The organism is Pseudomonas sp. Tn43, from assembly GCF_014192635.1.
In the GTDB taxonomy this organism is placed as follows: Bacteria; Pseudomonadota; Gammaproteobacteria; order Pseudomonadales; family Pseudomonadaceae; genus Aquipseudomonas.
This window is the reverse complement of record NZ_JACHYG010000005.1, coordinates 237,526-295,196: the sequence shown is the minus strand read 5'-3', so window position 1 is coordinate 295,196 and position 57,671 is coordinate 237,526. Positions and strand designations below refer to the sequence as shown.

45 protein-coding genes and 1 riboswitch (2 of these 46 only partly in view) are annotated in these 57,671 nt (G+C 59.6%); of the genes, 14 read left to right on the top strand and 31 right to left on the bottom strand.

The features are described from left to right. The 4 genes from FHW68_RS15775 to FHW68_RS15760 form a co-directional block, all read left to right on the top strand. On the top strand, window positions 1–1,221 hold the 3' portion of the coding sequence (locus tag FHW68_RS15775; protein WP_183681188.1) for an HDOD domain-containing protein. Its footprint begins 312 nt before the window's first position; 1,221 of the gene's 1,533 nt are visible here — the last part of the coding sequence; its start codon lies off the left edge, out of view; it ends in the stop codon at window positions 1,219–1,221. Window positions 1,222–1,481: 260 nt separating this feature from the next. Then, window positions 1,482–2,297, top strand: coding sequence for a rhodanese-like domain-containing protein (locus FHW68_RS15770; RefSeq protein WP_183681186.1), 816 nt, complete (start codon window positions 1,482–1,484; stop codon window positions 2,295–2,297). A gap of 18 nt (window positions 2,298–2,315) precedes the next feature. Then, window positions 2,316–3,176: an archaetidylserine decarboxylase gene (gene asd / locus FHW68_RS15765; RefSeq protein ID WP_168185146.1), complete on the top strand. Its 861-nt coding sequence runs from the start codon at window positions 2,316–2,318 to the stop codon at window positions 3,174–3,176. Window positions 3,177–3,409: 233 nt separating this feature from the next. Then, entirely contained in the window at window positions 3,410–5,200 is a 1,791-nt protein-coding gene (locus FHW68_RS15760) for a molecular chaperone (protein WP_183681183.1), read from the top strand. A 99-nt stretch (window positions 5,201–5,299) separates the two neighbouring features. Here FHW68_RS15760 and serB read toward each other — a convergent pair whose 3' ends face one another. Continuing rightward, a complete protein-coding gene (serB, locus tag FHW68_RS15755) occupies window positions 5,300–6,514 on the bottom strand; it encodes a phosphoserine phosphatase SerB (protein WP_095634767.1) in 1,215 nt (404 codons plus the stop codon). 135 nt (window positions 6,515–6,649) lie between these two features. On the opposite strand from serB, the gene FHW68_RS15750 reads away from it, so the two are divergent. Then, complete coding sequence (locus FHW68_RS15750) at window positions 6,650–8,185, top strand: AhpA/YtjB family protein (protein ID WP_183681181.1); 1,536 nt, start codon at window positions 6,650–6,652, stop codon at window positions 8,183–8,185. A 271-nt stretch (window positions 8,186–8,456) separates the two neighbouring features. Here the strand turns inward: FHW68_RS15750 and FHW68_RS15745 are convergent, their stop codons facing one another. From FHW68_RS15745 to FHW68_RS15705, 9 genes are all read right to left on the bottom strand, one after another. Beyond that, on the bottom strand, window positions 8,457–9,170 hold the full coding sequence (locus tag FHW68_RS15745) for a membrane integrity-associated transporter subunit PqiC (RefSeq protein WP_095634765.1): 714 nt from the start codon (window positions 9,168–9,170) through the stop codon (window positions 8,457–8,459). A gap of 176 nt (window positions 9,171–9,346) precedes the next feature. Then, window positions 9,347–11,611 carry a DNA topoisomerase IV subunit A gene (parC, locus tag FHW68_RS15740; RefSeq protein WP_095634764.1) on the bottom strand — a complete coding sequence of 755 codons (2,265 nt, stop codon included), beginning with the start codon at window positions 11,609–11,611 and terminating at the stop codon, window positions 9,347–9,349. Between the two features lie 7 nt (window positions 11,612–11,618). Further along, a complete protein-coding gene (locus FHW68_RS15735; RefSeq protein WP_095634763.1) occupies window positions 11,619–12,143 on the bottom strand; it encodes a TIGR02281 family clan AA aspartic protease in 525 nt (174 codons plus the stop codon). Next, complete coding sequence (locus tag FHW68_RS15730; protein ID WP_183681179.1) at window positions 12,140–13,129, bottom strand: esterase-like activity of phytase family protein; 990 nt, start codon at window positions 13,127–13,129, stop codon at window positions 12,140–12,142. The genes FHW68_RS15735 and FHW68_RS15730 overlap by 4 nt, the downstream gene beginning before the upstream one ends. Further along, window positions 13,129–15,033 carry a DNA topoisomerase IV subunit B gene (gene parE / locus FHW68_RS15725; protein WP_095634761.1) on the bottom strand — a complete coding sequence of 635 codons (1,905 nt, stop codon included), beginning with the start codon at window positions 15,031–15,033 and terminating at the stop codon, window positions 13,129–13,131. The genes FHW68_RS15730 and parE overlap by 1 nt, the downstream gene beginning before the upstream one ends. A gap of 67 nt (window positions 15,034–15,100) precedes the next feature. Then, window positions 15,101–15,709: a YqiA/YcfP family alpha/beta fold hydrolase gene (locus FHW68_RS15720; protein ID WP_183681178.1), complete on the bottom strand. Its 609-nt coding sequence runs from the start codon at window positions 15,707–15,709 to the stop codon at window positions 15,101–15,103. Window positions 15,710–15,894: 185 nt separating this feature from the next. Next, window positions 15,895–16,710 (bottom strand): 3',5'-cyclic-AMP phosphodiesterase, encoded by an 816-nt coding sequence (gene cpdA, locus FHW68_RS15715; protein WP_183681176.1) that lies wholly within the window; start codon window positions 16,708–16,710, stop codon window positions 15,895–15,897. Between the two features lie 128 nt (window positions 16,711–16,838). Then, complete coding sequence (locus FHW68_RS15710; protein ID WP_095634759.1) at window positions 16,839–17,291, bottom strand: DUF1249 domain-containing protein; 453 nt, start codon at window positions 17,289–17,291, stop codon at window positions 16,839–16,841. After that, window positions 17,282–17,899 carry an NUDIX domain-containing protein gene (locus tag FHW68_RS15705; RefSeq protein ID WP_095634758.1) on the bottom strand — a complete coding sequence of 206 codons (618 nt, stop codon included), beginning with the start codon at window positions 17,897–17,899 and terminating at the stop codon, window positions 17,282–17,284. Before FHW68_RS15705 ends, FHW68_RS15710 begins: the two co-directional genes overlap by 10 nt. A gap of 230 nt (window positions 17,900–18,129) precedes the next feature. On the opposite strand from FHW68_RS15705, the gene FHW68_RS15700 reads away from it, so the two are divergent. Continuing rightward, the gene (locus FHW68_RS15700) at window positions 18,130–18,876 is read left to right on the top strand and encodes an RsiV family protein (protein WP_183681174.1); all 747 of its coding nucleotides are present in this window, start codon (window positions 18,130–18,132) and stop codon (window positions 18,874–18,876) included. 130 nt (window positions 18,877–19,006) lie between these two features. Here FHW68_RS15700 and thiC read toward each other — a convergent pair whose 3' ends face one another. Beyond that, on the bottom strand, window positions 19,007–20,896 hold the full coding sequence (gene thiC, locus FHW68_RS15695) for a phosphomethylpyrimidine synthase ThiC (RefSeq protein ID WP_095634756.1): 1,890 nt from the start codon (window positions 20,894–20,896) through the stop codon (window positions 19,007–19,009). A gap of 163 nt (window positions 20,897–21,059) precedes the next feature. Next, a riboswitch (TPP riboswitch) is annotated at window positions 21,060–21,165 on the bottom strand. Window positions 21,166–21,357: 192 nt separating this feature from the next. Here thiC and FHW68_RS15690 point away from each other — a divergent pair. Beyond that, window positions 21,358–22,791 carry a TolC family outer membrane protein gene (locus FHW68_RS15690; RefSeq protein ID WP_095634755.1) on the top strand — a complete coding sequence of 478 codons (1,434 nt, stop codon included), beginning with the start codon at window positions 21,358–21,360 and terminating at the stop codon, window positions 22,789–22,791. A 102-nt stretch (window positions 22,792–22,893) separates the two neighbouring features. On the opposite strand, the gene waaA is transcribed toward FHW68_RS15690, so the two are convergent. Continuing rightward, window positions 22,894–24,171, bottom strand: a complete 1,278-nt coding sequence (waaA, locus tag FHW68_RS15685; RefSeq protein WP_095634754.1) for a lipid IV(A) 3-deoxy-D-manno-octulosonic acid transferase — start codon at window positions 24,169–24,171, stop codon at window positions 22,894–22,896. 22 nt (window positions 24,172–24,193) lie between these two features. Next, on the bottom strand, window positions 24,194–25,084 hold the full coding sequence (locus FHW68_RS15680) for a LysR family transcriptional regulator (protein ID WP_063341763.1): 891 nt from the start codon (window positions 25,082–25,084) through the stop codon (window positions 24,194–24,196). Between the two features lie 103 nt (window positions 25,085–25,187). Between FHW68_RS15680 and FHW68_RS15675 the strand changes: the two genes are divergently transcribed. The 4 genes from FHW68_RS15675 (at window position 25,188) to FHW68_RS15660 (ending at window position 28,828) form a co-directional block, all read left to right on the top strand. After that, window positions 25,188–25,520: a multidrug efflux SMR transporter gene (locus FHW68_RS15675; protein ID WP_008004867.1), complete on the top strand. Its 333-nt coding sequence runs from the start codon at window positions 25,188–25,190 to the stop codon at window positions 25,518–25,520. 250 nt (window positions 25,521–25,770) lie between these two features. Next, window positions 25,771–26,946: an FAD-binding oxidoreductase gene (locus FHW68_RS15670; protein WP_183681172.1), complete on the top strand. Its 1,176-nt coding sequence runs from the start codon at window positions 25,771–25,773 to the stop codon at window positions 26,944–26,946. Then, on the top strand, window positions 26,943–27,758 hold the full coding sequence (locus FHW68_RS15665) for an aldo/keto reductase (protein WP_183681170.1): 816 nt from the start codon (window positions 26,943–26,945) through the stop codon (window positions 27,756–27,758). The genes FHW68_RS15670 and FHW68_RS15665 overlap by 4 nt, the downstream gene beginning before the upstream one ends. Window positions 27,759–27,859: 101 nt before the next feature. Beyond that, on the top strand, window positions 27,860–28,828 hold the full coding sequence (locus tag FHW68_RS15660) for a metal ABC transporter ATPase (protein WP_183681168.1): 969 nt from the start codon (window positions 27,860–27,862) through the stop codon (window positions 28,826–28,828). A gap of 46 nt (window positions 28,829–28,874) precedes the next feature. Here the strand turns inward: FHW68_RS15660 and hldE are convergent, their stop codons facing one another. From hldE to FHW68_RS15630, 6 genes are all read right to left on the bottom strand, one after another. Next, a complete protein-coding gene (hldE, locus tag FHW68_RS15655; RefSeq protein WP_095634748.1) occupies window positions 28,875–30,296 on the bottom strand; it encodes a bifunctional D-glycero-beta-D-manno-heptose-7-phosphate kinase/D-glycero-beta-D-manno-heptose 1-phosphate adenylyltransferase HldE in 1,422 nt (473 codons plus the stop codon). A 76-nt stretch (window positions 30,297–30,372) separates the two neighbouring features. Continuing rightward, window positions 30,373–31,794 (bottom strand): PIG-L deacetylase family protein, encoded by a 1,422-nt coding sequence (locus tag FHW68_RS15650; RefSeq protein ID WP_095634747.1) that lies wholly within the window; start codon window positions 31,792–31,794, stop codon window positions 30,373–30,375. 16 nt (window positions 31,795–31,810) lie between these two features. Beyond that, a complete protein-coding gene (locus FHW68_RS15645) occupies window positions 31,811–32,653 on the bottom strand; it encodes a GNAT family N-acetyltransferase (RefSeq protein WP_221217170.1) in 843 nt (280 codons plus the stop codon). A gap of 53 nt (window positions 32,654–32,706) precedes the next feature. Next, a complete protein-coding gene (gene msbA / locus FHW68_RS15640; protein ID WP_183681166.1) occupies window positions 32,707–34,497 on the bottom strand; it encodes a lipid A export permease/ATP-binding protein MsbA in 1,791 nt (596 codons plus the stop codon). Window positions 34,498–34,597: 100 nt separating this feature from the next. Next, window positions 34,598–35,809 (bottom strand): O-antigen ligase, encoded by a 1,212-nt coding sequence (locus FHW68_RS15635; protein ID WP_183681165.1) that lies wholly within the window; start codon window positions 35,807–35,809, stop codon window positions 34,598–34,600. A 5-nt stretch (window positions 35,810–35,814) separates the two neighbouring features. After that, entirely contained in the window at window positions 35,815–36,927 is a 1,113-nt protein-coding gene (locus tag FHW68_RS15630) for a capsular biosynthesis protein (protein ID WP_095634744.1), read from the bottom strand. 283 nt (window positions 36,928–37,210) lie between these two features. Here FHW68_RS15630 and FHW68_RS15625 point away from each other — a divergent pair, with 283 nt between their 5' ends. Then, window positions 37,211–37,843, top strand: a complete 633-nt coding sequence (locus tag FHW68_RS15625) for a toluene tolerance protein (RefSeq protein WP_095634743.1) — start codon at window positions 37,211–37,213, stop codon at window positions 37,841–37,843. Between the two features lie 18 nt (window positions 37,844–37,861). On the opposite strand, the gene FHW68_RS15620 is transcribed toward FHW68_RS15625, so the two are convergent. From FHW68_RS15620 to glnE, 12 genes are all read right to left on the bottom strand, one after another. Next, complete coding sequence (locus tag FHW68_RS15620; RefSeq protein WP_095634742.1) at window positions 37,862–39,121, bottom strand: capsule biosynthesis protein; 1,260 nt, start codon at window positions 39,119–39,121, stop codon at window positions 37,862–37,864. Between the two features lie 23 nt (window positions 39,122–39,144). After that, the gene (locus tag FHW68_RS15615) at window positions 39,145–40,056 is read right to left on the bottom strand and encodes a glycosyltransferase family 2 protein (protein WP_177409354.1); all 912 of its coding nucleotides are present in this window, start codon (window positions 40,054–40,056) and stop codon (window positions 39,145–39,147) included. Next, window positions 40,043–41,797 (bottom strand): carbamoyltransferase, encoded by a 1,755-nt coding sequence (locus tag FHW68_RS15610; RefSeq protein ID WP_095634741.1) that lies wholly within the window; start codon window positions 41,795–41,797, stop codon window positions 40,043–40,045. Before FHW68_RS15610 ends, FHW68_RS15615 begins: the two co-directional genes overlap by 14 nt. 248 nt (window positions 41,798–42,045) lie before the next feature. Further along, window positions 42,046–42,909 (bottom strand): DUF3800 domain-containing protein, encoded by an 864-nt coding sequence (locus tag FHW68_RS15605; protein WP_095634740.1) that lies wholly within the window; start codon window positions 42,907–42,909, stop codon window positions 42,046–42,048. Between the two features lie 323 nt (window positions 42,910–43,232). Beyond that, on the bottom strand, window positions 43,233–44,684 hold the full coding sequence (locus tag FHW68_RS15600) for a lipopolysaccharide kinase InaA family protein (protein ID WP_095634739.1): 1,452 nt from the start codon (window positions 44,682–44,684) through the stop codon (window positions 43,233–43,235). Beyond that, window positions 44,684–45,436, bottom strand: coding sequence for a lipopolysaccharide kinase InaA family protein (locus tag FHW68_RS15595; protein ID WP_095634738.1), 753 nt, complete (start codon window positions 45,434–45,436; stop codon window positions 44,684–44,686). The genes FHW68_RS15600 and FHW68_RS15595 overlap by 1 nt, the downstream gene beginning before the upstream one ends. After that, entirely contained in the window at window positions 45,433–46,167 is a 735-nt protein-coding gene (locus FHW68_RS15590; protein WP_183681163.1) for a lipopolysaccharide kinase InaA family protein, read from the bottom strand. The genes FHW68_RS15595 and FHW68_RS15590 overlap by 4 nt, the downstream gene beginning before the upstream one ends. Continuing rightward, window positions 46,167–46,973, bottom strand: a complete 807-nt coding sequence (rfaP, locus tag FHW68_RS15585) for a lipopolysaccharide core heptose(I) kinase RfaP (RefSeq protein WP_183681161.1) — start codon at window positions 46,971–46,973, stop codon at window positions 46,167–46,169. The genes FHW68_RS15590 and rfaP overlap by 1 nt, the downstream gene beginning before the upstream one ends. After that, a complete protein-coding gene (locus FHW68_RS15580; protein WP_095634735.1) occupies window positions 46,973–48,094 on the bottom strand; it encodes a glycosyltransferase family 4 protein in 1,122 nt (373 codons plus the stop codon). Before FHW68_RS15580 ends, rfaP begins: the two co-directional genes overlap by 1 nt. Next, window positions 48,094–49,155, bottom strand: a complete 1,062-nt coding sequence (gene waaC, locus FHW68_RS15575) for a lipopolysaccharide heptosyltransferase I (RefSeq protein WP_095634734.1) — start codon at window positions 49,153–49,155, stop codon at window positions 48,094–48,096. The genes FHW68_RS15580 and waaC overlap by 1 nt, the downstream gene beginning before the upstream one ends. A gap of 1 nt (window position 49,156) precedes the next feature. Beyond that, window positions 49,157–50,191 carry a lipopolysaccharide heptosyltransferase II gene (gene waaF, locus FHW68_RS15570; RefSeq protein ID WP_095634733.1) on the bottom strand — a complete coding sequence of 345 codons (1,035 nt, stop codon included), beginning with the start codon at window positions 50,189–50,191 and terminating at the stop codon, window positions 49,157–49,159. 360 nt (window positions 50,192–50,551) lie between these two features. Continuing rightward, window positions 50,552–53,491: a bifunctional [glutamate--ammonia ligase]-adenylyl-L-tyrosine phosphorylase/[glutamate--ammonia-ligase] adenylyltransferase gene (gene glnE, locus FHW68_RS15565; RefSeq protein WP_183681159.1), complete on the bottom strand. Its 2,940-nt coding sequence runs from the start codon at window positions 53,489–53,491 to the stop codon at window positions 50,552–50,554. Between the two features lie 383 nt (window positions 53,492–53,874). Between glnE and aceE the strand changes: the two genes are divergently transcribed. Both aceE and aceF read left to right on the top strand, forming a co-directional pair. Next, window positions 53,875–56,520 (top strand): pyruvate dehydrogenase (acetyl-transferring), homodimeric type, encoded by a 2,646-nt coding sequence (aceE, locus tag FHW68_RS15560; RefSeq protein ID WP_095634731.1) that lies wholly within the window; start codon window positions 53,875–53,877, stop codon window positions 56,518–56,520. A gap of 11 nt (window positions 56,521–56,531) precedes the next feature. Then, window positions 56,532–57,671: the 5' portion of a dihydrolipoyllysine-residue acetyltransferase gene (gene aceF, locus FHW68_RS15555; protein ID WP_183681157.1), read on the top strand. It continues 822 nt past the right edge of the window; only the first 1,140 of its 1,962 coding nucleotides appear in the window; it begins with the start codon at window positions 56,532–56,534; the stop codon falls past the right edge of the window.

Genomic DNA, 57,671 nt, shown 5'->3' with positions numbered 1-57,671 from the left:
GCCGAACCGCAATCGCAGATCCCTGCTGCACTGCGCCAGCTTCAGTTGATCAGTCAGCATGCCACCCAACAGGCCAACGGTTTTTTTGCCGGTCGCCTGGCGCGGTTGTGGCAGGACATTCACTGGGGCAGCCTGCTGTTTCTTTCGCCACTGTGGCCCATGGCATTGACCCATCCGCAGCTGCTGGAAGAATGGGAGCTGCGGGTCATCCATAAAGGCGAGTCGGCACGCAATGTCGAAAAGCAATTATTCGGCGTGCGTCTGCTGGAAATCTGTCTGGCGCTGGTGGATGTCTGGCGTTTGCCGATCTGGGTCCAGCAGGGTTATCGGCTGCTGCGGAGCGAACAACGCGAACTGGTGAAAGTTCTACGCATCGCACGTGACGATGAACACCCGCTACGCCAACAGAACCGTCTTGATGATGACCCGACGTTGCGGCGCTGGCTCAACCAGCCCGCCAACACCGTGTTGCTGGCCAATGGTCTGGCGTTGTCGGCACAACAGGCCTGGGACAGGCCTCACTGTGAACGCTGGCAGTACCTGACCAGCCTTTATCTGCAAATGCCGATGGATGAAGTGCAGCAGCAGTTGCACCAACAGGCCGCCAACAGCGCTCGGCAACATGCCATGCCGGACCTCTGGCACCCGGCCGAATCACTGATCTGGCCGCAGGGCATGAACCGCGTTCATGCCGGTTTGCTACCGGCCCCGGCACCCACCGCCGAAGACTTGGCGAAGTGGCGTAAACAATGTGCCGAGTTGCTGCTGGAGCCGAGCCGATTTACCAATGCCATGCACTTGACCACATCGGCTCGAGACGCCCTGGTGGCGTGTGGCATGCGGCGGGTAATGATCCTGATGGCTGACCGCACGCACGCCAATCTGCGTGTGCACCAGATTGCCGGGCTGCCCAAGGAAGTGGCCGGACTGAACCTGGCGGTCAGCCAGAGTCCGGTGCTGCAGCGTCTGCTCGCCCAACAGGCTCAGGTGCGCCTGACGCCGGCCAACAACGCCCAATTCTCCGCCCTGTTGCCGGCCAGCCTGCGTTCGCTGTTCAGCGGTGAACACCTGCTGCTGCGTTCTCTGGTCAACAATGGTCGGGTGATCATGATCGTGGTGGCGGATCAGGGCGGCGGGCCGTTCTCGGAAATCACCGTGCAAGCGTTCGGCAAAACCGCGCAATGCATTGAAAAAGCCCTGCACAGTTTTAGCCACCGCTAGAGCCTGATGCTAGTCAGTTAAGAAAAGGACGTGCCAAATGCAGTGTTTGTGGCGAGGGGGCTTGCCCCCGTTCGGCTGCGAAGCAGTCGCAAATCCAGTGGATGCAGTGTGCCTGGCAGAATGAGGTTGTAGGTTTTAGGACTGCTTCGCAGTCCAACGGGGGCAAGCCCCCTCGCCACAAGCCCGTGCAGAAATAACTGATAACAGGCCTTCGTGACGCTGCGCTACAATCCTCCCCCTTTGTGCTCTGGAGACCTCACATGTCTGACTTCTCTGGCTTGGCGCTGGTGATCGAGCCGAGCGAGCTGCTCCCGCGTCTCGACTCCCGCGAACTGATTCTGGTGGACCTGACCAGCAGCGCCCGCTATGCCGCCGGGCATATCCCCGGGGCACGCTTTGTCGACCCAAAACGTACTCAACTGGGTCAGGCGCCTGCGCCAGGCCTGCTGCCGACCCAAGCCGCGCTTGAAGCATTGTTCGGTGAACTGGGCCATAACCCCGATGCGGTCTATGTCGTCTATGACGACGAAGGCGGCGGCTGGGCCGGGCGCTTTATCTGGCTACTGGATGTCATCGGCCACCGCCATTACCACTATCTCAACGGTGGTCTGACGGCCTGGCTCGCAGAAGGCATGCCCATGTCGATCCAGATCCCGCCAGCGGTCGGCGGCCCGGTTGCCCTGACCCTGCACGACGAACCCATCGCCACCCGCGAATACCTGCAAAGCCGTCTCGGTGCCGCTGACCTGGCAATCTGGGACGCACGCGGACCGCTGGAATACTCTGGCGATAAAGTGCTGGCGGCCAAGGGCGGGCACATTCCGGGCGCGGTCAATTTCGAATGGACAGCTGGCATGGATCCGACGCGCAACCTGCGCATCCGCACCGACATGCCAAAAATCCTGGAACAACTTGGTATCAGCAAAGACAAAGAAGTCATTACCCACTGCCAGACTCACCACCGTTCTGGCTTCACGTATCTAGTAGCCAAGTCGCTCGGTTATCCGCGAGTCAAAGGTTACGCCGGCTCTTGGGGCGAATGGGGCAACCATCCCGACACGCCCGTAGAGATTTAAGTTTTTCAAGGACAGTCAATGAATAAGCGTTTGTTTATCCTTAGCCAATACCTGCTGCCCCATCACTTGCTCTCGCGACTGGCCGGCTGCATTGCCGAATGCCGCGTGCGCTGGTTCAAGAATGCCTTAACTGCCTGGTTCGCCAAGCGTTATCAAGTGGACATGTCCCAGGCACTGGTCGAAGACCTGACGGCTTACGAGCACTTCAATGCGTTCTTCACCCGCGCCTTGAAAGACGATGCCCGTCCGCTGGACCCAACCCCAGGGGCGATCCTCAGCCCGGCCGACGGTGCCGTCAGCCAGCTCGGCCCGATCGAACACGGTCGCGTTTTCCAGGCCAAGGGCCACAGCTTCAGCGTGCTGGAACTGCTCGGTGGTGACGCGGCCAACGCAGCGCCATTCATGGGCGGCGATTTCGCCACCATTTACCTGTCGCCCAAGGATTACCACCGCGTGCATATGCCGCTGGCTGGCACTCTGCGTGAGATGGTCTATATCCCCGGCCGCATCTTCTCGGTCAACCAGACCACTGCTGAAAACGTACCGGAGCTGTTCGCTCGCAACGAGCGTGTGGCGTGCATTTTCGACACCGAACGTGGCCCTATGGCCGTGGTACTGGTAGGCGCAATGATTGTGGCGTCGATCGAAACTGTCTGGGCCGGGCTGATCACGCCGCCCAAGCGCGAGCTGAAAACCTTCCGCTACGACGAAGCGGCTCGTGCGCCGATCCATCTGGAGAAAGGCGCGGAACTGGGTCGCTTCAAACTCGGTTCTACGGCGGTCGTGCTGTTCGGGCCGGATCAAGTGAAATGGGCTGAAGGGCTGGGCGCTCTTTCGCCAGTGCAGATGGGCCAGGGCATCGGCTTGCCAAGCGCCTGATCCTGAGTCGCCGCAACGGATTTTTCTTCCGGGCGGCGTATCCCCCTGTAGGAGCTGCCGAAGGCTGCGATCTTTTGATCTTGATCTTCGGCGCGCTCTGAAAAAAAATCGCAGCCTTCGACAGCGCCTACGAAGGCAAGCGTGACGTAAATATCGCGATACTCCCTCCCCGTTCATAGCTGCTACAGTCAAGTCATTCACTGCCCATTTCCCGGTCGGAGTTTGTTTACGGCATGAATGAGACCAATCCCGTCTTGCTGCTACGCGCACCAATCCCGACACAGTCGCGTTTGTCTTTCTGCGAAGCCACGCCTCGCGACCTCAAGCGCTGGATCGCCAACCTGCCCAAAGCCAACATCGGCGAGACTGCTCGCCAGTTGTATCAAGGCTTGAGCGAACTGAATCAACTGCTCACCCCCAGCGACAATCGCCTGCAATTGCTCGAACTGTTGCGGCCCGAGGTGTATTACGTCTGCAAACACCTGGAGCGGCATTTCCTGCATCAGGCGATTGTGCTCGATGAGCGCTCGCGCAAGGTCGCCAACCTGTGCCAGGCACTGCAGAGCCATTTGGCGATCGGCTACAAGCAAATCGTCATTCGCGTCACGCCGCGCTTGAGCAAAGACCGCGCGCCGCTGCTGACCCAGGCTTTGCAGCGGGCAATCCATTGCCTGAACGGCGCATTGATCCGCGCCACCGAACTCTATTGCCCGGTGCCCGAAAATCTGTGGCTGGAACTGCATCAGCTGTATCGGATTGGCTGTCAGTTCCAACTGCAAAATCTGAATGTGCGCGATGAACTGGCCAGCCAGACGCAAAAGCTGAGCATCGAGCAAACCTACGTCGTCGCCCTTCTGCTAGGGGCTTCACGCTGCAATCAACTGCGCCAGAACCAGATCGCCCGGCTCGCCGAGGTGCTCGAACCCTGGAGCCAGTGGATCAAGCTGCAACCGGCCAAACCCGACAACGGGCTGTTTGCCATCGCCCCGAATCTCGATACCGGGCCGCGCTACCGCTCCAAATTCTCCACCGAACAACAGGAGAATTTGCTGGGGATCGACCCGCACCCCTTGGTCGTGGCTATCGAAAACCATCTGCAGCAGACGGCCGACAAAGTATCGTCGCTGCTCGTGCCTGCGGGGCTGAATCTGGATACGCTGCAACACCTGCATGCCGCCTGGGGCCAGGCTGCCGAGCGCAGTTTCCATCGCACTGTCGGGCATGGCACGTTGACCCTGTGCGTGGGCATGAGCGCTTTGCACTTTTATGTGGGCGGGCGACGCCCCTTCAACGACATCCTGAAAAAACCCGGCGCCCGCCCCGCGCGGTTTTCGGCGAGCAACCCCACAGCTCGCGCCAAAGACCAATGGAGCCAGGCCTTCGACGCCGCGCCTCATGGCACCGCAGATACGTTGCTGCCCTATGAAGAGATTGAATACCCACATTTCCAAAACGATGACAGTCATGAGGCGACTGACCGCCAGCAGCATTTCCCGACCTATGTGCTGCCGGTGATCAATCACAGCCCTGGTGGTTATTGCCTGGCCTGGCCTGGCGCAGTGCCCGCCGAGCTGCAGACCGGTGAGATAGTGGGTCTGGAGGATATTGCCGGCCAAGGCTGGAGCATTGCAACGGTGCGCTGGATCCGCCAGGTACGGGGCGGCGGCACGCAGATGGGTATCGAGCAAGTCGCGCCTTACGCCGAACCCTGCGGCCTGCAACTGATCCGATCCCACGGCGAGCATAGTCAGTACTTGCGCGGGCTATTGCTGCCCGCCATCAGCGCCATTGACCTGCCGGCCACTCTGCTCACGCCGCGCCTGCCGTTCCAGGAAGGCAATAAGGTGTTGATCAATACCAACGGCGAGGAACGCCGGGCCAGGCTGGAGCGCCGGGTAGCGAGCACCAACAGCTTCAATCTGTTTGCCTGCCGCTCGCTTGGGACTGCCGGAAACGAAAACGCCGCGGGGAGCAGCGTGGCCGGGGTAGCGGAAGAATTCGATTCGTTGTGGAAGTCGCTGTAACGGGGAGCCCAAAAGCAAAAGATCGCAGCCTTCGGCAGCTCCTACTGGCGTTCACATACCCATGTAGGAGCTGCCGAAGGCTGCGATCTTTTGATCTTCTTAGAGCTGCCCGTCGCGGTCCCGGAACCCCAGCAGATACAGCACGCCATCCAGCCCGAGGGTGGAAATCGCCTGTTTCGCCGATTGCTTGACCAGCGGTTTGGCACGGAATGCCACACCCAGCCCGGCAATCGCCAGCATCGGCAGGTCGTTGGCACCGTCACCGACGGCAATCGTCTGTTCCAGACGCAAGCCTTCCTTATGCGCCAGCTCACGCAGCAGATCCGCCTTGCGCTGCGCATCGACAATCGGCTCGACCGCCACGCCGGTAACTTTGCCATCGACCACCGCCAGTTCGTTGGCGAACACGTAATCGATGCCCAGCTTGGCCTGCAGTTGCTTGGCGAAGTAGCTGAAGCCGCCCGACAGAATTGCCGTCTTGTAACCAAGACGCTTAAGTTCGGCAAACAGGGTTTCGGCGCCTTCGGTCAAACGCAGTGAGGCGCCGATGGATTCCAGCACACTGATATCCAGACCTTGCAACAAGGCCAGACGCTCCTTGAAACTGGCGCGAAAATCCAGCTCACCGGCCATCGCTCGCTCGGTGATTGCGGACACCTGGTCACCCACACCGGCGATCTTGGCCAGTTCATCGATGACTTCGGCTTCGATCAGCGTCGAATCCATGTCGAACACCGCCAGACGGCGGTTACGGCGGAACAGCGAATCTTCCTGGAAGGCGATGTCGACATTCAACTCTTGAGAGACGCTGAGGAATTCGGCGCGCAGCGCTTGCGGGTCGGCCGCTTCGCCACGTACGGAAAACTCGATGCAGCCCTTGCCCTTGTCCGCCGGGGTGTCCAGCGGCATGCGCCCGGACAGGCGATCGATATGGTCGATGTTCAGGCCATATTTGGCGGTGATCGAGCTCACACGCTGCAGTTGCTCGGCGGTGACCTTGCGGGTTAGCAAAGTGACAATGTGGCGTTTCTTGCCCTGATTGCCGACCCACAACTGGTAATCCTCTTCGGACACCGGCGTGAAACGCACCTGTTGCTCAAGCTCATAGCCTTTGAACAGGATGTCCTTGAGTACCGAATTGCCTTGTTCGGTATCAGGAATCTCAACCAGGATGCCGAACGACAGGGTGTCATGGATCACCGCCTGACCAATGTCGAGAATGTTCACACCACCCTGTGCCAGAACGCCGGTAATGGCCGCAGTCAGACCCGGACGGTCGACTCCCGTGATGTTTATCAGGACGATTTCGCGCAAGGCGCACCCCCGCAGGTGGAAAAAAACCGCATTCTACCCATTTTCAGTGACCATCGGACACCGCGAGCGCTTTGACGGTCTATGGCCTGTCGCTATACTGCGCGTCAACTTCACGGACTAAAGAGCCGAGCTCAAGTGAACCGGCCCACGCCAGTAAAAACCGATAACTTCTTTCTGTTGATCTTTCGTGCACTGCGTCATCGCCGTGTACCGATCGCATTGCGCATTGCCAGCCATAACGTGATCCTGGTCGCCCTGGCCCTGGTCATTTATGCCGGCGTGATGGGTTTGCAGTTCAAGCAGGCCATGCACGAGCAGGCGGATGCCCTGGGTGAAAGCCTGACTACCCAGACCGCGACCTCGGCCACGGAGCTGTTGGTGTCCAATGACATCCTCAGCCTGAACGTGCTGCTCAACAACCTGACCAAGAACAAACTGGTGGCCCACGCGGCCATTTACAGCGTGGATAACCGTATCCTCGCTGAAGCCGGTCAGCGTCCCAAGCACGGCCTGTTGGGCGAAGCAGAAGGCATGTACCAGAGCAAAATCACTTTCCAGGACGTGACTGCCGGGCAACTGCGCATCAGCCTGGACATGGATCAGTTCCAGCAACCGATGACCATCAGCCTGCAAAGCATGGGCATTCTGAGTGCGATTCTGCTGGCGCTGTCTCTGGCCTTGAGCCTGCGCCTGGGGCGCAATATCTCTACGCCGCTGCTGCAATTGCGGGTATGGCTGCGCAATATCGACGAATACACCCCGGCCACCGAGCGTCAGGATGAGGTCGGCGACCTCGCTCGCCAGCTGCACGCCAATTTCGCGCCGGAGCCTGCCGAGCCGGAACCTGCGCCGGAACCTGAATACGACGACGGCGACTACGAAGATGCCGACGATAACGAGCCGGCCTTCGAGGTGCGTAACCTGCGCGATCCAGGTTTCGACGAAACCAGGCCTGTCGCTGGCCTCAAACCTGCGCCGCGACGCACTGTCAGCACCGTCGAAGACGATGAGGATGACGAAGATCCGTTTGCCGATCTGCGTGATGACACGACAGGCAGTGCACCGAAACCCGTCATCAAGCCGCACGTCTCGAACCTGCCGCAGCACAGCGCGGTACTGGCTGTGCAGCTGGGTGCGCAAGATCAACTGCGCCGCCTGCCCCGCGCACGCCTGGAAGAGCTGCTGAAGCGATATCGCGATTGCCTCGATCAGGCCGCATCGCTTTACCAGAGTGAACTGCACACATTGAATGATGGCAGCACGCTGATGCTGTTCCACAGCGAAGACAGCGGCGACGATTACCTGACCAACGCCATCTGCTGCGGCGAGTTGCTGCGCGCCTTGGGTCATCAGTTGCAGATCGAAGTCGCTGACAGCGGCATCACCCTGCAATTGCAGCTGGGTCTGACGCTGGGTGACGAGTTGTTCGGCTTGAGCCAGATCGACTTGCTGCTGACTGAAACCGCTCAGGATGCATTAGCCTTGTCGCAACACAGCCGCAACCTGCTGCTGGTGGAGCGCAAGATCAATGACGACGCGCTGATTCGCCAGCGTGCGCGAATCCGCCCGATCGCAAGCCCAGAAGGCGCATGCTGCGTAGAGCGCTTGATGGAGCCTTATCCGTCGATGCTGGAGCGGCAACTGGCGCGGATGCACGAACGCCGGGCGTAACGCCAGCCTCGGCTGTAAAGAAGCCCGCAGATGAGTGATCGTCTGCGGGCTGATCGTTCCCACGCTTTGCGTGGGAATGCCTCCAGGGACGCTCCGCGCTCCAAGCCCCACCTCATATTCAGAACCTGGCTGCGATGTGACGCAGAGCGTCACGGGCTGCATTCCCACGCAGAGCGTGGGAATGCTCAGTGGCTCGGCAGCTGCTACGACCAATCTGCAGAAACAACAAAGCCCGCATCAATGGCGGGCTTTGCTTTGGATCAATCCAGGCTTAGAACCTGAACACTTCCATATCCGTGCGAATCGGCGAAGCCATCGGAATTTTCTGCTGCTTCTCTGGCCCTGCTGCCGGTGTCACAGGCTTGGCAGCTGGTTTGCGAGGTGCTTCGGCGATCGGCGGCTGGTTCGCCAGTGGCTTGAGCGCCGTCGACAGCTGCTCGGCCAGACGCTGCAGCAACACACCTTGAGCCTGAACCTGAGCCGCAGTCCCGCCGGTGTGCTGTTCCTGCAGATGAATGATACGGTTATCACGCACCTGACCACGACGATCGATCAGCCGCCATTGCGCATCCAGGATCGCCGGTTGCGATGCACCCGAGTCCAGTCGCGTGATTGTCAGCAGCACCTGAACATCCGGTGTGAAACCTAATGTCGCCGGTGCCAGGACAACGCGCTGGCTGTCCAGATGGCCAGCAACCTGACGCAGCAACAGCTGATCGATGTCGGACGACAGGCTGCCGGCCCAACGACCATCGACCGAAGCTTGCAAGCTGCCATCGGGCTGACGCTGCAACAAGGTTTCGCGTTGCAGGTAGTCGGCAACCGTCACCGGGCCAAGCAATACCGCCATGCCGGCGCTTTGCGCAGGCTGAGCCGGACTTCCGCTGTCCAGTTGATACAGCGACACCGGTTGGTGAACGCTGCAACCCGCCAGGCCAAGTACGCCGGCGAGCATCAAAATAAAAGGAAGGCGCAGAGCAGTCATCGTCCCATCCAGGTGGCTGCCACAAGGCTAGCCATAGTGAAAATACTCAAAAAATATGAAGAACGCTCGGCCACGCCGGCGCTTGAAAGGCCATATCATCCGTGAATATGCGTTCCGACTCCAGCGGCAAAGCGTCGATCTACGCGTTAAATCGCAGATCGAGCGCTCTAGGACGCTTAATTGAGGTTTTCGACGAACAGCGCATCCACCCTCTGAAAGCCACGTGGCAGTTTGTTACCGCGGCGCCCACGCTCACCTTTGTAGTGTTCGAGGTCGTCCGCCTTTAGCGACAAGGTGCGTTTTCCGGCCTGGAGCACCAACGTGGCACCTTCAGGCAAAACGGCAATGTCGGTGACATATTCTTCGCGGCTGGCAACACGCTCACCGGAAATCCCGATGATCTTATTCCCTTTACCTTTACCTAATTGTGGCAGATCGCTGATTTTGAAGATCAGCAGGCGACCTTCGGTGGTCACCGAGGCCAGCCAATTGTGCTCACGATCGGCTACCGGACGCGGCAGAATCACTTTGGCGTTGTTCGGCAAACTCAACAGGGCCTTGCCCGCCTTATTCTTGGCTTGCAGGTCTTCACCCTTGACCACGAATCCGTAACCGGCGTCGGACGCGATCACGTACAGCGAATCATCTTCCGGCATCAGCACGCATTCGAAACTCGCCCCTGGCGGCGGCGTCAGGCGACCGGTCAGCGGTTCGCCCTGGCCACGGGCCGAGGGCAAGGTGTGGGCGGCGACCGAATAACTGCGACCGGTGGAATCGATAAACACCGCAAACTGGTTGGAACGCCCAGCCGCCGAGGTCTTGAAGCCATCCCCAGCCTTGTAGGAAAGCCCGGTGGCATCGATCTCGTGGCCTTTGGCGGAGCGAACCCAGCCTTTTTCCGACAGCACGACGGTCACTTTCTCGTTCGGCAACAGATCGTGTTCGGTCATTGCCTTGGCTTCGGCACGCTCGATGATGGGCGAACGACGGTCGTCGCCATATGTTTCGGCGTCCTTGATCAGTTCACTGCGTACCAGTTTTTTCAATTTGGCTTCGCTGCCCAGCAGGGCTTGCAGCTTGGCCTGCTCCTTGAGCAATTCATCCTGCTCGGCACGCAGCTTCATTTCTTCCAGTCGCGCCAATTGACGCAAACGGGTATCGAGAATGTAGTCGGCCTGGATTTCGCTCAGGGCGAAGCGCTCGATCAGGCTGGCCTTGGGGTGCTCCTCGGTGCGGATGATGTGGATCACTTCATCCAGGTTGAGGTAGGCAATCAGCAAACCGTCCAACAGGTGCAAGCGACGCTCGACCTTGTCCAGGCGGAATTGCAGACGTCGACGCACGGTCTGTACGCGGAATTCCAGCCATTCCACCAGCAACGCGCGCAGGTTCTTGAGCTGCGGCTTGCCGTCGAGGCCGATGATGTTGATGTTGACCCGGTAGCTGGATTCCAGCTCGGTGGTCGCGAACAGGTGCTGCATCAGCGCGTCATGATCGACCCGGCTGTTGACCGGGATGATCACGATGCGGCATGGGTTCTCGTGGTCCGATTCGTCACGCAAATCCGCGACTTGCGGCGCTTTCGACGGTTTGGCTTGCATCATCGCGGCGATCTGCTCGAGCACTTTCGCGCCAGAGACCTGATGCGGCAGCGCCGTCACGACAATATCGCCGTCTTCGATGTGGTACACGGCGCGCATGCGCACCGACCCGCGACCGGTTTCGTAGATTTTCAGCAGGTCGGCGCGGGGCGTGATGATTTCCGCTTCGGTCGGGTAATCCGGGCCCTGGATGTGTTCGCAGAGCTGCTCGACGGTGGCTTTGGGCTCATCGAGCAAGCGCACGCAAGCGGTCGCGACTTCGCGCAGGTTATGCGGCGGTACGTCGGTGGCCATGCCCACGGCGATACCCGTGGTGCCGTTGAGCAAGATATTCGGCAAACGGGCCGGTAACACCAACGGCTCTTCCAGCGTACCATCGAAGTTAGGACCCCAGTTGGCGGTGCCTTGGCCCAACTCGCTGAGCAGCACTTCGGAATAACGCGACAGCCGTGCTTCGGTGTAACGCATGGCGGCAAAGGACTTCGGATCGTCCGGCGCACCCCAGTTGCCCTGGCCGTCGACCAGCGTGTAGCGATAGCTGAATGGCTGGGCCATCAGGACCATGGCTTCGTAGCAGGCCGAATCGCCGTGCGGGTGGAACTTGCCGAGCACGTCACCAACGGTACGCGCCGATTTCTTGTGCTTGGAATCGGCGTCCAGCCCCAGCTCGCTCATGGCATAGACGATACGCCGCTGTACCGGTTTCAGACCGTCGCCGATATGCGGCAGGGCACGGTCCATGATCACGTACATGGAGTAGTTGAGGTAGGCATTTTCGGTGAAGTCAGCCAGCGAGCGGCGTTCTACACCGTCCAGGCTGAGATCAAGGGAGTCGCTCATGCGGGCCTCATCGGTTCGTTGTCTGGCGCAGCAGCATGGTGCCACCGCGCTGGGTAAATTCAAGTTTGTTCAGGGCGCTCATGCCGAGCAGCACCTGATTGCCGTGCAAACCGGGCGCCACCAGCGCGCGAACGTCACGCAGCACGATGTCGCCCAGTTGCAGGCGGTCGAGCCGGGTTCGATAACCCTCGCTCAAGCCATTGGCCGTGCTCAGGGTTACCGCGAAGCCTTTTTCCAGTTTCAGTCGCTCGGCCAATTCGGCCGGGATCGCCACGTCGGTCGCGCCGGTGTCGAGCATGAAATCCACCGGCTGGCCGTTGATCTGGCCAGTGGCGACAAAATGCCCCTGACTGTTGCTGATCAGCTTCACTTCGATAAAGCCTTCGCCCTGCTCGGAGCTGACCACCCCATTCGGGTTTTGCTGGCGCTCCTCCCATTGACCGAAAAACCGTGTTGCCAGAAACAACGCCGCGCACCAGGCCAGTACCATCAATACTCGACCGGCGCGTTTGCCTGGCGGTTGCTGACTCATGGCTTGGCACTCCAGCCACCTTCAGGCGCAGCAAAGCGCCAGACAATCGGGCGTTTCTCGCCGTCGACGCGCGCGCCATTATTGTTGTCGATACCAATCCAGGCACCATCGGCGTCCACGATCAACGCTTCCGTCAGCCCAAAGGGCTGTGAATAACGACGATTTTCCTGCAAGGCTTCGGCGGCAAACGACCAGCAGCGCTCGACCTCGCCCGTGGCCGCATCGCGACGGCAAACCTCAAAGGCATTGCGTTCCAGGGTAAACAATTTGCCGTCAAACAACGACAGATCGGCAAAATCCCGGGAGCGCGCTCTGGCCTTGGGAAATTGCGCGGGTTGCATTTCCACCCCAGCCTCACTCAGCAGCACACATCTACCGTTGCAGTCCCAGAGCGTTTGCTGGCGCTTGATCATCAACAAACCGCGACGCTCACGTTCGGCGGCCAGCCACAGCGTGTCACCGGCCGGATTGATCGCCAACCCTTCAAACACCCCATTGAAGTGCAGCAACATACCGCTGGCCCGTGCTTCGCGTACCAGCATTGGCGAGATTTTCAGCCAGGACGCAGGCCCGAATGGCGGTACTTGAAGCACCGCGGCACGGGCTTCGCTGACGATGTAACGATTACCGGCGCTGTCGCAGGCAATACCTTCGAAATCCAGGTACCCGCCCCGCACGAACGATGCCGCCCAGGTCCGCGAACGCAAGCCCCAGGGCAAACCGCTGTCAGGTGCCACGGGTATGTCAATGCGCACGCTTTCGGCTTGCCAGGTAGGGCTGCGAGTATCCAGGCGATAGATTTGATCATCGTCCCGATCCGAAACAGTCCACAGATCCTTGCCACATTGGGCCAGACCCGACAGATTGCCGCCGCGCATGCCGTCGACGGCATGCTCGGACAACAGGCGCAATTGGGGTGCAGGCTCCGCCGAAACCGTTACCGAGGTCAGCAGCAACACACACGTCAGGGCCCAGCCCAATCGCATCAGCCCAGAACCTCGGCCAGGTTGCCCTTGGACTCCAGCCAGGATTTGCGATCACCCGCGCGTTTTTTCGCCAGCAGCATGTCCATCATTTCCGAGGTGGCGTCGAAATCTTCCAGCGTCAACTGCACCAGGCGCCGCGTGTTCGGGTCCATGGTGGTTTCGCGCAATTGCGGCGGGTTCATTTCACCCAGACCTTTGAATCGGGTGACCTGTGGCTTGCCGCGCTTCTTCTCGGCGACCAGACGATCGAGGATGCCATCGCGCTCGGCTTCGTCCAGGGCATAGTAAATTTCTTTGCCCAGGTCGATACGGTACAGCGGCGGCATGGCGACGTAGACGTGGCCGGCATCCACCAGTGGACGGAAATGCTGGACGAACAAGGCGCACAACAACGTGGCAATGTGCAGACCGTCGGAGTCGGCGTCGGCGAGGATGCAGATTTTGCCGTAACGCAGCTGGGCGATGTCCACCGAGCCCGGATCGACCCCGATGGCCACGGCGATGTTGTGCACTTCCTGGCTGGCCAGCACTTCGCCGCCGTCGACTTCCCAGGTGTTCAGAATCTTGCCGCGCAACGGCAGGATCGCTTGAAACTCCTTGTCCCGCGCCTGCTTGGCCGAACCGCCAGCGGAATCACCTTCCACCAGGAACAGCTCGGAACGCATCGGATCCTGCCCGGCGCAGTCGGCGAGCTTGCCCGGCAGCGCCGGCCCTTGAGTAATGCGCTTGCGCTCGACCTTCTTGCTGGCCTTCAGACGACGGCCGGCGTTGTTGATCGCCAATTCCGCCAGCAGCAGGCCCATTTCCGGGTGAGCGTTGAGCCACAGGCTGAAGGCGTCCTTGACCACACCGGAAACAAATGCCGCTGCTTCACGGGATGACAGGCGTTCCTTGGTCTGACCGGAGAATTGCGGCTCCTGCATCTTCATCGACAGGACAAACGCAATGCGCTCCCAGACATCTTCCGGCGCCAGCTTCACACCGCGCGGCAACAGGCTGCGAAATTCGCAGAACTCGCGCATCGCATCGAGCAAACCCTGCCGCAGACCATTGACGTGCGTACCGCCCTGGGCCGTCGGGATCAGGTTGACGTAGCTTTCCTGGACGCTGTCGCCGCCTTCAGGCAGCCACAGCAACGCCCAATCGACTGCTTCCTTATTACCGGCCAGGCTGCCGCAGAACGGCTCGTTCGGCAGCCGTTCGAATTCGCTGACCGCGTCTACCAGGTAGGAGCGCAGCCCGTCTTCGTAATGCCATTCGACTTTCTCGCCGGTGGCCTTGTCTTCAAAACTGACCAGCAGCCCCGGGCATAGAACAGCTTTTGCCTTGAGTACGTGCTTGAGGCGGCTGATGGAGAATTTCGGTGAATCGAAGTACTTCGGGTCCGGCGCGAAAAATACGCTGGTGCCTGTGTTGCGCTTGCCGACAGTGCCGATCACTTCCAGGTCGGTTTTCTTGTACCCATCGGCGAACGTCATCTGGTATTCGTTGCCGTCACGTTTTACACGCACCCGGACTTCGGTCGACAAGGCATTGACCACGGAAATACCCACCCCGTGCAGACCGCCGGAGAACTGGTAGTTCTTGTTGGAAAACTTGCCGCCCGCATGAAGCTTGGTGAGGATCAGCTCGACACCCGAGACACCTTCTTCGGGGTGAATATCCACCGGCATGCCACGGCCGTCATCGCTGACTTCCAGAGAGTGATCGGCATGCAGGATGACCTGCACCGATGTCGCATGCCCGGCCAAGGCTTCGTCGACGCTGTTGTCGATGACTTCCTGGGCCAGGTGGTTCGGCCGACTGGTGTCGGTGTACATGCCGGGGCGTTTGCGCACCGGGTCGAGGCCCGAGAGGACTTCGATGGCGTCTGCGTTATAAGAGCTAGCGCTGGGAGTGGCCATGGGGTCTCGTCGTCCGCCTGTAAAAAGTATTCTGTGAAAAAGAGTGTTCTGTGAACAAGAGGCGAAATCACAGTGCAGTGAAATCAATCGCCTGATACAAATCTGCGCCGATGCCGGCGAAACCCAGCATTGCCGGCAATCGCTCGGCAAAACCCTGGAAACTATGGTCGCCGCCCGCCTGGATGCGCAAGGCGCAGGCCCGGTAATACTGCTGGGCGAGGCGATAATCCAGCGTTTCGTCGCCGGTCTGCAACCATACTTGAAACCGCTGCGGATCCTTGGGCGCCGGCACTTCCAGCTCGGCCAGGGCCGTTACGTGGTCGTGGGTCAATTCCCAAGTCTCATCGGTATACAGATTTTTCTGCGTCCCCAGGAACCCGTCGAACATCCGGTGCGGGCTGACGGCAGGGTTGATCAACAGGGCTTTCAAGCCATGGCGCTCGGCCAGGTGAGTCGCATAGTAGCCGCCGAGTGAGCTGCCGACCAGCAGTGGCCGCCCCAGCTCGGCAATCGCCTGCTCAAGCTGACCGATGGCCTGGCGGGGATTGTGATGCAAGGCCGGCACACGCAACTGATCGCTCAAGCCCAGCCGTTCCATCACATTGATCAACTGACAGGCCTTTTTTGAGGCAGGTGCGCTGTTGAAACCGTGGATATAAAGGATCGAACCAGACATTTGAGCGCCCTGTGCGTCGGGTAAAGAGGCGCAGTTTACAGGGTGTCGGGAAAATCGGGGATATGCGTGAAAATCAGGTTGCCTTGGCGGACGCCATCGCGAGCAGGCTCGCTCCCACAGGGGTATGCATTCCAATGTGGGAGCGAGCCTGCTCGCGATGGCCGCGCCGCGGTCTTTCTGTATGTTCAGTAGCCGTTGGAGCCGTAATCAACCTGGAAATCGAATCCGGTGATGCGCTCAACACCTGTTTCGAGCTGGCCATCCGGCAAAAGTCGCAACCATCGATACCCCGGTGCCTGCTGGCTCACCTTGAAATCATCACTGCCCGGCTCGAACTGAATGCAGGTCGAGGGCGATGCGAGCAGGCGTACACCGTTGCGCACCTGGTCGATTTCCTGATGCACATGCCCCCACAGCACTGCACGCACTTGTGGAAAGCGATCCAGCACCGCAAACAACGCCTCTGGATTGCGCAAGCCAATAGGCTCCATCCATGCACACCCGATCGATACCGGATGATGATGGAAACACACCAGATGATACCGCTCCGGCGCCTCACTCAATGAGCGAGCGAGTAACTGCAACTGCTCATCCTGTAAATACCCCGGCACCGACCCCGGCACCGCCGAATCGAGCAGCGTGACCCGCCAGTTGCCGATGTCCACCACCGGCTCCAGCAGCGCACTCTGCATCGCCGCCTCGGCCATGATCATCGGCTCGTCATGATTCCCGGGAATCCAGCGCGCGGGGGCGTCGATCTGCCGGGTCAGGTCACGAAACAACTGATATGACTCCAGCGTCCCGTCCTGTGAAAGATCGCCGCTGGCAATCATCAGATCGATCTGCGGCTGCTGCTTCAACACCAGTTCAATGACCTGTTGCAGGCTGTCGCGGGTATTCATGCCCAGCAACGTCCCGTCCGCCTCGGCAAACAAATGGCTGTCGGTGAGTTGCACCAGCAACGCCGGATCGGCGGTGGTTAATATGGATACGCTCGGCAAGGCGTTCTCCCAGGGCGTGATCACGGAATGGGTCAGTGCCGCGATTATGCTGGGGGACGAGCAAAAGAGGAAACCCGTGAACCGGACGCAGTTCACACTCAACGCCCTGTTTCCCGAAAGACAGGGCGCTAACGAACGACTGCGTACTCGTGCCCACAGGCCAGACAATGGCTCAGCCATTCCCCCAGGAACAGATTGAGCTGAGCTTTTTCATCCGGCTGATGCATCGCGGCGTTCGGGTAAGGATAGATGCCCCGGAAGCGTCGCGCATGTTCGGCGCTGACCACTTCGGCCATGCACGCGTCGTGATACACCTGAACTTCCAGTTGCGGCACCGGCAGCCATGGCAGGCTGTGTTCCTGGCGGACTTGCAGGGTGGTGGTATACGGACAAACCTGCAGCACCTCGAGGGCCAGCACGCCCAGCATCTGGTCGCCGTGGGTCACGGCAATGCGCCGAGCCTCCGGTTCGCTACGCATATCCGGTAGCAGTCGCATCAGGCGCGCGTAGTTGGCCTCGCAGGAGGCTTGCAGCCCCACCAGGTCGATCCGGTAGCGATCGCGCAGCTTGTTTACGACCATAACCCCCTCACTTCAACGCGGTTCAAAGCCAGCCATTGCAAGGCAATGATGCTTGGCGCGTTGGCAATACGTCCGTCGCGTACGGCTTGCAGGGCATCCTCGAACGCCCAGACCGTGACACGAATATCTTCTGCCTCTTCCTCCAGCCCATGCAGGCCGCCAACCCCGGTTGTCTGGCAACGCCCCAGGTACAAGTGCACGAATTCGTTACTGCCACCCGGCGATGGAAAATATTGGGTGATCGGCCAGAGTGCCCCGAATACAAGCCCAGCTTCCTCCTGCGCTTCGCGGTGAGCAACTTCTTCCGGTACTTCATCCTTGTCGATCAGACCGGCGACCAGTTCGATCAGCCACGGATTGTCAGTCTTGCCCATGGCGCCAACGCGAAACTGCTCGATCAGCACCACTTCATCGCGCTGCGGATCGTAAGGCAGCACGCACACCGCATCGTGGCGCACGAACAGTTCACGATTGATTTCCCGACTCATGCCGCCGGCGAACAATTCGTGGCGCAAGTGCACGCGGTCGAGCGTGTAGAAACCCTCGTAGCACTTTTCGCGCCGAACGATATCGACGGCGGTCGGAATGGCGTTGGCAAAATCAGTCATGACAATCCTCGTTTACTGCAAATCCGATCCGAGGCTCCTTTTTGTTACTTGCAACCTCGACTTCGCGCCATCCTAACGCGCCCGCGATGTTTGATGCAGCCCCTTTCCAGTCAGCGAGATAGACGGTGAGGATGAAACCAACTCTAATTAGCTTAGTGGCGAACTGACTGCTTCGTTAAGAGTCGAAGCGGGTAACTTTTCGCCTTCCCCCTGTTTCGTAAAGGACGCCCATGTCGCTTTTCAAGATCGCCTCCGTGGCCGCCATTGCCCTGACCCTGGGTGCGTGCCAGAGTCTGTTCCAGCCCAATTACCGGGCGCCGCTGGAAACCACCCGCGACGCATCGGAACAATTGAAACCAGGCTGCGCCAACCCTGAATGCCCGCTGGTGAATATCGATACGCTGCATTTTCCCGATGAGCCCGCACTTGACGGCATCATCGAAAAACGTCTGCTGCAAATGACCCGCACCTCACCCCAAGCCCCCGTGGCACCAACGCTGGCGGCGTATCGCGAGCAGTTTTTGAGCAGTGCTGGTCCGCGCTACAGCAGTTACCTGCAAGCCAAGGTACGTGAGCAGCATGACGGCTTGGTGATCATTGAATTGTCCAGTTACCTGGACACCGGCGGCGCCCATGGCACGCCCGGCCGCGGTTTCATCAACTATTCACGTCAACAACATAAAGTGCTGACGCTCTCGGACATGTTGATCCCGGGACAGGAAGAGGCGTTCTGGAAAGCGGCCCAAGTGGCGCACAACAGCTGGCTGATCAGCACCCGGCTCGATCAGGAACCGGAGTTCGTGAAGAGCTGGCCCTTCGTGAAAACCCAGAACGTGGCGTTGACCTATGGCGGGGTGATCCTCAAGTACGAAGTGAGCACCCTTGCGCCTTACGCACTGGGCCACGTCGAACTGAAGATCCCCTACCCGCGGTTGAACGGTATTCTCAAGCCCGAACTGTTTCCCGGCCGTAGCTGAAGAGACAAGCGTTGTGATCGTTCCCACGCTCCGCGTGGGAATGCCTCCAGGGACGCTCCGCGTCCAATGACGCGGAGCGTCACGGGCTGCGTTCCCACGCAGAGCGTGGGAACGATCGGTACGCTTGTGGCTAGACTTTCTTGTACAACTGACTGCCTTCCTGCTTGAACCGCTCGGCCTGTTCAGCCAGACCTTGCGCAACTTCCGCATCGACGGTTTCGATCCGCTGGTTGGCCGCGTATTCACGGACTTCCTGGGTGATCTTCATCGAGCAGAATTTCGGCCCGCACATGGAGCAGAAGTGTGCGACCTTGGCCGAATCCTTCGGCAATGTTTCGTCGTGGTACGAACGTGCGGTGTCCGGATCCAGGCCCAGGTTGAACTGGTCCTCCCAACGGAATTCGAAACGCGCCTTGCTCAAGGCATTGTCGCGAATTTGCGCCCCCGGATGCCCCTTCGCAAGGTCGGCGGCGTGGGCCGCGATCTTGTAGGTGATGATCCCGGTCTTCACGTCATCCTTGTTCGGCAAGCCCAAGTGTTCCTTCGGCGTCACGTAGCAAAGCATCGCACAACCGAACCAGCCGATCATCGCCGCACCGATACCGGAGGTGATGTGGTCGTAACCTGGGGCAATATCGGTAGTCAGAGGGCCGAGGGTGTAGAACGGCGCCTCGTCGCAGCACTCCAGCTGCTTGTCCATGTTCTCTTTGATCAACTGCATCGGCACGTGGCCCGGGCCTTCGATCATGCACTGCACGTCGTGCTTCCAGGCGATTTTGGTCAGCTCGCCGAGGGTTTCCAGCTCACCGAATTGAGCGGCATCGTTGGCGTCGGCAATCGAGCCCGGACGCAGGCCATCGCCCAGCGAGAAGCTGACGTCGTAGGCCTTCATGATTTCGCAGATGTCTTCGAAATGAGTGTAGAGGAAGTTTTCCTTGTGGTGCGCCAGACACCACTTGGCCATGATCGAACCGCCACGGGAAACAATACCGGTCACGCGTTTGGCGGTCAGCGGCACGTAGCGCAGCAACACACCCGCGTGGATGGTGAAGTAGTCGACGCCCTGCTCGGCCTGCTCGATCAGCGTGTCGCGGAACAGCTCCCAGGTCAGGTCTTCGGCGACGCCATTGACCTTCTCCAGGGCTTGATAGATCGGCACGGTACCGATCGGCACCGGCGAGTTACGGATGATCCATTCGCGGGTTTCGTGAATGTGCTTGCCGGTGGACAAGTCCATGACCGTGTCCGAACCCCAGCGAATGCCCCACGTCAGTTTCGCCACTTCTTCTTCGATGGACGAACCCAAGGCGCTGTTGCCGATGTTGCCGTTGATCTTCACCAGGAAGTTACGGCCGATGATCATCGGTTCCAGTTCGGTATGGTTGATGTTGGCTGGAATGATCGCGCGACCGCGGGCGATCTCTTCACGGACAAATTCCGGCGTGATGATTTTCGGCACGCTGGCGCCGAAGCTGTAGCCGGCGTGTTGCTGATCCAGCAAGCCTGCGGCACGGGCCACTTCAAGCTTCATGTTTTCGCGGATGGCGACGTATTCCATCTCGGCGGTGATGATGCCCTTGCGGGCGTAGTGCATCTGGCTGACGTTGGCCCCGGCCTTGGCGCGTCGCGGGTTGTTCACATGGGCGAAACGCAGCTTGGTCAGCTCGGCATCGGCCAGGCGTTCCTGGCCGAAGTTGGAGCTCAGACCCGGCAGACGCTCGGTGTCGCCACGGGACTCGATCCAGGGTGAACGCACATCGGCCAGACCTTTGCGCACGTCGATGATGACATTGGGATCGGTGTACGGACCCGAGGTGTCATAAACCACCACCGGGGCGTTGATTTCGCCGCCGAAGTCGGTCGGGGTCACGTCCAGGCTGATTTCGCGCATCGGCACGAGGATGTCGGGGCGAGTGCCCTGGACATAGATTTTTTGCGAGCGGGTAAACGGCTGAACCGATTGCTGATCGACCTTGGCCGAGTCACTCAGGTTGGTTTCGATTTTTGATTTTGTAGTCATCACGGGCTCTCCAGACACACATCCAGGCAGTGGATTTTTGTCGGAGCGAACCTGTAAACGAATGGACGCACGGGTGCTGGAAAACCAGCTGTGCTGTGCTCGGTGCTCAAGGGTGTTCGATTGTCGAACAACATCCCGGACGAAGCACAAGAGGACTCGCCGGGTGACGAGAAATCTTGTTCCCTACGCAGGCGCTAACCTGATCAGGTTCAACGGGATCCGAAATTATTCGATCTCAGCCTCATAGCAAGGCACCCCGACAAGAACCCGGCCAGTCTAGACACAACTGGCAAAGAACGCCAACTCCGCAGCAAACACCATGATGAATGGCGCAAATGCAGGATTGTTGCCGTGCCTGCGTGCAACTACACTCGCTACGCCATGCCGCGCCTTGACGCTGCAGGGCACCGCGCCGTAGCCTTGGCGCTCAAATTATCAGCGTAATTTTTAGGGATGGCCTCATGCTGCGCAAACTCTCACTGGCCCTCGCCGTGTCTTGTGCGTCCAATGGAATGGCTTGGGGAGCTGAGGCGCCCTTATCAACCAAAACAGATCTGGTCAGCGTCTATCAGGAAGCGGTGGACAACAACGCCGACCTCGCTGCCGCCCGTGCCCAATATGGCGCCCAGAAGGAAGTCGTGCCCCAGGCCCGCGCCGGGCTGTTGCCCAACCTGTCCGCCGGTGCCGACCTGAACAACACCCGCACTTCGCTCGATCAGCCATCGCTGACCACGACCCGCAGCGGCACGGTGTATCAGGCGACGCTCGCGCAACCGATTTTCCGCGCCGATCGCTGGTTCCAGTTGCAGGCCGCCAAGGACGTCAACGAACAGGCGGCGCTGCAACTCTCGGCCACTGAACAGAACCTGATTCTGCAAAGCGCGGAAAGCTACTTCAACGTGTTGCGCAGCCAGGACACCCTGGCCTCGACCAAAGCTGAAGAAGCGGCATTCAAGCGTCAGCTCGACCAGTCCAACGAGCGCTTCGACGTCGGTCTGTCGGACAAGACTGACGTGCTGCAATCCCAGGCCAGTTACGACACCGCGCGGGCCAACCGGATTCTCGCTCAGCGTCAGGTGGACGACGCGTTCGAAGCGCTGATTACCCTGACCAACCGTCAGTACAACTCGATCCAGGGCATCGTTCATACCTTGCCGATCCTGCCTCCGGCACCGAACGACGCCAAGGCCTGGGTCGACACCGCCGCCAAACAGAACCTGAATTTGCTGGCCAGCAACTACGCGGTGAGCGCCGCCGAGGAAACCCTCAAGCAGCGCAAGGCCGGACATGCGCCCACCCTGGATGCGGTCGCGCAATACCAGAAAGGCGACAACGACGCCCTCGGCTTTACCAACCCCAACCCGAACGGCGTGCGTTACGGCGGCGATGTCGAGCAGCGCACGGTTGGCCTGCAATTGAGCATCCCGCTCTACAGCGGTGGGTTGACCAGTTCGCAGGTGCGTGAGTCCTACTCTCGGCTGACTCAGTCCGAGCAGCAACGCGAAGCGCTGCGTCGTCAGGTCGTGGAAAACACCCGCAACCTGCACCGTGCCGTCAACACCGACGTCGAGCAAGTGCAGGCACGTCGACAGTCAATCATTTCCAACCAGAGCGCGGTGGAAGCGACGGAGATCGGTTATCAGGTGGGAACACGCAACATCGTCGACGTACTTGATGCCCAGCGTCAGCTGTACACTTCGGTGCGTAATTACAACAACACCCGCTACGACTACATCCTCGACAACCTACGCTTGAAACAGGCCGCCGGCACCTTGAACCCGGGGGACTTGCAGGACCTGACGCGTTACCTCAAACCCGACTACAACCCGGATAAAGACTTCCTGCCACCGGATCTGGCCAAGGCGGCGGCGGAGCAGTTGAAAGCGAGGCCATAAAAAGCAAAAGATCGCAGCCTTCGGCAGCTCCTTACATTGGGATTGATGTACACCCTGTAGGAGCTGCCGAAGGCTGCGATCTTTTTTTTCAGGCAACTCGGTCTAACGCTCGATCAACCGCCCCAACCCATCCAGCAACCGCTGCAACGCGCCCTGATTGGTGCGCATCACTTTCAGCCCCGCCTCTGCCATCCGCCGTGCATCGCTCGGCAATTCGAACAGCCGCTGCACCGCCAGCGCCAGACCTTGGGCATCATCGACCTCGGCCAGCGCCCCTGCGCTTCGCAACTGCGCGGCGATCTCGAGGAAGTTGAACAGGTGCGGCCCGCTGAGCACCGGTTTGGCCAGGGCCGCCGGCTCCAACAGGTTATGACCGCCGTTGGGCACCAGGCTGCCGCCGACGAAGGCGCTGTCGGCCAACGCATAGAGAAACAGCAACTCGCCCATGGTGTCGCCCAGCAGCACCGAAGTACTGGCAGTCACCGGCTCGCCCGTCGAACGCCGCACCGTGGCGAATCCCTGTTGCTGGCACAACTCGAACACCGGGTTGAAACGCTCCGGATGGCGCGGCACCAGAATCAGCAAGGCATCGGGATGATTGGCCAGCAGCCGGCGATGGGCAGCCAGCACCACCTCGTCTTCGCCTTCATGGGTACTCGCGGCAATCCATATCGGGCGTTCCTGCGCCTGCCATTGCGCCCGCAACTCGGCGGCACGCTGCAGCAGTTGCGGGTCGATGGTCAGGTCGAACTTGATCGAACCGGTCACCTCGACGGTTTCCGGGCGCGCGCCCAAATCCCGGAAGCGCTGGGCCTCGGCTTCGGTCTGCACGGCGAACAGGCTCATCTCGGCGAGCATCGGCCCGGTCAGTTTATGGAAGCGGCCATAGCCTTTTGCCGAGCGCTCGGACAGTCGCGCATTGGCCAGCGCCACGGGAATCCCGCGTTTGGCGCATTGGTGGATATGGTTGGGCCAGAGTTCGGTTTCCATGATCACCGCCAGTTTCGGTCGGGCCCGATCAAGGAATCGCCTGGCTGCGCAAGGCAAGTCATAAGGCAAATAACAGTGCTGAATGCGTGGCTCGTTGGCGAACAGCGCCTGGATCCGCTCGGAACCGGTCGGCGTCATGCAGGTGACAGTGATCGGCAGCGACGGATAACGCTGCAGCAAGGCGCGAATCATCGGCGCGGCGGCAATGCTTTCGCCCACCGACACGGCGTGTACCCAGATACCGCCCGGCTTCATCGCCGGTAGCGCAAGGGAGAACCGTTCGCCAATGCGCTTGGCGTACGCCGGTGCTTTGCGCGCCCGTAGCCAAAGCCGAATCGCTACCAATGGCAGCCCCAGGTAAAACAGCGCGGTGTAGAGAGTTCTATTCATGGCGGCGGAGTTTATCGGTTTTTTAGCCGATCGCCTGCAAGTGCACGGCAAAACGTTCAGCCAGCCAACGGGCCGCCGGGCCCAGGGGTTCGTCGCGACGCCAGACCAGTTCGACAATCAAGGCTGGCGGCGTCCATTCGCTGGCCAATTCGACCATCTGATTCTGATACGCCGGGTACTGCACCACATGGCGCGGCAACCACGCCCAGCCAAGCCCGCGCATCACCCATTCGGCCATTACATAGAAACTGTCGGCGCGCCAGACCTGCGGACTGGCCGGCTCACTGCCGGGGTAGACGCTGGATTGCGTGGACATCAGCAGCTGTCGATGCTGCGCCATTTGCTGGCAATCGACCTGCGCCTGCTTCGCCATGGGATGCCCCACGCCGCACACCGTAACCATTTCGACGCTACCCAGCACCCGCCGCTCGAGGGCTTCGGGAATTTGCTCGTGATAAAACAGCAAGCCCAGATCGGCCCGGCGCTCCACCAATTTGCGCGCGACATCACCTTGGGCGGCGCTGGTCAGTTGCACTTCCAGGCTGGGAAATTTTTCTGCCAGCGCCTCGAAGCTTTCAACCACTGCCTGATAGGGCATCGCCTCGTCCTGAGCCACCCGCAGACTCGCTTCCTGGCCACGCATCATCGCCAGCGCCCGGCCATTGAGACGCTCGCATTGACGCAGCACTTCCCGCGCCTCTTCAAGCAGGGCGGTGCCGGCTTCGGTGAGTTTCGGCTGACGACCACTGCTGCGATCGAACAGGCTGACGCCCAGATCCTCTTCCAGCAGCGCAATCGAACTGCTGACAGCCGATTGAGCCTTGCGCTGGTCGCGCGCCACTGCGGAGAACGAACGCTGTTCCGCGACGCTGACAAACAAGCGCAGCTGTTCCAGATTCCATTGCATGTTCATGGCTCAACCCATCTTCAAAACAGATAGGTAATGACTTTACCGCATCTGGCGACACTCTAGAATACCGAGCTCAGAGAGCAACGCTTCACACGAGGATCGACCCATGACCGCTTACTACTACCTGGCCATCGCCATCTGCGCCGAAGTGATCGCTACCGTTTCGATGAAAGCGGTCAAGGGTTTCAGTACGCCACTGCCGCTGCTGTTGGTGATCGTTGGTTACGGCATTGCTTTCTGGATGCTGACCCTGGTGGTGCGCAGCGTTCCGGTGGGCGTGGCCTACGCGGTATGGGCCGGCATGGGGATTGTGATGGTCAGCGTCGCGGCCCTGTTTATCTACGGGCAGAAGCTAGATGTGCCAGCGATGTTGGGGATGGCGCTGATAGTGCTGGGGGTTGTGGTTATTCAGCTGTTCTCCAAAACCGCGGGGCATTAACTGACGCAACCAATCCCTTATGGTGAAGGAGACCCTGTGGCGAGGGGGGGCTTGCCCCCGTTGGGGCGCGAAGCGGCCCTAATCCCTTCACCGCACTTTCACTGAATTATCGCGGCGGCAGACTGACGACTGCTTCGCAGCCGAACGGGGGCAAGCCCCCTCGCCACAATGGGTTCTGTTGATCGCCAGCAAAACCTCCCATCTAGGAGTCTGTATACTGCGCCCTCGTCTTGAACACTGAGGTCGCTGCATGCCATCCGTTATTTCCACCGACGTTCTGATTGTCGGCGCTGGTGTCGCCGGCCTTTGGCTGAATGCGCGCCTGCGCCGCCAGGGTTTTTCGACCGTGCTGGTGGAAAGCGCCAGCCTCGGTGGCGGGCAGAGCCTGAAGTCTCAAGGGATCATCCACGGCGGCGCCAAATACGCATTGCACGGCGCCCTGACCGGCGCCTCGGAAGCCATTGCCGACATGCCGCGTCGCTGGCGTGAAGCGCTGGCCGGCGACGGCGAGCTGGACTTGTCCGGCGTACGTCTGCTGTCCGACGCCCATTACCTCTGGTCTCCCGGCACCCTCGCCGGCAACCTCACCAGTTTCTTTGCCAGTAAAGCCGTGCGCGGGCGGGTCGATCAGGTCAAGGGCGACCAACTGCCGCCAGCCCTGCAAGACAAGCGTTTCAAGGGCAAGGTCTATCGCTTGGCGGAGCTGGTGGTTGACGTGCCAAGCCTGATCCAGCGCCTGGCCGATTTGGCCGGTGACGGTCTACTGGCCGGCCAGCACATTGAACCGCTGCTGGAAAACGGCGAACTGGTTGGCTTGAAAGTCGACGAACGCGAGATCCGCGCCCAGCGTATCGTTCTCAGCGCCGGTGCCGGCACCGCCGACCTGCTCACAGCACTGGGCCTGAACCAACCGGCGATGCAGCGCCGCTCCCTGCACATGATCATTGTCAAAGGCCCGGGTCTCAAACCGCTGTATGCCCATTGCCTGGGCGGCGGACCGAAGCCGCGCATCACTGTGACCACTCATCCGGCGGCCGATGGCCAATGGATCTGGTACCTGGGAGGCGACATCGCCGAAGCTGAAGGCGTGGCCCGCGATCCTGCGGCGCAAATCGCCACCGCGCAAAAAGAAATCGGCAACCTGCTGCCGTGGATCGACTTGAGTACCGCGCAGTGGGCAACCTTGCGAGTGGAACGCGCCGAGCCACTGCAATCAGGCCTGACTCGTCCGGATAATGCCTTCCTCGCCGAGCAGGACCGTCTGCTGGTGGGCTGGCCGACCAAACTGGCCCTGGCGCCGGACTTCGCGGACCGTGTCCTCGCCGCACTGCAACGCGACGGCATCCAGCCGAGCCATCCGGCGCCGCTGCCGGAACTGCCGAAACCGCCAATGGGCGTCTCTGCCTGGGAGCAACTGCTGCCATGAGCCAACCGACCTTGCACGATCTGCATCGCCCTCTGGGCAGCACCGGCCTGTGGGTATCGCCCCTGGGCCTGGGCACGGTGAAACTGGGCCGCGATCAAGGGGTGAAGTACCCCAACGGCTTTCAGATCCCCGGCGATGACGAAGCGCGCATGCTGCTCAAACTCGCCCGTGACCTGGGCATCAACCTGATCGACACCGCGCCGGCCTATGGCCGCAGCGAAGAGCGCCTAGGCCCGCTGTTGCGAGGTCAACGTCAGGACTGGGTGATCGTCAGCAAGGTGGGCGAAGAGTTTGCCGACGGCCAGTCGCGTCACGACTTCAGCGCCGCCCATACGCGCCTCTCGGTGGAACGCAGCCTGCAACGACTGGAAACGGACGTTATCGATCTGGTGTTGGTGCATTCCGACGGCAACGACCTGGCAATCCTCAATGACAGCGAGGTCTACCCGACCCTCGCCGAGCTCAAGCGCGAAGGCAAGATTCGCGGTTTCGGTTTTTCCGGCAAAACCGTCGAAGGCGGCTTGAAGGCTCTGGAACAAGGTGATTGCGCGATGGTCACCTACAATCTGAACGAACAGAACGAGAAACCCGTCATTGACTATGCTGCTGCTCACGGCAAAGCGATCCTGGTCAAAAAAGCCCTGGCCAGCGGCCACGTTTGCCTGAGCCCGGGCGTGGACCCGGTGCGTGCCAGTTTCGAGTTGTTGTTTCAACACCCCGGGGTGGCCAGCGCTATTGTCGGGACCATTAATCCGCTGCACCTCGCCCACAACGTCGCGACCGTTGCCCAGGTCCTTCGCAGGGCCTGTTGACGTTTGGTGGCGATTGCGACGCCGGCCCTTCGGGTTGCGCGCCTAACGTCAACAGACCCTAGCCATTGATGCCGCCCACGCGGCCTTAAGCAGGAGCCGACATGCCGCGTACGCTGATAAGAAAGAACCCGAGCAACTTCAAGACCCTGCCGTTATTCGTCGAAGCGAGCCCCGAAGGCCTGAGCTACCAAAGCGTCGGGATGCCGTTGAATTTCTCCCAGACATTGCAGCGTCGCCGCCCGGTGTCGGTAGCCGACAGCGAGCGGTTCGCCCTGGAGCTGGCAAATCTGGGGGTTTCGGTGCGCCTGACGCTGCATTGGCAGAATCGCGATTATTGGGTATTGGTGCGTCAGCGTCGGCAGGACCGAGGCGATGTGGTGCTCAAGCTGATCTCCGGTTATGTGCCCGCCCATGAACTGAGCCTGCCGTTGCACACGGCCACTCAGGAAATTGCCGAGGAGTGCCTGCTGGAAACCCCGGAAGGCTGGCTCAGCGGGCGATTCAACGATACCTGGCTACCAGCACCTTACTCAGCCGCCCTGCATTATCGCGAAGCCCTGCCGTTTCGCCTGACACCACTGTCCGGCTCGGCGCGGCCGGTGCGCTGCGCCAACATGCCGCTGATCGAGCGTCCGCGGGCTTACGTGCATTTACCGACCGCATCGCTGCAATTGATCTATGACTTGCGCCTGGATGTGCCCAAGGAAGCCAAATCCCTGAGCCTGTTTCACGTCGACGAGCGACTGGAAGGTGATCAACTGGTGGCCCGGCTCGATCGCAAACGTCCCGATTTGTACCTGATGCCATTGCAGGACGGCCAGCCGATGGCCGAGTTGTACACCTTGAAAAAAGATCGGTTGTATCCGGCGAGTACCCGCGGGCTATATCTGGCCGAGAGTTTTGCCCGGCAGGAAGGCTGGCTGGTGAAAGATGAGCGGATTCGCTGGAAAGACTGGATGCGACAACAGGGTTTGACCCCGCCGGGGAGGGATTCCGGTTTAGCCCGCTTGCATGGAAAAGCAAAGCAACTGCTGAAAAAAATCGTGCCGCGCAAGGCAGCGCGCCCCTGATCATTCCCACGCAGAGCGTGGGAATGATCAAGCACGCTCACTGCTATCAGTGATTGCGGATCTTATCGACTATCGCCGTGGTCGAGCTGTTTTCTACCAACCCCAGTACTTTCACAGTCCCGCCGTAAGCGGTGACGATGTCTGCGCCAACCACTTGCTCGATCCCGTAGTCGCCGCCCTTGACCAACACATCCGGCTTGACCTCGCGCAGCAGGTTTTCCGGAGTGCCTTCGGCGAAGCTGATGACCCAGTCCACGGCGCCGAGACCGGCCAGTACAGCCATGCGACGGTCGACGCTGTTGATCGGCCGACCCGGACCTTTCAAGCGGCTCACCGACGCATCGTCGTTGACCGCCACGATCAGGCGATCGCCTTGGGCACGCGCTTGCTCGAGGTAAGTCACGTGGCCGGCATGCAGGATGTCGAAGCAGCCGTTGGTGAACACAATCTTTTCGTTGTGCGCACGTGCATCGTCGACCGCCAGCAACAGTTGCTCCAGCCCCAACACACCGCGCTCGGAACCTTCTTCACGCTGGATCGCACGACGCAATTCCGGGGCGCTGATGGCGGCCGTACCGAGCTTGCCGACCACGATGCCCGCCGCCAGGTTGGCCAGGGCCACCGCGTGGGGCAGTTCTTCGCCAGCGGCGATCGCCGCCGCCAGGGTAGAAATCACGGTGTCACCGGCACCGGTCACGTCGAACACCTCGCGGGCACGGGCCGGCAGGTGCAGCGCCGGATGATCCGGGCGTAGCAAGGTCATGCCGTGCTCGCCACGGGTCACCAGCAAGGCACCGAGGTCGAGGTCGTGCATCAGCTGCGCGCCCTTGCTCACCAGCTCGTGTTCATCGGCGCAACCACCCACGATGGTTTCAAACTCGCTGAGATTCGGAGTGATCAGGCTCGCGCCGCGGTAGATCGAGAAGTCCTTGCCCTTGGGATCGGCCAGCACCGGAATGCCGCGGGCACGAGCAGCCTGGATCAGTATCTGATGGTTTTTCAGCGCGCCTTTGCCGTAGTCGGACAGCACCAGCACCTTGATGCCTTCGAGCATTTCGTCGACTTGTTCGCCCAACGCCAAGGCGTCGGTGGTGAAAGGCTCTTCGAAGTCGATACGCAGCAATTGCTGGTGCCGGCTCATGACCCGCAACTTGACGATGGTCGGCTGATGCGCGATGCGCTGGAACAACGCCCGCACGCCGGCACCCTTGAGGCTATTGACGAGGCTGTCGGCCGCTTCGTCATCACCGGTCACACCAACCAGCGAGGCCGGCGCACCGAGTGCGGCAATGTTCAGGGCAACGTTGGCGGCACCGCCCGGGCGGTCCTCGATGTGTTCGACCTTGACTACCGGTACCGGCGCCTCAGGGGAAATCCGTGAGGTACCACCATGCCAGTAACGGTCGAGCATGACATCGCCGACCACCAGGACAGGGGCCTGATCGAATCGTGGCATGGATAACTTCATGGAAACTCCAGGGGCAATAAAAGCGTCGCGGATAATAACATAGCGAAAGGTTGCGGCCGCACGCGAGCACACAGGCTCAGCGGCGGTCACTCTGTGGAGGGGCATCCAGTGGACGCACCCAGAAAATTTCATGTCGGCGCACCGCTTTGCGGAAGAACTCGTCTTCACCGGTGCGGGGCCAGCAACGCCCGGCCAACAACCGCTGAATCACCCGGCGCAGACGTTTTTTGAACGGCGGACGACCCTGCAAGTCATGCTGCATGCCCAAGGCCATGGCTTTGTCCATGCGGGTTGGCGCGTCCAGCAACGGGCTCCATAGCCCATCAGCCGGCAACGGTTCTATGGTCGGCGGCAGGGCAATGCCATAACCCGCCGGCCCCATCGGCCAGCGGTCGTTGTCGTGCAGGTGATTGGCATAAAGCAGCAAGGTACGCGGGCGCCAGGTACTGAGTTCAATCGCGTCCATCAAGGCGCGTGTGCTGGCGAGATGATCGCTGTGGGGATCCAGCTCGGGATGGGGCGTCAGCACCGCCTCGGGCCGGAAATGCTCAAGCAGACGCGCCAGATCAGCCACCAGGTTGCGCCAATGGGGCTGACCATCGACATCCCCCGGCAGGCTCAGGGCATTGTGCCGACGCACGTCACGTATATCGCTCTCTCCCGACTCCCGAGAACCGAAGCTTTGCTCCGGTTGCTGCGCCATCGCACTCAGTTGTAAGCAGTAATAACCCAATTGCACACATTGTTGTTGCGCAACCCCGCCCCACAGCGGCACTGCCAGGCTATCCCAACTGCGCAGGCGCCCCTTCAGACGGGCGGCCTGAGCGGCGTCGAGGCCCATATCGCGATAGTTTTCGGCCTCGATCTCGCCTTGGGTCAGTGTGACGATAGCCACCTCGGACGCCCGGCTGTAGAGGCCAAAAGCCGCCAGTTCAGCATCATCGGCATGGGGGGCGATGATGAGCAGGCGCTGCTGGCCAAAATCCGGATGACTCAGGGCGTGCAAAGTCGCCTGGGGTGCCAGGCTGCAAAAGCGTCCACGCAACGTCAGGGTCCCGGCAGCCAGCGCCGAACCTTGCCCGGACAGATTGAGAAAACGCTCTCCCGCAACACCGCGCTCCAGGTCCTGACGGTCGTCACCGATCCATACCTGCGGGTCAAGAAAGCGACCCAGCCAATGGCTCTTGACCCGCACCTGCAAAACCAGGGTTTGCGCCACGCCAAAGTCGCCCGTCACCTGCAAGACTCCATTGGCCAGGGTGGCGGGAAATTGCGGCGTACCCGCGGGGAAGTCATAGCGATAATCATCGCCCGGGGCATAGAAAAGATGGTCGGCGAACCAGGCTTCATGGGCGATCCAGCCCAGCAGCAGGAACAGCGGCAACGGCCACCACGCGATAAAGACGCCAAATAGCAATGCAGCCAACAACGCACCGATCAGCACCACACGTTTGCGTTGGCGATGGCGTTTAAGCAATTGTTGCTTGCGTGCGCTCATGACTGCCTTCCCTCGCTCAAACCTGATAGACCGGAACCCGGTGACACCAGCGATCCTTGTATTCGCGATCGGCGCGGCCGAACGAGTAACGCAGCGGCTTACCCACGGCGCGGGCTTGTTCCCATGCAGCTTGGGTGTTGACGAAACTGAGTACGCTGCCAGGGCTGAACTCGCGGTTTTGCGGGTCGACACCGCCGTTAATGTATTCCAGGCTGACCCACTTGGGCGCCTCGACCCGGTACAGAATCTGGATCGCCACCGGTTCGTCGTTCAGGTAGATCAAGGACCCCGTCATGAACTCACGTAACAGGCTAAACACTTCAGTAAGACGCGCCTTGCCCGGTGCTTCAAAGTTCCAGCGGCGCTGGAACAGGTCGGCGTAGATGCTCGCCTGTTCGCTGGCGCTCAGCTCCAGCATCGGTCGGATAATGCCACCCGCCTCTTCAAGCAAACGCTGGTCACGACGCTGGTTGTAGCGAAACTTCTTGCTGTAGTCCTCTGGTTCACGAGCCAGCGCCAGGCCTTCCGGTTGCTCAGCGAGACCGGTGATGTTTGGGGCATTGAGTTCAGACACATAACGAGCGCGGTGCCGCACACGTATCTGGGCATCTTCAGCCACCGGCAGGATGATCTCGGCATTGCCCAGATCAAGCAGCCCGCGCTTGCCTTCACGCTTGAGCACTTCCTTGGACAAGGCCACATGACGACCCCAGGTCGGCATCGCGGCGCACAATTGACCATCGACGAACCAGCCCAGATAACGCACCGGGATGCCTACCAGCCCCGCCAGACGCTCAACCACATCGGGATGAGTCGCCACGCTGCCGCCAAACTGATGCCAGGTTTGGGTATAAGCCATTGCATCGATGGGCGCCCAGCCGCTTTCTCTCCAGGCTCGCCAGTAACTCAAAATCAAACGTGGGACTCCGTCATTGCCTCGTCAGTGCTTTCGACGAAATCCTTCTCGTGCAGGCGTGCATAAAGACCGTTCAACGCCAACAACTCGGCGTGAGTGCCGCGTTCGACGATGCGGCCCTGGTCCATCAGCAGGATCAGGTCAGCTTTCTCGATGGTCGACAAGCGGTGAGCGATCACCAGCGTAGTACGACCTTTCATTACTTGTTCCAGAGCCGCCTGAATATGGCGCTCGGATTCGGTGTCGAGGGCCGAGGTGGCCTCATCGAGTATCAGCAAGGGCGCATTCTTGAGCAGTGCCCGGGCGATCGCCAGACGCTGGCGTTGACCGCCGGAAAGCAGCACGCCATTTTCGCCTACCAAGGTGTCGTAGCCCTGTGGCATTTGCTCGATGAACTCGGCGGCATAGGCATCTTCGGCGGCCTTGCGCACGTCTTCGAACGGTGCGCCGGCGAGGTCGCCATAAGCGATGTTGTTGGTGACGCTGTCGTTGAACAGGGTGACTTGCTGGGTCACCAGGGCAATGTGCCGACGCAGATTGGTCAGCTTGTATTCCTCGACATCCACACCGTCGAGCAGGATCTGACCCTTGTCATGGTGATAGAAACGCGGAATCAGGTTGGCCAGGGTCGACTTGCCGCTGCCCGAACGCCCCACCAGAGCGACCATCTGGCCCTCTTCAGCGGTAAAGGAAATATCGTTGAGCACGACTTTGTCGGTGCCCGGGTACTGGAAGCTCAGGTTACGTACTTCCAGGCGACCACTGACGCGCGCCATCTCCTTGGTGCCCGTATCGACTTCCGGAACTTCGTCGAGCTGCTCGAAAATGCTCTCCGCACCGGCCAGCCCTTTCTGGATCGTGGCGCTGACTTCCGACAACTGACGAATCGGCTTGGGCAACAAACCGGCAGCGGTGATGTAGGCAACCAGTTCGCCGGCAGAGGCATCGCCGCGAAGGTAAAGCACCAGATACATCAACACAGCCATGCCGATGTAAATCACCAGTTGCAGCATTGGGGTATAGATCGATTGGGTGCGGGTCATGCCCAGGCTGCGGTTCATATTGTCGGCGCTAGCCTTGTGGAAACGCTCGATTTCGTAAGTCTCACCGCCAAAGCTGCGAACCACGCGATAGCCCTGGATCGTCTCCGAAGCCACATGGGTCACATCGCCCATCGCCACCTGGATTTTCTTGCTTTGCTTGCGGAATTTTTTGCTGGCGCTGCTCACCAGAATCGCGATGACCGGCAGGATTGCCAGCAATACCAAGGTCATTTTCCAGTTGCTGTACAGCAGGTAACCGAACAGGAACACCACCGTCAGGCCTTCACGGATCACCACTTTGATCGCATCGGTGGCGGCACCGGTAACCATGGTCACGTTATAGGTAATACGGGAAATCAGGTGGCCGGAGTTGTTGCTGTCGAAGTAACGGTTAGGCAGGGTCAACAGGTTGTCGAACAAGGCGCAACGCAAGTCGTGGACCACGCCACGGGCAACCTTGGCCAGATAATAGTTACCCAGAAATGAGCCAATACCCTGGTAAACGGCGATCAGCACAATCAATAACGGTACGCCGAGCACCAGCGAGACACCCATAAACTTGGTGTCATCGGGCTTTTGCAAGGCGTCGAGAAAATGTTTGAGCATGTCCGCCAGCATCGGCTGGCTGGATGCAAATAGCACGAAGCCGACAATACTGAGAGCGAAAGCCCCCCAGTACGGGAGCACGTATTTCAGCAACCGCAGGTAGATCTTCATGCTTGATTGCTGGTCGGAATTGGCCATTCGGCACGCCTCGTACGTTTGAAAAAGACAGACAACCTGTGGATTGTAACAGCGAACGAATTACAACATCGGCTCAGCCCGGATGAGGGGCCGAAACGCTTTAGCCCTTCGCTACCGGACCACGCGCATCAGGAGATGCAACACTCCAGACGAAATCCTTGTTTGCATTGCTCCCACGAGTGGCCAGCACGATACTCAAGGCAATCGGCAACCAGGTGATCAACCAGTCGGCATTGGGCTTGAGCCAGAGGCCAATGCCATCCGTCATCAGTGACGCTCCGGAAAACACCCAGAGAGCCAGCAATGCCTGCCCCAGTGGCTGCGCGCGCGAAATCCAGCCACGCCAGCCAGCTGTCAGCCACAACCAGCCGAACAGCAGCAGGCCAGGGGCGCCGAGACGCACACCGATATCCAGGAACAGATTGTGCGGATGTTTGAATGCCTGTCCGATTTCGGGGACAGGAATCAGGTACTGATGGAATCCCAACCCCATCGCCCAATGATCCAGCATCAATTGAACGCCGCCGCTCCATAGCTCGGGACGGAAAGAAACGCCGCGCTGCAAGAGAATTTCCGGCTTGAATACAGCAACGGACGCCAACCCCAGAACCACCAGAATAATCAGCCCGGCTCCCAGGCGCGACGGTCGCGCCACTCCCATCACGAAGAGACAGGCCAGCAAGCCGATCCACACACCACGGGTTTGGCTGAAACCCAGGAATAGCGCATACCCCAGCGCCGGAATCAGCACCAACATCATTACCCGGGGATTGAAGCGCTTGGTTTGCAGCGTGAATACGCCAAGGATCAGCAAGGCACCCACTGCATGCGCAGCCATGATTGCAGTGTCCCACAAGCCGATGGCGATCAGCCTGCCGCTCAAAGGTTGAGCGGACACTTCATAAAAGTAGACCCAGGAAGCCGCCGCAAAGAAACCGCCCATAATCGATGCGTACAACAACATCGACTCCAACCGCCATTTGCGGTTCTGTGCAGCCAGTAGCACGCCCAACAGGGTCAGGGCCACATAGAGCGTCACCTTGCTTTTGCCCAGGATATTATTGCCACCCTCAACCATCAGCACCAGTAACGTCCAGGCCACGAAGAACACAAAAAGGACGCACTCCGGTTGCTTGAGCATCATGCGAAAGTCCCGATGGAACAGCGCCAACAGGGCGGGCAGCCACAGCAGGAAAATCAGCATCTGGTGATACAGCTTGTTGTCCGGCAGTACCCACGCCCCACACAGCAGCACAAGAAAACCGATAGACGCCCACACTTCCAGGACTTCCTTAGCGAACAACTTCTTCATTCCTGTCAGCACTCGGCTTTTCCCAGCATTCGATTGGCGACCCGCTGCAACTGGGCCTTGTCGGCGTTCTTCCAGCCACCCTTGATGCAATAGTGCTCGGAGAGGTAGTGGAGAAAGTTACGCCTCAACCGCTCATCGAGTGGCCATTGCGGGAATGCACGCGCCAGTTCCATCACCTGCTCGGCGTTGTCGGCATGCATTACCAAACCCTCGATATTGAAAAACGCTTGGCCCAGGGTCAGCACGGGCTTACCCAAAAGCAGGCTTTCCAGGCCCACCGTCGAGTTCAGTGTGATCACAAACTGACTGGACTCGATCAACTGCTGAGTGGCGTTACCGTTGGCGAACAAAAGGCGATCGTGAGTACGCTCATGCAATTCAGGATACGTTTCGCGACTGGATGGATGCTCCTTGAACACCACTGTCAATCCAGTCTCTTTGGCCAAGCGCTCGCCCAAGGCGAACATCTCGCGCATGTTCTTGATCCAGGGAGAAAACAGCCGAACCTGGCTATCGCGATCATCCTGGAACGGAATAAAGACGAATTGCTCCGGAAGCACGATCGGAGCCGGGCCGCTGGTGCGAGGCTGACGCGGGATCAGCACCGGCACGGCCTGACTTTCAGGCACGGGATAAGGATAGTTGAGGTAAAAACCGGCCTCGCGCGGAACGGCATTCAGGTAGTTCACGCCCTGCGGATCAACGGTTGTGGTGTTGGGCAGCAAGCCGTTCTCGAAAAAGAAAGTCTTACAACCCGGCGGCGCCAAGGCCGTCAGCAATCGGCAGTAGCGGTGGGAACCATTCCAGAACACCAGCGCATCGGGGTGCTCGCGATCAAGCAATGCCTGAGCGCGGAGTGCCATCCAGATCAGCTCCAGACGTAACAGCAGACGATACAAGCGACCGTCGTTTTTATTCTTGACGCGTCGCTCTTCGCATTTTTCTTCGATCAGGCTCGGCCAGTCGATTCGCGAAAGCACTCTGGATGCATGCGACAACTTCGGCCAGGGCATCTGTGGCGGGGTAACGACTTTACCTTCTAGCTCGGTCTCATTGATTAACCGATTGAAATAGAGGCCTTGATGTTTGGCCAGGGAAATGAACAGCATTGTCGTCATAGGGTGTCCAAAAAATAGGCCGCATCCACCCGCCAAAGCGCAATATAACCACGTGCGACACGTCCGCAGACATCAACACCCTGTTATTCGCCCGTCCGCGTATAGAAGTATAAAACCAGAAATCAGAAGCAAGCACTCTGTGGTATTGCGCCAGGCAACCCCGTGAACGGGCAACTGCCTCTTAAAAAGTGAGGCGATTGTACCACAGCGGTTTTTTGCAGCATGCGCACTGCGGTAACATAGCCGGCTGTCCACCCCCATCAGGCCAAGCCTTGGAGCCTTGATGCAAACGCTCGACCATACTGCTTATCTCAACATGCGCGAGGGCGCCGACGTTCTCGAGGCCGATGGTAAAGGGGATAAAGTCTTGTGCCTGGCCGATGGCTCGATGCTCAAGCTGTTTCGCCGTAAACGCTTGCTGACCTCTGCGCTTTGGGCGCCTTACGCCCGGCGCTTTGCCGACAACTGCCAAGCACTGCACGAACGCAATATCGAATGCCCGACGGTTCGCCAGGTCTATCGCATCCCCAGCATCGAGCGCGATGCCGTGCATTACGACCCACTGCCCGGTCACACCCTGCGTCAGTTGCTGGGCACCGACAATAACGAATCCCTTCGGGCCCAACTGGGTGAGTTCATTGCACGCCTGCATGAGCACGGCATTTACTTTCGCTCCGCGCACTTGGGCAATGTCGTATTGACGCCTGAAAACACGCTGGGGCTGATTGATATTGCTGACCTGCGCACCTATCGAAAGCCGCTGCGCAAAGGCCTGCGTCTACGTAATTTCAAGCATATGTTGCGCTATCGCCAGGATCGCGAATGGCTACTCAAGGACAACCAGTTTCTTGAGCATTACCTGAATCACCAACGTGTGTGCAGTGGACAGGAACTGAGCCTGGCGCTCACCCCTTAAGCCTTTGAGCCGACCATGTCAGCCAGCGGCAGACAGCCTGAAAGTCTCGAAGTCACGCGCAGGGTCTGTACCTTGCAGCAAGCTATCGACCAGTTGAATGGTCTTTGCCAACCCCTGAGAACCGTATACCAGGTGGTAATCGGCAAAACGCCGGGCCTGGGCCACATGGCCCGGATAATCCTGCTCAAGCGCTTGCAACTGCCGGGAAAACTCGTGCTCATCGCGTACCTGGGGCCCAAAAAACACCGAGTGAGAGAAGATATCCACATCACTGCCCGCATTCACGTGGATGACCGGCCGGCCCGCCAGCCCTGCCTCGATACCGGCATTGGACATGATATTGACCACAACGCTGGCCTGCTCCAGAGCCTGCGCCAGTGAACACTTGCTATCCAGCAAGTCGACGTTGGCTAACTGTGCAGCGGCATCGCTCCAGAATTGCGCCTTGCTGCGCGGATGACGCTTGAACAGCACGCGATAATGCGGATGTTGCTCGGCCCAGGCGCGCAGTAACTGATAGGTGCGCTGATAGCCCGGTTCTTTTTCCCGATCAGGGCCAACACCCAGAATCAACAACGTGTGCAGAGCAGGATCGGCAACCGGTAAATCATAGGTTTCATCGGCGAGGTAAGAGCCAATCAACACCACCGTTGACTCACCGAATCGCAATGTTCTTTCTTGCAAGGCAACCAGCGAACTATGGCCAAAGACGCCGTAATAGTCGTAATCGTTCATCCCCAGTCGCCGTGAAGATTCCAGCGTCGTGGCATGGGCCAGCTGCAGCAATCGGCCACCCCGCGCAGCCAATGCCAAGCGCAGGAACGGCGCATGAAGACTACCGTTGCGTTCGTTGATCAGCACCTTGGGCGAATACGTCATCACCAACCATTGGGCATGGGCGGCGTATACAAGATAACGCAGCGGTACAGGCTGCGGCGGCGCCAGGAGCATGCGCCGGGCGCAGGCGTCCGATGGAGAACGCAGCGCGGCCTCCGTCAAGCGGTGGCCACGCTTGCGCAAACCCTCGATCAGAATATTCTTGCGTTGCAACGCCATGGACTTTGGCGCCGAATGCAATAACAGGACTTCACAAGGTTCAGCCACCACTGAACCACTCAAGCAGGCCTTGGCGCGCATCCCGACCGCCACATCCACCAGCACATCACGAATCAGGCGCAAAAGACTGCCACAGCGACCATGACGCTCGCGTAGCAGCTTCCAGCGATAACGATCCAGTTCACGCGCTTTTTGTGCCCAGCATCCCTCAGCCTGGAGCACACTTGCCTCAGACGGTGGCGTGCTCACTTGAATAACAACCGGATGGCCTTGCGGGTATAGGACCAGCGCGTCAGCGAGCGCAGATTGGCGCGCACGGCGCGGGCGTAAAAAGCCTTGGCGTTGACATAATCGCCGGCACTGTAGCAATCGCGGAACAACGACAGGCAGCGCTGAGCCAGGAAAGCCTGGCGCAGGTCCTGCAATTCTTGAGGCATTCGGGCCGAGGAAAATACTTCATCAACCATCCCCACGCCTGCGGCCAGGCTTTGCTTGAGGTCATGGCGCATGCTGTCGCCATGCTTGTAGATCAGCGCCAGCGGCTGATCGAGCACCGTGCACGGAAACCGCGCCAGCACCTGAGCGAACACCGGAATATCTTCAACGTTGCGCAAGTGCTCAGGATAGTTGCCCGGTGCAAACACTTCACGATGCATCGCGCAGGCGCCATTGGACAGCGATACCGTCTTGTCCAGCAAGTAGCCCCGCACACGCTGGCGCGGGGTAGCTGGCAAGGGTTTGACGGCATGCTGGACACGACGACCGTCGTCGAACACCGACCAGTGACCGCCAATGATCAAACGGCTGTCAGGATGGCTGGAGATATGCCGGGTCAACGCAGCCAGCGCACCAGGCGCCATCTCATCATCGGCATCGAGGAAGATCAGGTATTGCCCCCGGGCTTCCTCGATCCCGCGATTACGCACCGAAGACAAACCGCCATTGGGTTTGCGCAGGGCTCTAAAGCTTCCCGCATGCTCAGTCAGCAGCTGCTCCAGAACTTGTGGCGTCGCATCAGTGGAACCGTCATCGATCACCAGCAACTCGGCCTGGGCATCCCCCAACTGCGCCAACACCGAATTCACCGCACGCGGCAGGGTTTTGGCGTAGTTATAAGCAGGGATAACGATACTGATCAGCACGTCAGTCAACCGCATACTCGTTCGCACCTTCTTTGACCACCAGAATGTCTTCCATGATCAAATACTGCAGATCGGAACCGAAGAACATGTTCAACGCGTCGGTCGGCGAACAGATCATCGGCTCGCCACGACGGTTGAGCGAAGTATTCAGCGACACGCCGTTACCGGTCAGCACTTCCAGCGCCTTCATCATGTCGTAATAGCGCGGATTGTATTCGCGCTTGAGCACCTGAGCCCGGGATGTGCCATCTTCGTGGACGACTTCCGGCACGCGGGTTTTCCATTCTTCAGCCACTTCGAAAGTGAAGGTCATGAACGGCGCCGGGTGATCGATCTTGATCATCTGTGGCGCAACAGTGTCGAGCATCGACGGGCAGAAAGGCCTCCAGCGCTCGCGGAACTTGATCTGGTGGTTGATGCGGTCAGCCACGCCGGTCGCGCTCGGGCAACCGATGATCGAACGACCGCCCAAGGCGCGCGGACCGAACTCCATGCGACCCTGGAACCAGGCCACCGGGTTGCCGTCGACCATGATCTTGGCGATCTGCTCCGGCATGTTCTCAAGCTTGCGCCATGCAGGCTTGTTCGGGTGACGGGCACAGGCCGCGAGCACGTCTTCGTTGCTGTAGGACGGGCCGAGGTAGACGTGTTCCATCTTCTCGACCGGCACCCCACGGGCATGGGACACGTAAGCCGCCGCGCCGACCGCAGTACCGGCATCGCCGGACGCAGGCTGAACGAACAACTCCTTGATGTCGTCTCGGGCAATGATTTTCTGGTTCAACTTGACGTTCAACGCACAGCCACCGGCGAAAGCCAGTTTGCCGGTTTCCTTGAGCACATCGCCCAGGTAGTGGTCGATCATCTGCAGCGCCAGTTTCTCGAACAGCGCTTGCATGCTCGCGGCGTAGTGGATGTAAGGTTCATCGGCGATGTCGCCTTCGCGCTTGGGACCCAGCCACTCGATCAGCTTTGGCGAAAAATAGAAACCCTTGCCCTTCTCTTTATGGCGACGCAGGCCGATGACGTTGGCGTAATCCGTGTTGATCACCAGTTCGCCATTTTCGAACGAGGCCAGACGGGAGAAATCGTATTTGCTCGCGTCGCCGTACGGCGCCATGCCCATGACCTTGAACTCACCGTCGAGCATCTCGAAACCGAGGAACTCGGTGATCGCGCCGTACAGGCCGCCGAGGGAGTCAGGATCGAAGAATTCCTTGATCTTGTGGATCTTGCCGTTTTCGCCGTAACCGAAGAAGGTCGTGGCGTACTCACCCTTGCCGTCGATCCCCAGGATCGCGGTTTTCTCCTTGAAGCCGGAGCAGTGGTAAGCGCTGGAGGCGTGGGCCAGGTGATGTTCGACCGGTTCGATCTTGATTTTCTTCGGATCGAAACCCAGTTGCTCGAGGCACCAGACGATCTTGTTGCGATAGCGCTTGTAGCGACGATTGCCCATCAGGATTGCGTCGAGGGCGCGGTCCGGGGCGTACCAGTAACGCTTGGCATAGTGCCAGCGAGCCTTGCCGAACAGGCTGATGGGGGCGAATGGAATCGCTACCACATCAACGTCGGACGGCTTGATGCCTGCTTGTTCGAGACAGAACTTCGCCGATTCGTAAGGCATGCGGTTCTTTGCATGTTTATCGCGCACGAAGCGCTCTTCTTCTGCCGCCGCGACCAGCTTGCCGTCGATATACAGGGCTGCGGAAGGATCATGGCTAAGGGCGCCGGACAGGCCAAGAATCGTCAATGCCACAGGGGTCTAGCCTCTTAAGTCTGCGTGCAGGCGCAATGCGCCTCAAAAATTAATGTGCCCTCGCAAGGGGCGAGAGTCAGCTAAAGGGCGGGATTATAGCTTAAAAGCGGTGGCAAGCCTCTAGCGAGAAGTGGCGAGCCGGCGCGTTGACAGATTAAGGACCTCGACATAGACTCCTGCGCAAATGGACTGGGGGATCCCGGTCGGCGTTGTGGCCTCGGTGAGTTTCACCGGGGCTTTTCGCTTTCTCAGAGAGGGAAAATCTTTAAACCCCAGTTCTCGAAACCCTCCCCCACATTGTTACGCCCACCACTGCAGTAGAACTTGCGCTTGAGTACATCAAAGGCACGATTTTCTTGCCCAGACCGCAAAACGCTCATACCAATGGGTCTTGCAACAAGATCCGCTAGTTGTAACCCCGTAGAATTCGCTTGCTTGGTTGCAAAGACAATATCGAACGGCAACTGAATGCCCAATCGATTCGCGCCATCGCACATGCGACGAAACTCCAGTTCAAGCTCGTTATCCTCCCGCTTCCCTCGACGCTCGAAAATCACATGAGTTAAAACGCTCTGTTGATTTTTTTCTTGTAAGTACTCATAAAGCGTTTCCAGACAGAAACCGAGTGCGACGTGATAAGGATTGTGGACAGGACCTTGTTTTTCGCGAAGGGCAGCTTTGTCGATAACACAACTGATCAGAACGAAATTGCTGGCTTCAATGATGCCCGTCAACTCGTCAAGAAAGGCATGTTTGTGATGCCTCGACGTGAATAGACTGGAGAATGCTCCCTTTTCTTTTCGAATTTCCAATTCATGCAGACCGATCAGGTCATGCCCCATATGATTAAATTTAAACTTCTGAAGGGCAGGAATAACCTTTTCGCAATAATGCCCTTTATGAAACACACAAAATGCCAGAACAAACATTGGATAGTTTGGATCTAATGTTTGCATCCCATGATCGCCGCTCTCATCTACATAGATTATGAAATCGCTGTACCTTCCGAGCGGAGGTAACAGCTTTTTCGCCTCAACATCAGTTTCAGCGTCGCTTTCGTTTTCGCTTTCAAAAAGAACAAGCTGTTGAGAGTGCAAAATCGAGGTCGACACGAGCTATTCACCCTTTAGGGATGGACTGGCATAGGTTTTTTGTTTTCTGAGGCCACGGGTGGCCTCCTCGTCACCCCGCAGCACTGTGACGGCAGTTCCAAAGCCGAATAGCGCCAGTGAGAAAGTACTCGGCAACATAGCCATTTTTTTCGTCAATATCTGCCCCCCGAGAACGTCAGGCAAACTAGCATCGCGGCTATTCAGGGCACAATTCACGGGATCTGTAGATCATGTAGGACGGTTCATAAGAACTTGTCCTCTAGATCTCGGCAGACTGATCTGTCGCCATCGCGGGCTTGCCCGCGACGGGTCAAAGACCCGACTCAAGTAGCGCTGGAAATGTCTTTGGGCAAACGCTGATCAATCACTTGGTACAGCGCACTGTTTTCAGGCCAATTGCGCATGAACCGCGCCCGATCCCGCGCATACGCCGCAGCAAAGCTACTGAGCGAGTTATGCTGACACATCGAATCCAGGTCGATCAGCGCCCAGCGATCCTGCTGCCAGAACAGGTTATGGCCCTTGAAATCGCCATGGCTGATGCGCTCGCGAATCAGTTCGGCGAACAGGTGATCCAGAGCCTGAAGCTCGGCTTGCGGCGCTTCGCCGCTCTCCACGTATGGCGCAAACCGCTCGATGATGTCCGGTCCAGGCAAATACTCGGTCACCAGATACGCCCGACCGCGCAACCACAGAAAACGCTTCTCCCACAACGCCAGTGGCTTGGGCGTGGCGATGCCCAGGAATGCCAGGCGATTGCCTTCACGCCATGAATGCCAGGCGCGGCTCGGGCGCCAGAAACGTTTGAGCCAATGGGCAAAGCCCTTGATGTTGTAGCGTTTGACCAGCAATGTGCGACCCGCCACTTCGACCTTGCCGACGCTCGCGGCGCCGCCGGTCTTGTACAGATGGCCTTGATCGAGCAAGGCATCGGCCTGCTCCAGCACCGGCAACATCGCCGCCTCTTCTTCACGGCGAATCGCCCGCAAGCCAAACGCCCCGCGCTGGACGCAGAACAGCGTGCATTCGCGGCCGACCTTGATCAGGAAATCCTTCAAACGCCAGCGACGGACCTTGTCGATCTGCTTCTGCAGCGCTTCCATGGGCAAGGCATGCTCGCCGTTTGCCAACAAGTAATACACCAGCAACTCTTCGGTAAAAGGCTCCAGTGACTTGGGCAACTGAGCGAAAAATACCCCGAGATTTTCCAGGACTTTGTGTTGCGACAGTGGCTTGCCAGGCGTCTCGGCACAGATGCCGGCGCCATCGATCAAATACAACTGACCGCCATGGCGCAGCAAGTTGTCCAGATGCAAATCTTCCTGCCACAACCCCTTGCTGTGCAGATGCGCGATCGCCCCCAGCGCCTCGGCCAGCACGGCTGATTGTTCATCCGCCAGCACTGGCAAGTGTTCGACCTGTTTCCAGGCATCCCCCAGGCTCTCGGCGCCCTCAAGGAAATCGAACAGCAGCCAGCCGCCCTCGCCGTGCTTCAGGCCATCAGCCAATAACAATGGCGTGGTCAATCCCTGGCCGGCAAGCAAACGCACGCCGTCCAGTTCACGCTGAAAATGCCGTGCCGCTTTATTGCCGACCAGCAACTTGGCCAGCACCGGCCGGCCGCGCCATATGCCGGCACCCACATAGCGCTGCCCGGGCAACACCCGCAGCAGGCTTAGCAATTGCAACTCTGCAACCCCTGCGGCATCGGCCAGTGGAATGCTTAGAGGCAGGCTCGGGCTGCGGCCCGCGTGTTTCAGTTCGGACAAACGCATCAGCGCGCCTCCTTGTGACTGCGCCGCGCACTCAGGCGCGATACCCAACTGTCCACCAGCGAACTGTTCAAGGGCTGATCCAGATAAGCCGCCAACAACTCGCGCAGCTGACTTTCGCTCCATTCCGACGCCCGACGCAGCAACGGCTCCAGGTCCTTGACCCGATCACGTTGGCCAAACAGCAATGGCCGGGTTTTTTCCAGATCGATCAACTGAGCCTGGTAACCGTCACCGGTGGCCTGGAGAAAAATATGCTTGGGATAGAAGCATCCATGCAGTTGACGCATCTCATGCAGGCGACGCGCCAGTTGCCCACAGGCTTTCAGAATTGCCGTGCGCTGTGCCGCGCTCAGGTCGGACCAGCGCTGCAACAGTGAATCCAGATCATCCCAACCGTCCAGCGCACGGGTCAGCAGAATCGCCCGGACTTCGCCGCCGACTTTGCGCTCACCGAAGAACGCCGCCTGCAACGCCGGAATACCCAGTTTCTGATAACGCCTGATGGTGCGAAACTCACGGGCAAAACTTGGCTCGCCAAAGGGAGAATGCAATGTACGCGTCAGGTAATTGCACTGGCGCTTGAGGTAGTAACCATGACCTTCCAGCTCTAGCCGAAATACACTGCTCCAGCCACCACCGACGGTATTGGGCTCATCCACCGCCTCGAGCTGTTTGGCCCAGAGTGCGTCGAAGGTGCCAAGGCCATGACGCTCAAGCAGCGCACGGTCTTCAGCAGCCAGGAAATCAGTCATTCGCGTCCCTCGAAAAATCTCACCACGTGCCTGATCCGTTGCTTGTCGGCGGCATCGAGCCGGGTACTTTGGCGGTATTGCAGATAGAAGCGCAGACGCTGGGTGGCGGACAGATGATATTTGGCCACCTTGTCCAGACACGCCAGGTCTTTGGTGATCCGGTACTTGAGCCAGAAGCCGCGCCAGAAGTCACCGTTGGGGCAATCGATCAGAAACAGCCGCGCCTCATCGTCGATCAGCAGGTTGCGCCATTTCAAATCATTGTGGGTGAAACGATGATGGTGCATGGTCCGGGTATAGCCCGCCAGCTGCCGGCTGATGCTATCCACCCAGGCGCAGTCCGCCAGTTTCGGGTCATGTCGGTCAGCCAGGGCCGATAGAGCTTCGGTATTTGGCAGTTCGCGGGTGATCATCGCCCCACGGTTGTATGCCACGCCGCGTCGCTCCAGTCCCCAGGCCACTACTTCGGCGGTGGGAATACCCCATTTGGCAAAACGCTTGAGGTTCTGCCACTCGGCCTTCACCCGTGGTTTACCCAGGTAACGGCGCAGGCCTTTGCCAGCGCCGACGTAACGCTTGACGTAATAGTTGACGCCATTGCGCTGGACGCGAATGACCTCGGACAGCGGATCGCGGGTCAGTCGCTCGCCCTTGAGCGCGAACACCGCGTCAAGATTGCCGAAGTCTTCTGCCAGATCGCTGTAAGCAGGTTCCAGGGTCCAACCCGACATCAGAGCGCATCCCCATACCGCTGTTTACGCTCATAGAGCTTGCCGGCCTTGCCCTCGAGCCATGCCAGCAATTGTGCTTCTTCAGCCAGGATCTGGCGTAATGGCTGCTGGAAGTAACCCTTGAGGAAACGCAGTTTGTCGCGACGGGTCAGGCCAATGTCGAGCGCCGAAAAATACAGCGCCGCCAGGTCCTTGTCACGCCAGCGTCGGGTAATCGTCGGACGCGTCTGGGCACGGTGCAGATCGATCACCGACAGCTTGAAGTCATCGGCTGTCACGGGTTTATCGGTGTGCAGCAGGAAGTGACAGAGGTAGCAGTCGCGGTGGTTAACCCCGGCGCGGTGCATCATGCCGGTCATGCGCGCGACTTCGGCGATCAAGGCGCGCTTGAGTTTTGGCTCGGGTGGTTGCTTGACCCAGTCGATGCTGAAATCTTCGAGGCTGACAGTGGGCGCCAGCTCTTGCGTGACGATGAACGAATGCTGGTCTGCCGGATTGCTGCCTTTTTCGCCGTAAGCGACAGCGGTCATGGTCGGCACGCCGACTTCTTGCAGGCGCTGAATGGCCTTCCATTCCTGGCCTGCGCCAAGCACTGGCAGTTTGGCGGTCAGCAGGTTTTTGAAAATCTCGCCCCAGCCGATGCCACGGTGGATTTTCACGAAGAACCCGTGACCGTCCACTTCGGTACGCAGTGTCCGGCGCGCTTCAAGCTCGCGGTATACCTCGCCCTTGAGGCCCTCGACTTCGGCGAACGGATCGCGCCCGGCCCAGAGGCTCTTGAACGGTTCAGCCAGCATCAACTTCATTAAGCGTGCTCCGCCAGAATCACATCGGCCGCGTGCTGCGGCATACTGTAGAGGTCGGCCGTCTCGGCGAAAGCCAGCCCGTTGCGGCTCCAGGCCGCCCGTGCATTTGCGTCATTCAACATGCCGGTCAGGTATTGGGTCAGTTGTGCTTGCTCGAAGGGTTCGTCCAGCACCAGGCCGGCATCGGCCTCGGCGATGTAATGGGCATAGCCGCACACCGCGCTCACCAGCACCGGCAAGCCGGCGACCACCGCTTCAAGCAGCACCGTCCCGGTGTTTTCGTTGTACGCCGGATGGATCAACAGATCGGCACCGAGCAGGAAACGCGGGATATCGCTGCGGCCCTTGAGGAACTGCACGTTGTCGCCGAGCCCCAGTGTGGTGCTCTGCAACTGGAATACTTTGGGGTCGTCCTGGCCGATTACAAACAGTCGGGTACGCTTTTTCAGCTCGACGGGCAAGGCGGCCAGCGCCTTGAGGCTGCGGTCCACGCCTTTGGTCTTGAACCCGGAGCCGATTTGCACCAGCAGCAGTTCATCCTCTTTCAGGTTGAACTCGCGACGAAACCCCGCACGGATCTCGGCGGCATTGGCCGGTGCGCGACGGTCCAGAGCAATACCCGGCGGCAGTAAATGGAAACGCGCAAGCGGCGTGTCGTAATGTTTGACGAACAGCGGCTGCTGGACTTCGGAAATCATCAGCACTTCGGTTTTGGCGTCCTTGGCGAACACCGCGCGCTCATACTCGGCGAAGTGCCGGTAGCGGCCCCAGCGACGGTACAGCGAATTGCGCAGGTTTTGCGCTTTGTCCTCGAAGCAGCCGTCGGCGGCGTAGTAGACATCCAGGCCCGGCATTTTGTTGAAACCGATCAGGCGGTCCACCGGACGCCTGGCCAGATCGGCCTCCATCCACTCGGTGAGTTTTTCGTTGCGCCGATGATTGAAGAACGCCTTGACCGGCGCCACCAGCACTTCGAAACCAGGAGGAATGTCGCCCTCCCAGATCAGCGTATAGACACGAATCTGATGGCCACGTTGCTGACACTCCAGGGCGATGCGCATGAAGTCGCGCTGCAAGCCCCCGAACGGAAAATATTTGTACAAGACAAATGCCAATTGCATCAGCGCAGCTCCTCAGCCAGTAACAACGTGCTCAGTCGGCTCGCGACACGCTCGGGATTCAGACGCGTGAAGCACAGGGGCCATTCGCGTTTCAGGTCGAACCGACGGGCATCGTCGGCCGTCGGTTGATAGGTGCATTTCTTTTGCAGGCACGGTGCGCAGGGGAAGTCGCTGGCGATGTGAATCTGCGCCTTGCCGTACGCGCCGGTCAGGCCCGGATTGGTCGGGCCGAACAGCGACAGGGTCGGCACGTCCAGCGCCGCCGCGAGGTGACCCAGACCGGTGTCCACCGCGACGCAGGCTTGCGCTCCGGCCAAAACTTTGCCCACCCCCGCCAGGTTCAGTTTGGGCAGTACTTCGACGTGCCGCATGTCTTTGGCGATGCGCTCGGCGCGGGCCTTTTCGACCGGATTACCCCACGGCAGCTTGACCGCTACGCCAAGGTAACCCACACGCTCGGCCAACTCGCGCCAATAGGCTTCGGGCCAGTGCTTGGTGTCCCAGGTGGTGCCATGGAGAAACACCACATACGGATTCTTGCGCGGCAATTCCACCAGTCGTTCGACGTTCAGGCCATAGTCGCCCAGTCCCTTAGGCAGATCGTAACCAAGTGCCACCGCGAACAGCTGGCGCACTCGCTCTACCGCGTGCTGCCCACGGGCCACGGCCAGACGTCGGGAATAGAAGCGCGCGGCGATCGGTTCGCGGGCCGAGTTTTTGTCCAGCCCGGCCACTGGCGCTTTGGCGTAGCGAGTCAGCAACGCGCTTTTCAACAAGCCCTGGGCATCGATCACCAAGTCATATTGGGTTGCGCGAATGCTTTGCTTGAAGCGCTTCCACTCGCCACTCTTGATGGTCTGCCAGATATTCTTGCGCCAGCGACGGATCGCCACGGGAATCACCTTGCCCACGGCCGGGTGCCAGGTCGGAATCTCGGCGAAGCCTTCTTCCACCACCCAGTCGAACGTGATGCCGGGGATCGCCCGCGCCGCGTCGGTCAACGCTGGCAACGCGTGAATCACATCGCCCAGCGAAGAAGTCTTGATCAACAGTACCCGCAAACTATTTGACCTCGACCACAGTGCCCAGCAACCGCTGCAAGGCTTCGTTCACCGCTTTGGGCATGAGTTGGCGCAAGCAATTGTAATGACCGAAACGGCAGGTGCGATCGAAGCACGGACTGCATTCGATGCCCAGGCGCACGATCTCGACGTGCTCGGCCAACGGTGGCGTGAAACCCGGCGAAGTCGAGCCGTACACCGCCACCAGCGGGCGGTTCAGCGCTGCAGCCACGTGCATCAGGCCGGAGTCGTTGGAGACCACCGCATCAGCGCAAGACAACAGATCGATGGCCTCGGCCAAAGACGTGCCACCACTGAGGTTCACCGATTCTTCACGAAGACCGGGAATCAGCCGCGCGCGGATGTCTTCGCCCACCGCGTGATCGTTTTTCGAACCGAACAGCCAGACCTGCCAGCCTTCCCGGATCTTCGCTTCGGCGACCTTGGCATAGTGCTCGGACGGCCAGCGCTTGGACTCGCCAAACTCGGCACCGGGACACAGCGCCAACACCGGACGGTCGAGAGCCAGACCGAACTTGGCCAGTGCACCGTCGCGGGTCACCGGGTCGATCCGCAGGCTCGGCCGTGGATACGGTTTCGGCAACTCGACACCAGGCTCGAAGGCCAGGGCCATGAAGCGCTCGATCATCAGCGGATAATGTTCTTTGTCGAGCGTGCGCACGTCATTGAGCAGGCCGTAGCGCAACTCGCCACGCCAGCCGGTGCGTTTCGGGATACCGGCGAAAAATGGCACCAGCGCCGACTTCAGGGAGTTGGGTAGCAGGATGGCCTGGTCGTACTGGCCGGCCAGGGATTTACCAATGCGCCGACGCGTCGCCAGTTCCAGCACGCCGTGGCCGAGCGGGAAGCTCAAGGCCTGGCGTACTTCAGGCATACGTTCGAGAATCGGTCGGCTCCACTCGGGGGCCAGCACGTCGATTTCGCATTGCGGGTGGCGTTGTTTGAGACACTGAAAAAGTGTCTGCGCCATCACCATGTCACCGACCCAACTGGGCCCAACGATCAGAATTTTCATGTGGTTTCCAAAAACGAGCCGGGGAGGCATACGCCTCCCCGCCTCGAGAATCCAGCACCTTCGGGGGTGAACCGTCAGGTCATTTGGACGAGCCGATTGGGGCTCGTCGGATCAATTTTGTGCACATCCAGTGCGGTACAGCTTAGCCAGCAAATCTTTCGGGCTGACTGTTAATGTGGCGAGGGGGCTTGCCCCCGTTGGAGTGCGGAGCACTCCCAAAATCTTCGACCACTTACACCTACTATCGAGTGTACCGCTCTGCGACTGCTTCGCAGTCGAACGGGGGCAAGCCCCCTCGCCACAGCAAGCTCCCACAGCAAGCTCCCTTGCCACAAAAGCCCTCATCCACAATTTCGTTGCTCAGCTTAACCCCAGCTCGCGCCAGATTCGCATGACCTGGCGTCGTTCATCCACGAACTGATCGCCGGGTATGACGCCGGAGTCCTTCTGCAAGGCTTCCCGGTGAGCGGCGGAGCGGTAGGCCTTATAGGCTTCACGCAACAGGCTGGCGTCTTCGGCGGGCATCAGCCCGACCTCCTCCAACCCTTCCAGAATGCGGATATTGTCGGTATAGCGCAGCAATGACGGATGCGTCTCAGACCATGCCAGAGCCGCGTATTGCACCATAAATTCAATATCGACGATACCTCCGGCATCCTGCTTGAGATCGAACGGCGCCGTGGCCTCGAAGGCATTTGCCGCCATACCCGCCGCCGTGCTCTTGCTGCCAAGGTTATCGCGCATCTTGGCGCGCATCTCGCTGACCTCCTGGCGCAAGGTCGGCAAGTCCCGCGGCTTGGCCAATACCGCCGCGCGAACCTTCTCGAATGCCTGGCCAACATCCTGACTGCCCACCAGCACCCGCGCCCGTACCAGCGCCTGGTGCTCCCAGGTCCAGGCTTCGTTCTCCTGATACCGGGCAAACGCCCCCAGGGAACTTACCAGCAAACCGGAGGCACCGGACGGCCGCAGGCGCATGTCCACTTCATACAGCTGACCGGAGTTGGTCTGCGCCGTCAGCAAATGAATGATGCGCTGCCCGAGCCGGGTAAAAAACTGTGCGCCATCGATAGGCTTCGGCCCATCGGTTTCGGCCTGCGGATCGCCGTCGTGGATGAACACCAGATCCAGGTCCGAACTATGCCCCAGCTCCAGACCGCCGACTTTCCCGTAACCGACAATAATGAAACCAGGGTCGCACAAGCTGCCGTCAGTGCGCAGCGGCGTACCGTACTTGGCCACGGTCTGGCGCCAGGCCAGGGCCAGCACTTGTTCGAGGATCGCTTCGGCAAGCCAGGTCAGGTAATCACTGACTTTCATCAAGGGCAGGCTGCCGGCGATTTCCGAGGCCGCGACGCGCAAGCGGTGCGCCAGTTTGAAATGTCGCAGGGCTTCCATTTGTTGTTCGAGATCGTCTTCGGGAATCCGCGTCAGACGCTCGCGCAATTCGGCGGCTAATTCCGGCGCCAGTGGCGGCTTGAACAACCGGCCTTCGTTAAGCAATTCGTCGAGCAGCAGCGGGAAGCGCGTGATCTGCTCGGCAATCCACGGACTCGCGGCGCACAGCGTCAGCAAGCGGCGCAGGGCTCCGGGGTTCTCGGTCAACAACACCAGATAGGCGGAACGACGCGCCACGGCCTCCACCAGTGGCAGCACCCGCTCCAGCACCAGATCAGGATTGGCATGTTCCACCGCCTGAGCCAGCAAGCGCGGAATAAAAGCGTCGAGGCGCTCGCGCCCCAGACGCTGCATGGCGCGTAATTGCGGGCTGCCGCGCAGACTGGCCAAGGCTTTCAGCGCCTTGGGGGCATCGGCAAAACCGCCCTCCTCCAGCTGACGGCACGCGGCTTCCTCGTCTTGGGCCTCTTCCCACAGCGGCAGCCATTCGCCGCCGACCACCACTTCACTCTCGGCACCGTGCTCTTCATCAGGATCGGCAATCACCTGAGCAAAGTGCCAGGCCACTCGGCCACGCCAGTACATCAGCTGTTCGTGGAACGCCGTCCAGTTGGCAAACCCGAGCATAAAGGCAATGCGCGCCTTGTCCTGTTCGCTATCCGGGAGCATCTGGGTCTGGCGGTCGGCAATTGCCTGGATCGCATGCTCGGTGTAACGCAGAAATTCGTAGGCTTCGCGCAACTCGCTGACCACCGCTGGCGGCAGGTAACCCTGACCTTCGAGGGTGCTCAGTACTTTTAATAGAGGACGCTGCTGCAGGCTCAGGTCGCGGCCACCGTGAATCAGCTGGAAGGCCTGGGCGATGAATTCGACTTCACGAATGCCGCCGGAACCCAGCTTGATGTTGTCGGCCATGCCCTTGCGCCGAACTTCCTGCTGGATCAACTGCTTCATGGTGCGCAGCGCTTCGATGGCCGAGAAGTCCAGGTAGCGCCGGTAAACGAACGGACGCAGCATCTCTTGCAATTGCGCCCCTGCCACCTGATCACCGGCCACCACGCGTGATTTGATCATCGCGTAGCGTTCCCAGTCGCGGCCCTGATCCTGGTAATACTGTTCCAGCGCATTGAAGCTCAACACCAAAGCGCCGGACGAACCATACGGCCGCAAACGCATGTCGACGCGGAACACGAAACCGTCGACGGTCATCGGGTCCAGGGCTTTGATCAGACGCTGGCCGAGACGAATGAAAAATTCCTGGTTATCCAGCGACCGCTTCACACCGACGGTTTCACCGCCCTCGGGGTAGGCGAAGATCAGGTCGATGTCCGATGACAGGTTCAGCTCCACGGCGCCGAGCTTGCCCATGCCAAGGATGACCATCTGCTGCGGCTCGCCGCTGCGCCGCCCGGTAGGCGTGCCGAATTGCTGGCAATGGCGCTGATACAACCACTGATAGGCCTGATCGATACTGGCATCGGCCATGTCCGAGAGGTCGCGGCAGGTCTGGATCAGATCAGCCTGGCGGGTGAGGTCGCGCCAGATGATCCGCACTTGCTGGCGTGCGCGTTGGCGACGCAAGGCGCGGCCAAGCTGCTCGTCGGTTTCGGCAGTACTCACCGCCGTCGCAATCTGTGCGCACAACTCGCCGGGCGCAAAGACACGGTCCAGCTCCCCGGACTGCACCAGTTCCAGCAACATCAATGGGTCACGCAGACTCTGCTCGATGACAAAGTCGCTGGCCGCGGTAACGCGGGCGAATTGCGCCCAGCGTTCAGGCGTCCAGGCCGACAGGCCATGATCGTCGGGAAAAAGCGTGACGGCCGTACGGAACGACTGCTCGGCACGGGTGACAAAAGGCAGAAGTCCGCCGGGCAGTTCGGCAAGCGAAGGGAGGCTCATGGTCTATCCTTGATCGGCGTGCGAGGGGCTGCATGTAGTGATTCTTGAAAATGCGCTACCTGACTGACTGTCGAACAAAGGTTAGAAATAGCTGAAATTTGTTTATTTTTGGCAGCGATCATCAAGCCTTCACCTTTTTTGGTTGGCAAAAGACCAACCTTAACGATTATTCTCACAACGCAGCCGGAGGCCACAAGCCGATCTTCTGTAGTTTTACTACTCGTCTATACATTCGAAAGGCTGAAATGCCCGATGATTTGTAGTAAAACTACACGCCGCCGGAACAACCTCTCGGCAATCCAAGAATTTATATCGTCTGCCCACAAGGCCAGTCGCAAACTCAGGCAACCGATTCTGGAAGCCTTTCCGCCCTGGAGCAAGCCATGCAAGACCTCGATCCCGTCGAAACCCAGGAATGGCTGGACGCCCTGGAATCGGTTCTCGACAAAGAAGGCGAAGACCGTGCTCACTATCTGATGACCCGTATGGGCGAACTTGCGACCCGTAGCGGCTCGCAACTCCCTTACGCCATCACCACGCCTTACCGCAACACGATCCCCGTCACCCACGAAGCACGCATGCCTGGCGACCTGTTCATGGAACGCCGCATTCGCTCGTTGGTACGCTGGAACGCGATGGCCATGGTAATGCGTACGAACCTGAAAGATTCTGACCTGGGTGGTCACATCTCCAGCTTCGCTTCCAGTGCGACCCTGTATGACATCGGCTTCAACTACTTCTTCCAGGCTCCGAGCGATGAACACGGCGGCGACCTGATCTACTTCCAGGGCCACACCTCGCCAGGCGTCTACGCCCGTGCATTCATGGAAGGCCGCATCACCGAAGACCAGATGAACAACTTCCGCCAGGAAGTCGACGGTCAGGGCCTGTCGTCCTACCCGCACCCTTGGCTGATGCCTGACTTCTGGCAGTTCCCGACCGTCTCCATGGGGCTGGGTCCGATCCAGGCGATCTACCAGGCTCGCTTCATGAAGTACCTGGAACACCGTGGCTTCATTCAGCCGGGCAAACAGAAAGTCTGGTGCTTCCTGGGCGACGGCGAGTGCGACGAGCCGGAATCCCTGGGCGCGATTTCCCTGGCCGGCCGCGAGAAGCTGGACAACCTGATCTTTGTCATCAACTGCAACCTGCAGCGCCTCGACGGCCCGGTTCGCGGCAACGGCAAGATCATCCAGGAACTCGAAGGCGTGTTCCGCGGTGCTCAGTGGAACGTGACCAAAGTCATTTGGGGCCGTTTCTGGGACCCACTGCTGGCCAAAGACGTCGACGGTATCCTGCAACGCCGCATGGACGAAGTCATCGACGGCGAGTACCAGAACTACAAAGCCAAAGACGGCGCCTTCGTGCGTGAACACTTCTTCAACTCGCCAGAACTCAAGGCGATGGTTGCAGACCTGTCCGACGACGAGATCTGGAAACTCAACCGTGGCGGCCACGACCCGTACAAGGTCTACGCGGCGTACCACGAAGCGGTCAACCACAAAGAACAACCGACCGTCATCCTGGCCAAGACCATCAAAGGTTATGGCACCGGTGCTGGCGAAGCGAAAAACACTGCGCACAACACCAAGAAAGTCGATGTCGACAGCCTGAAGTTGTTCCGCGATCGTTTCGATATCCCGGTCAAAGACGACGAACTCGAAAACCTGCCGTTCTTCAAACCGGAAGAAGGCAGCGCCGAAGCCCGTTACCTGAGCGAGCGCCGTTCCGCGCTGGGCGGTTTCGTGCCTCAGCGTCGCGCCAAGAGCTTCAACATTCCGACCCCGCCCCTGGATACCCTCAAGGCAATCCTGGACGGCTCGGGCGACCGTGAAATTTCCACCACCATGGCCTTCGTGCGGATCCTTGCGCAACTGGTCAAGGACAAGGAAATCGGTCCGCGCATCGTCCCGATCATCCCGGACGAAGCCCGTACCTTCGGTATGGAAGGCATGTTCCGTCAGTTGGGCATTTACTCGTCCGTCGGCCAGCTCTACGAGCCAGTCGATAAAGACCAGGTGATGTTCTACAAGGAAGACCAGAAAGGTCAGATCCTTGAAGAAGGCATCAACGAAGCGGGCGCCATGAGCTCCTTCATCGCTGCCGGTACTTCGTACTCCAGCCACAACCAGCCAATGCTGCCGTTCTACATCTTCTACTCGATGTTCGGCTTCCAGCGTATCGGCGACCTGGCCTGGGCCGCTGGCGACAGCCGCACCCGTGGCTTCCTGATCGGCGGCACCGCCGGCCGGACCACGCTGAACGGCGAAGGCCTGCAACACGAAGACGGTCACAGCCACATCCTGGCTGCCACCATCCCGAACTGCCGCACCTACGATCCAACCTACGGCTACGAGCTGGCGGTGATCATCCAGGACGGCATGAAGAAGATGACCGAAGAGCAACAGGACGTCTTCTACTACATCACTGTCATGAACGAATCCTACCAGCAGCCAGCCATGCCGGCCGGTGCCGAAGAAGGCATCAAGAAAGGCATGTACCTGCTTGAGGAAGACACCCGCGAAGCGGCGCACCACGTTCAGCTGATGGGCTCCGGCACCATCCTGCGTGAAGTCCGTGAAGCGGCGAAGATTCTGCGTGAACAGTTCAACGTCGGCGCTGATGTGTGGAGCGTTACCAGCTTCAACGAACTGCGTCGCGATGGCCTGGCCGTCGAGCGCAGCAACCGTCTGCACCCGGGCCAGAAGCCTAAACTGAGCTACGTCGAAGAGTGCCTGAACGGCCGTAAAGGTCCGGTCATTGCCTCTACCGACTACATGAAGCTGTTCGCTGAGCAAATTCGTCAGTGGGTCCCGTCCAAGGAATTCAAAGTCCTGGGCACCGATGGTTTCGGCCGCAGTGACAGCCGCAAGAAGCTGCGTCACTTCTTCGAAGTCGACCGTCATTTCGTGGTGTTGGCAGCCCTGGAAGCCTTGGCTGACCGTGGTGATATTGAGCCTAAAGTGGTGGCTGAAGCCATCGCCAAGTTCGGTATCAACCCGGAAAAACGCAACCCACTGGACTGCTGAGGAGACACTCTGTGAGCGAACTCATTCGCGTACCTGACATCGGCAGCGGTGAAGGTGAAGTAATTGAACTGTTTGTGAAGGTCGGCGACCGTATCGAAGCCGATCAGAGCATCCTGACACTTGAGTCGGACAAGGCGAGCATGGAAGTGCCTGCGCCAAAGGCCGGCATCATCAAGAGCCTGAAAGTGAAACTGGGCGATCGCCTGAAAGAGGGCGACGAACTGCTGGAGCTGGAAGTCGAAGGTGCCGCAGCGCCAGCCCCTGCGCCTGCCGCAGCGCCAGCTGCCAAGGCTGAAGCTGCGCCTGCTGCCGCCAAAGCACCGGCCGCTCCAGCCGCAGCGCCTGCTACTGCCAGCGTTCAGCAAGTGCACGTGCCGGACATCGGTTCGTCGGGCAAGGCCCAGATCATCGAGATCCAGGTCAAGGTCGGCGACACCGTCGCAGCTGATCAGTCGCTGATCACGCTGGAATCCGACAAGGCGAGCATGGAAATTCCATCGCCTGCCGCCGGCGTGGTCAAGGCCATCAACGTCAAGCTCAATGACGAAGTCGGCACCGGCGACCTGATTCTGGACCTGGAAGTGGCGGGTGCTGCTGCACCGGCCGCAGCCGCGCCAGCACAGGCTGCTGCGCCTGCTCCGGCAGCCGCTCCGGCGCCAGCTGCCGCGCCTGCTGCTCCGGTAGCCGATTCGGTTCAGGACATTCACGTCCCGGACATCGGCTCGTCGGGCAAGGCCAAGATCATTGAAGTGCTGGTCAAGGCTGGCGATACCGTCGTCGCCGACCAGTCGCTGATCACCCTGGAATCCGACAAGGCGAGCATGGAAATTCCATCGCCTGCCGCGGGTGTGGTGGAAAGCGTTGCCATCAAGCTGGATGACGAAGTCGGTACCGGCGATCTGATCCTGAAGCTGAAAGTCAAAGGCGCGGCACCTGCTGCGGCTCCGGCTCCAGCCGCTGCTGCTCCGAGCGCGCCTGCCGCTGCACCTGCACCGGCTGCTCAGGCTGCGGTCGCACCGGCTGCTGCGCCGGCTGCTCCAGCCAAGCCTGGTGCAAAAGTTCACGCCGGCCCTGCCGTGCGTCAACTGGCCCGCGAATTCGGCGTCGAGCTGAGTGCCGTTGGCGCCAGCGGTCCGCACGGTCGCATCCTG

Excerpts from the sequence above, each read along its gene's own strand:
- FHW68_RS15770 (WP_183681186.1), top strand. The coding sequence starts at position 1,482 with ATGTCTGACTTCTCTGGCTTGGCGCTGGTGATCGAGCCGAGCGAGCTG.
- asd (WP_168185146.1), top strand. The coding sequence starts at position 2,316 with ATGAATAAGCGTTTGTTTATCCTTAGCCAATACCTGCTGCCCCATCAC.
- FHW68_RS15760 (WP_183681183.1), top strand. The coding sequence starts at position 3,410 with ATGAATGAGACCAATCCCGTCTTGCTGCTACGCGCACCAATCCCGACA.
- FHW68_RS15745 (WP_095634765.1), bottom strand. The coding sequence starts at position 9,170 with ATGACTGCTCTGCGCCTTCCTTTTATTTTGATGCTCGCCGGCGTACTT.
- parC (WP_095634764.1), bottom strand. The coding sequence starts at position 11,611 with ATGAGCGACTCCCTTGATCTCAGCCTGGACGGTGTAGAACGCCGCTCG.
- FHW68_RS15735 (WP_095634763.1), bottom strand. The coding sequence starts at position 12,143 with ATGAGTCAGCAACCGCCAGGCAAACGCGCCGGTCGAGTATTGATGGTA.
- FHW68_RS15730 (WP_183681179.1), bottom strand. The coding sequence starts at position 13,129 with ATGCGATTGGGCTGGGCCCTGACGTGTGTGTTGCTGCTGACCTCGGTA.
- parE (WP_095634761.1), bottom strand. The coding sequence starts at position 15,033 with ATGGCCACTCCCAGCGCTAGCTCTTATAACGCAGACGCCATCGAAGTC.
- FHW68_RS15720 (WP_183681178.1), bottom strand. The coding sequence starts at position 15,709 with ATGTCTGGTTCGATCCTTTATATCCACGGTTTCAACAGCGCACCTGCC.
- FHW68_RS15710 (WP_095634759.1), bottom strand. The coding sequence starts at position 17,291 with ATGGTCGTAAACAAGCTGCGCGATCGCTACCGGATCGACCTGGTGGGG.
- FHW68_RS15705 (WP_095634758.1), bottom strand. The coding sequence starts at position 17,899 with ATGACTGATTTTGCCAACGCCATTCCGACCGCCGTCGATATCGTTCGG.
- FHW68_RS15700 (WP_183681174.1), top strand. The coding sequence starts at position 18,130 with ATGTCGCTTTTCAAGATCGCCTCCGTGGCCGCCATTGCCCTGACCCTG.
- thiC (WP_095634756.1), bottom strand. The coding sequence starts at position 20,896 with ATGACTACAAAATCAAAAATCGAAACCAACCTGAGTGACTCGGCCAAG.
- FHW68_RS15690 (WP_095634755.1), top strand. The coding sequence starts at position 21,358 with ATGCTGCGCAAACTCTCACTGGCCCTCGCCGTGTCTTGTGCGTCCAAT.
- waaA (WP_095634754.1), bottom strand. The coding sequence starts at position 24,171 with ATGAATAGAACTCTCTACACCGCGCTGTTTTACCTGGGGCTGCCATTG.
- FHW68_RS15680 (WP_063341763.1), bottom strand. The coding sequence starts at position 25,084 with ATGAACATGCAATGGAATCTGGAACAGCTGCGCTTGTTTGTCAGCGTC.
- FHW68_RS15675 (WP_008004867.1), top strand. The coding sequence starts at position 25,188 with ATGACCGCTTACTACTACCTGGCCATCGCCATCTGCGCCGAAGTGATC.
- FHW68_RS15670 (WP_183681172.1), top strand. The coding sequence starts at position 25,771 with ATGCCATCCGTTATTTCCACCGACGTTCTGATTGTCGGCGCTGGTGTC.
- FHW68_RS15665 (WP_183681170.1), top strand. The coding sequence starts at position 26,943 with ATGAGCCAACCGACCTTGCACGATCTGCATCGCCCTCTGGGCAGCACC.
- FHW68_RS15660 (WP_183681168.1), top strand. The coding sequence starts at position 27,860 with ATGCCGCGTACGCTGATAAGAAAGAACCCGAGCAACTTCAAGACCCTG.
- hldE (WP_095634748.1), bottom strand. The coding sequence starts at position 30,296 with ATGAAGTTATCCATGCCACGATTCGATCAGGCCCCTGTCCTGGTGGTC.
- FHW68_RS15650 (WP_095634747.1), bottom strand. The coding sequence starts at position 31,794 with ATGAGCGCACGCAAGCAACAATTGCTTAAACGCCATCGCCAACGCAAA.
- FHW68_RS15645 (WP_221217170.1), bottom strand. The coding sequence starts at position 32,653 with ATGGCTTATACCCAAACCTGGCATCAGTTTGGCGGCAGCGTGGCGACT.
- msbA (WP_183681166.1), bottom strand. The coding sequence starts at position 34,497 with ATGGCCAATTCCGACCAGCAATCAAGCATGAAGATCTACCTGCGGTTG.
- FHW68_RS15635 (WP_183681165.1), bottom strand. The coding sequence starts at position 35,809 with ATGAAGAAGTTGTTCGCTAAGGAAGTCCTGGAAGTGTGGGCGTCTATC.
- FHW68_RS15630 (WP_095634744.1), bottom strand. The coding sequence starts at position 36,927 with ATGACGACAATGCTGTTCATTTCCCTGGCCAAACATCAAGGCCTCTAT.
- FHW68_RS15625 (WP_095634743.1), top strand. The coding sequence starts at position 37,211 with ATGCAAACGCTCGACCATACTGCTTATCTCAACATGCGCGAGGGCGCC.
- FHW68_RS15615 (WP_177409354.1), bottom strand. The coding sequence starts at position 40,056 with ATGCGGTTGACTGACGTGCTGATCAGTATCGTTATCCCTGCTTATAAC.
- FHW68_RS15600 (WP_095634739.1), bottom strand. The coding sequence starts at position 44,684 with ATGCGTTTGTCCGAACTGAAACACGCGGGCCGCAGCCCGAGCCTGCCT.
- FHW68_RS15595 (WP_095634738.1), bottom strand. The coding sequence starts at position 45,436 with ATGACTGATTTCCTGGCTGCTGAAGACCGTGCGCTGCTTGAGCGTCAT.
- FHW68_RS15590 (WP_183681163.1), bottom strand. The coding sequence starts at position 46,167 with ATGTCGGGTTGGACCCTGGAACCTGCTTACAGCGATCTGGCAGAAGAC.
- rfaP (WP_183681161.1), bottom strand. The coding sequence starts at position 46,973 with ATGAAGTTGATGCTGGCTGAACCGTTCAAGAGCCTCTGGGCCGGGCGC.
- FHW68_RS15580 (WP_095634735.1), bottom strand. The coding sequence starts at position 48,094 with ATGCAATTGGCATTTGTCTTGTACAAATATTTTCCGTTCGGGGGCTTG.
- waaF (WP_095634733.1), bottom strand. The coding sequence starts at position 50,191 with ATGAAAATTCTGATCGTTGGGCCCAGTTGGGTCGGTGACATGGTGATG.
- glnE (WP_183681159.1), bottom strand. The coding sequence starts at position 53,491 with ATGAGCCTCCCTTCGCTTGCCGAACTGCCCGGCGGACTTCTGCCTTTT.
- aceE (WP_095634731.1), top strand. The coding sequence starts at position 53,875 with ATGCAAGACCTCGATCCCGTCGAAACCCAGGAATGGCTGGACGCCCTG.